At 62.8% G+C, this 57,671-nt stretch carries 53 protein-coding genes (1 of these 53 running past the window's edge); 36 read left to right on the top strand and 17 right to left on the bottom strand.

Features of this window, described 5'->3' with window-relative positions:
• Positions 1-350: 350 nt before the first annotated feature.
• The 7 genes from tig to Q0602_RS16205 all read left to right on the top strand — a co-directional run bounded on the left by tig (position 351) and on the right by Q0602_RS16205 (position 9,940).
• Positions 351-1,706, top strand: a complete 1,356-nt coding sequence (tig, locus tag Q0602_RS16175) for a trigger factor (RefSeq protein WP_298845505.1) — start codon at positions 351-353, stop codon at positions 1,704-1,706.
• Between the two features lie 85 nt (positions 1,707-1,791).
• On the top strand, positions 1,792-2,412 hold the full coding sequence (clpP, locus tag Q0602_RS16180; RefSeq protein WP_295041038.1) for an ATP-dependent Clp endopeptidase proteolytic subunit ClpP: 621 nt from the start codon (positions 1,792-1,794) through the stop codon (positions 2,410-2,412).
• Positions 2,413-2,475: 63 nt separating this feature from the next.
• Entirely contained in the window at positions 2,476-3,756 is a 1,281-nt protein-coding gene (gene clpX, locus Q0602_RS16185) for an ATP-dependent Clp protease ATP-binding subunit ClpX (protein WP_298845508.1), read from the top strand.
• A 170-nt stretch (positions 3,757-3,926) separates the two neighbouring features.
• The gene (gene lon, locus Q0602_RS16190) at positions 3,927-6,329 is read left to right on the top strand and encodes an endopeptidase La (RefSeq protein ID WP_298845510.1); all 2,403 of its coding nucleotides are present in this window, start codon (positions 3,927-3,929) and stop codon (positions 6,327-6,329) included.
• A gap of 177 nt (positions 6,330-6,506) precedes the next feature.
• Complete coding sequence (gene hupB / locus Q0602_RS16195) at positions 6,507-6,779, top strand: nucleoid-associated protein HU-beta (RefSeq protein ID WP_110599351.1); 273 nt, start codon at positions 6,507-6,509, stop codon at positions 6,777-6,779.
• 236 nt (positions 6,780-7,015) lie between these two features.
• Positions 7,016-8,839 carry a SurA N-terminal domain-containing protein gene (locus Q0602_RS16200; RefSeq protein WP_298845513.1) on the top strand — a complete coding sequence of 608 codons (1,824 nt, stop codon included), beginning with the start codon at positions 7,016-7,018 and terminating at the stop codon, positions 8,837-8,839.
• 96 nt (positions 8,840-8,935) lie between these two features.
• On the top strand, positions 8,936-9,940 hold the full coding sequence (locus Q0602_RS16205; protein WP_298845515.1) for an NADP-dependent oxidoreductase: 1,005 nt from the start codon (positions 8,936-8,938) through the stop codon (positions 9,938-9,940).
• A 23-nt stretch (positions 9,941-9,963) separates the two neighbouring features.
• Here the strand turns inward: Q0602_RS16205 and Q0602_RS16210 are convergent, their stop codons facing one another.
• The 7 genes from Q0602_RS16210 to Q0602_RS16240 form a co-directional block, all read right to left on the bottom strand.
• Positions 9,964-10,215, bottom strand: coding sequence for a YkgJ family cysteine cluster protein (locus Q0602_RS16210; RefSeq protein WP_295040021.1), 252 nt, complete (start codon positions 10,213-10,215; stop codon positions 9,964-9,966).
• A gap of 8 nt (positions 10,216-10,223) precedes the next feature.
• Complete coding sequence (locus Q0602_RS16215; RefSeq protein WP_298845518.1) at positions 10,224-11,078, bottom strand: 6-carboxytetrahydropterin synthase; 855 nt, start codon at positions 11,076-11,078, stop codon at positions 10,224-10,226.
• Positions 11,078-11,731, bottom strand: a complete 654-nt coding sequence (gene queE / locus Q0602_RS16220; protein WP_298845520.1) for a 7-carboxy-7-deazaguanine synthase — start codon at positions 11,729-11,731, stop codon at positions 11,078-11,080. The genes Q0602_RS16215 and queE overlap by 1 nt, the downstream gene beginning before the upstream one ends.
• A 143-nt stretch (positions 11,732-11,874) precedes the next feature.
• Entirely contained in the window at positions 11,875-12,573 is a 699-nt protein-coding gene (gene queC, locus Q0602_RS16225; protein WP_298845523.1) for a 7-cyano-7-deazaguanine synthase QueC, read from the bottom strand.
• 55 nt (positions 12,574-12,628) lie between these two features.
• Positions 12,629-13,684, bottom strand: a complete 1,056-nt coding sequence (locus Q0602_RS16230) for an asparaginase (RefSeq protein ID WP_298845525.1) — start codon at positions 13,682-13,684, stop codon at positions 12,629-12,631.
• A 6-nt stretch (positions 13,685-13,690) separates the two neighbouring features.
• Entirely contained in the window at positions 13,691-14,314 is a 624-nt protein-coding gene (locus tag Q0602_RS16235; protein WP_295040035.1) for a CBS domain-containing protein, read from the bottom strand.
• Between the two features lie 77 nt (positions 14,315-14,391).
• Positions 14,392-14,892 carry a hypothetical protein gene (locus tag Q0602_RS16240; protein ID WP_295040037.1) on the bottom strand — a complete coding sequence of 167 codons (501 nt, stop codon included), beginning with the start codon at positions 14,890-14,892 and terminating at the stop codon, positions 14,392-14,394.
• Between the two features lie 229 nt (positions 14,893-15,121).
• Here Q0602_RS16240 and fliD point away from each other — a divergent pair, with 229 nt between their 5' ends.
• From fliD to Q0602_RS16345, 21 genes are all read left to right on the top strand, one after another.
• Complete coding sequence (gene fliD / locus Q0602_RS16245; protein WP_298845527.1) at positions 15,122-16,456, top strand: flagellar filament capping protein FliD; 1,335 nt, start codon at positions 15,122-15,124, stop codon at positions 16,454-16,456.
• A 15-nt stretch (positions 16,457-16,471) separates the two neighbouring features.
• A complete protein-coding gene (gene fliS, locus Q0602_RS16250) occupies positions 16,472-16,885 on the top strand; it encodes a flagellar export chaperone FliS (RefSeq protein ID WP_298845636.1) in 414 nt (137 codons plus the stop codon).
• 4 nt (positions 16,886-16,889) lie between these two features.
• Complete coding sequence (gene fliT / locus Q0602_RS16255) at positions 16,890-17,270, top strand: flagellar protein FliT (protein ID WP_298845529.1); 381 nt, start codon at positions 16,890-16,892, stop codon at positions 17,268-17,270.
• Positions 17,267-18,457 (top strand): flagellar hook-length control protein FliK, encoded by a 1,191-nt coding sequence (locus tag Q0602_RS16260; RefSeq protein ID WP_298845532.1) that lies wholly within the window; start codon positions 17,267-17,269, stop codon positions 18,455-18,457. Before fliT ends, Q0602_RS16260 begins: the two co-directional genes overlap by 4 nt.
• Positions 18,454-18,741 (top strand): EscU/YscU/HrcU family type III secretion system export apparatus switch protein, encoded by a 288-nt coding sequence (locus tag Q0602_RS16265; protein WP_298845534.1) that lies wholly within the window; start codon positions 18,454-18,456, stop codon positions 18,739-18,741. The genes Q0602_RS16260 and Q0602_RS16265 overlap by 4 nt, the downstream gene beginning before the upstream one ends.
• A gap of 329 nt (positions 18,742-19,070) precedes the next feature.
• Complete coding sequence (gene flhD, locus Q0602_RS16270) at positions 19,071-19,403, top strand: flagellar transcriptional regulator FlhD (protein ID WP_295040548.1); 333 nt, start codon at positions 19,071-19,073, stop codon at positions 19,401-19,403.
• Positions 19,404-19,406: 3 nt separating this feature from the next.
• Complete coding sequence (gene flhC / locus Q0602_RS16275; RefSeq protein WP_295040546.1) at positions 19,407-19,997, top strand: flagellar transcriptional regulator FlhC; 591 nt, start codon at positions 19,407-19,409, stop codon at positions 19,995-19,997.
• 188 nt (positions 19,998-20,185) lie between these two features.
• On the top strand, positions 20,186-21,073 hold the full coding sequence (gene motA, locus Q0602_RS16280) for a flagellar motor stator protein MotA (protein ID WP_295040544.1): 888 nt from the start codon (positions 20,186-20,188) through the stop codon (positions 21,071-21,073).
• Entirely contained in the window at positions 21,070-21,984 is a 915-nt protein-coding gene (gene motB / locus Q0602_RS16285; RefSeq protein WP_298845538.1) for a flagellar motor protein MotB, read from the top strand. Before motA ends, motB begins: the two co-directional genes overlap by 4 nt.
• A gap of 48 nt (positions 21,985-22,032) precedes the next feature.
• Complete coding sequence (gene cheA / locus Q0602_RS16290; RefSeq protein ID WP_298845540.1) at positions 22,033-24,162, top strand: chemotaxis protein CheA; 2,130 nt, start codon at positions 22,033-22,035, stop codon at positions 24,160-24,162.
• Positions 24,159-24,659: a chemotaxis protein CheW gene (locus Q0602_RS16295; protein ID WP_295038296.1), complete on the top strand. Its 501-nt coding sequence runs from the start codon at positions 24,159-24,161 to the stop codon at positions 24,657-24,659. Before cheA ends, Q0602_RS16295 begins: the two co-directional genes overlap by 4 nt.
• A gap of 218 nt (positions 24,660-24,877) precedes the next feature.
• Positions 24,878-26,512 carry a methyl-accepting chemotaxis protein gene (locus tag Q0602_RS16300; RefSeq protein WP_298845543.1) on the top strand — a complete coding sequence of 545 codons (1,635 nt, stop codon included), beginning with the start codon at positions 24,878-24,880 and terminating at the stop codon, positions 26,510-26,512.
• A 128-nt stretch (positions 26,513-26,640) separates the two neighbouring features.
• A complete protein-coding gene (locus tag Q0602_RS16305) occupies positions 26,641-28,812 on the top strand; it encodes a methyl-accepting chemotaxis protein (protein ID WP_298845545.1) in 2,172 nt (723 codons plus the stop codon).
• A gap of 14 nt (positions 28,813-28,826) precedes the next feature.
• Positions 28,827-29,732 carry a CheR family methyltransferase gene (locus Q0602_RS16310; protein ID WP_295038317.1) on the top strand — a complete coding sequence of 302 codons (906 nt, stop codon included), beginning with the start codon at positions 28,827-28,829 and terminating at the stop codon, positions 29,730-29,732.
• A gap of 2 nt (positions 29,733-29,734) precedes the next feature.
• Entirely contained in the window at positions 29,735-30,799 is a 1,065-nt protein-coding gene (locus Q0602_RS16315; protein WP_298845547.1) for a chemotaxis response regulator protein-glutamate methylesterase, read from the top strand.
• Between the two features lie 77 nt (positions 30,800-30,876).
• On the top strand, positions 30,877-31,266 hold the full coding sequence (cheY, locus tag Q0602_RS16320) for a chemotaxis response regulator CheY (RefSeq protein ID WP_110599394.1): 390 nt from the start codon (positions 30,877-30,879) through the stop codon (positions 31,264-31,266).
• Positions 31,267-31,285: 19 nt separating this feature from the next.
• Positions 31,286-31,954 carry a protein phosphatase CheZ gene (cheZ, locus tag Q0602_RS16325; RefSeq protein WP_298845550.1) on the top strand — a complete coding sequence of 223 codons (669 nt, stop codon included), beginning with the start codon at positions 31,286-31,288 and terminating at the stop codon, positions 31,952-31,954.
• A gap of 156 nt (positions 31,955-32,110) precedes the next feature.
• Entirely contained in the window at positions 32,111-33,274 is a 1,164-nt protein-coding gene (flhB, locus tag Q0602_RS16330) for a flagellar biosynthesis protein FlhB (protein ID WP_295038307.1), read from the top strand.
• Positions 33,271-35,355 (top strand): flagellar biosynthesis protein FlhA, encoded by a 2,085-nt coding sequence (gene flhA / locus Q0602_RS16335; RefSeq protein ID WP_298845552.1) that lies wholly within the window; start codon positions 33,271-33,273, stop codon positions 35,353-35,355. The genes flhB and flhA overlap by 4 nt, the downstream gene beginning before the upstream one ends.
• A complete protein-coding gene (locus Q0602_RS16340; RefSeq protein ID WP_298845554.1) occupies positions 35,352-35,777 on the top strand; it encodes a flagellar protein FlhE in 426 nt (141 codons plus the stop codon). The genes flhA and Q0602_RS16340 overlap by 4 nt, the downstream gene beginning before the upstream one ends.
• Positions 35,778-35,907: 130 nt before the next feature.
• Positions 35,908-36,606, top strand: coding sequence for an RNA polymerase sigma factor FliA (locus Q0602_RS16345; protein WP_298845556.1), 699 nt, complete (start codon positions 35,908-35,910; stop codon positions 36,604-36,606).
• Positions 36,607-36,750: 144 nt separating this feature from the next.
• Here the strand turns inward: Q0602_RS16345 and Q0602_RS16350 are convergent, their stop codons facing one another.
• From Q0602_RS16350 to Q0602_RS16360, 3 genes are read right to left on the bottom strand one after another with little or no spacing between them, the layout of a single operon-like run.
• Positions 36,751-37,377: a membrane integrity-associated transporter subunit PqiC gene (locus Q0602_RS16350; protein WP_298845558.1), complete on the bottom strand. Its 627-nt coding sequence runs from the start codon at positions 37,375-37,377 to the stop codon at positions 36,751-36,753.
• Entirely contained in the window at positions 37,374-39,026 is a 1,653-nt protein-coding gene (pqiB, locus tag Q0602_RS16355; protein WP_298845560.1) for an intermembrane transport protein PqiB, read from the bottom strand. The genes Q0602_RS16350 and pqiB overlap by 4 nt, the downstream gene beginning before the upstream one ends.
• A complete protein-coding gene (locus Q0602_RS16360; protein WP_298845638.1) occupies positions 39,019-40,359 on the bottom strand; it encodes a paraquat-inducible protein A in 1,341 nt (446 codons plus the stop codon). The genes pqiB and Q0602_RS16360 overlap by 8 nt, the downstream gene beginning before the upstream one ends.
• Before the next feature lie 331 nt (positions 40,360-40,690).
• Here Q0602_RS16360 and Q0602_RS16365 point away from each other — a divergent pair, with 331 nt between their 5' ends.
• Positions 40,691-41,683, top strand: a complete 993-nt coding sequence (locus tag Q0602_RS16365; RefSeq protein ID WP_298845562.1) for a calcium/sodium antiporter — start codon at positions 40,691-40,693, stop codon at positions 41,681-41,683.
• On the opposite strand, the gene Q0602_RS16370 is transcribed toward Q0602_RS16365, so the two are convergent.
• From Q0602_RS16370 to Q0602_RS16385, 4 genes are all read right to left on the bottom strand, one after another.
• Positions 41,680-42,621: an ArsA family ATPase gene (locus tag Q0602_RS16370; protein ID WP_298845564.1), complete on the bottom strand. Its 942-nt coding sequence runs from the start codon at positions 42,619-42,621 to the stop codon at positions 41,680-41,682. The genes Q0602_RS16365 and Q0602_RS16370 overlap by 4 nt on opposite strands.
• A 27-nt stretch (positions 42,622-42,648) precedes the next feature.
• Entirely contained in the window at positions 42,649-42,945 is a 297-nt protein-coding gene (locus Q0602_RS16375; protein ID WP_298845566.1) for a cory-CC-star protein, read from the bottom strand.
• Positions 42,932-44,689 carry a carbon starvation protein A gene (locus Q0602_RS16380; RefSeq protein ID WP_298845568.1) on the bottom strand — a complete coding sequence of 586 codons (1,758 nt, stop codon included), beginning with the start codon at positions 44,687-44,689 and terminating at the stop codon, positions 42,932-42,934. The genes Q0602_RS16375 and Q0602_RS16380 overlap by 14 nt, the downstream gene beginning before the upstream one ends.
• A gap of 168 nt (positions 44,690-44,857) precedes the next feature.
• A complete protein-coding gene (locus tag Q0602_RS16385) occupies positions 44,858-46,087 on the bottom strand; it encodes a multidrug effflux MFS transporter (RefSeq protein WP_298845570.1) in 1,230 nt (409 codons plus the stop codon).
• Between the two features lie 573 nt (positions 46,088-46,660).
• Between Q0602_RS16385 and Q0602_RS16390 the strand changes: the two genes are divergently transcribed.
• The 4 genes from Q0602_RS16390 to cydC all read left to right on the top strand — a co-directional run bounded on the left by Q0602_RS16390 (position 46,661) and on the right by cydC (position 52,544).
• Positions 46,661-48,082, top strand: coding sequence for a cytochrome ubiquinol oxidase subunit I (locus Q0602_RS16390; RefSeq protein WP_298845639.1), 1,422 nt, complete (start codon positions 46,661-46,663; stop codon positions 48,080-48,082).
• Between the two features lie 3 nt (positions 48,083-48,085).
• A complete protein-coding gene (gene cydB, locus Q0602_RS16395) occupies positions 48,086-49,087 on the top strand; it encodes a cytochrome d ubiquinol oxidase subunit II (protein WP_298845573.1) in 1,002 nt (333 codons plus the stop codon).
• 98 nt (positions 49,088-49,185) lie between these two features.
• The gene (gene cydD / locus Q0602_RS16400) at positions 49,186-50,868 is read left to right on the top strand and encodes a thiol reductant ABC exporter subunit CydD (RefSeq protein ID WP_298845575.1); all 1,683 of its coding nucleotides are present in this window, start codon (positions 49,186-49,188) and stop codon (positions 50,866-50,868) included.
• A complete protein-coding gene (cydC, locus tag Q0602_RS16405) occupies positions 50,865-52,544 on the top strand; it encodes a thiol reductant ABC exporter subunit CydC (protein WP_298845577.1) in 1,680 nt (559 codons plus the stop codon). Before cydD ends, cydC begins: the two co-directional genes overlap by 4 nt.
• A gap of 18 nt (positions 52,545-52,562) precedes the next feature.
• Here the strand turns inward: cydC and Q0602_RS16410 are convergent, their stop codons facing one another.
• Both Q0602_RS16410 and Q0602_RS16415 read right to left on the bottom strand, forming a co-directional pair.
• On the bottom strand, positions 52,563-53,489 hold the full coding sequence (locus tag Q0602_RS16410; RefSeq protein ID WP_298845579.1) for a nucleotidyl transferase AbiEii/AbiGii toxin family protein: 927 nt from the start codon (positions 53,487-53,489) through the stop codon (positions 52,563-52,565).
• Positions 53,476-54,015, bottom strand: a complete 540-nt coding sequence (locus Q0602_RS16415; protein WP_298845581.1) for a hypothetical protein — start codon at positions 54,013-54,015, stop codon at positions 53,476-53,478. The genes Q0602_RS16410 and Q0602_RS16415 overlap by 14 nt, the downstream gene beginning before the upstream one ends.
• Positions 54,016-54,200: 185 nt before the next feature.
• Here Q0602_RS16415 and Q0602_RS16420 point away from each other — a divergent pair, with 185 nt between their 5' ends.
• Both Q0602_RS16420 and Q0602_RS16425 read left to right on the top strand, forming a co-directional pair.
• The gene (locus tag Q0602_RS16420) at positions 54,201-55,379 is read left to right on the top strand and encodes an acyl-CoA dehydrogenase (protein WP_298845583.1); all 1,179 of its coding nucleotides are present in this window, start codon (positions 54,201-54,203) and stop codon (positions 55,377-55,379) included.
• Between the two features lie 5 nt (positions 55,380-55,384).
• Positions 55,385-56,716: a CaiB/BaiF CoA-transferase family protein gene (locus tag Q0602_RS16425; RefSeq protein WP_298845586.1), complete on the top strand. Its 1,332-nt coding sequence runs from the start codon at positions 55,385-55,387 to the stop codon at positions 56,714-56,716.
• Positions 56,717-56,740: 24 nt separating this feature from the next.
• Here Q0602_RS16425 and csiR read toward each other — a convergent pair whose 3' ends face one another.
• Positions 56,741-57,436, bottom strand: coding sequence for a DNA-binding transcriptional regulator CsiR (gene csiR, locus Q0602_RS16430; protein WP_298845641.1), 696 nt, complete (start codon positions 57,434-57,436; stop codon positions 56,741-56,743).
• A 231-nt stretch (positions 57,437-57,667) separates the two neighbouring features.
• On the opposite strand from csiR, the gene Q0602_RS16435 reads away from it, so the two are divergent.
• Positions 57,668-57,671, top strand: partial view of an AGE family epimerase/isomerase gene (locus Q0602_RS16435; protein ID WP_298845588.1) — the beginning only. The gene runs 1,205 nt beyond the window's last position; only the first 4 of its 1,209 coding nucleotides appear in the window; it begins with the start codon at positions 57,668-57,670; its stop codon lies off the right edge, out of view.

The following is a 57,671-nucleotide window of genomic DNA, read 5'->3' on the forward strand; positions in this document are numbered from 1 at the left end:
GCCCCGGATTGTGGCTCCGGTGGTCGTGGGTTCGATCCCCATCATCCACCCCATTTCTTCCCTTCTTTATCTGCCTCCTTTGTTCATGGCTTTTCCCTCCAGCTGTCGGATCTGGTATGCGGCCAGGCGTCGTCGATCGATGGATCGGATGCGTGGAAGAACCCTCCTAAAGTCGATTTTTGCCGCATCGGGCTTGTATTTTGCCCCGATTGGCACCATTTACCGCGCTAGTCTGCTTGCCAGTAGGCATGGGGGTTCTTAAAATCGCCCCCTTGCTTTGAAATGACAGTTTTGAAGTCACAGTCTTTGAGTTGCATTCACAGAACGCCCCCGTCGGTAGAGGATCATCTATGCAAGTTTCCGTTGAGACGACATCCCAGATCGAACGTCGCATCACAGTTCAGGTTCCCGCAGCCGAGGTCGATGAAGCCGTTGCGACTCGCCTGCAAGACACCGCCAAGCGCGTTCGTCTGAATGGCTTTCGTCAAGGGAAGATCCCGATGGCGGTCGTGCGCCAGCGTTACGGTAAAGACGTCCGCAATGAAGTCGTCAGTGAACTGATGCGTCAGCACTACGTGCGGGCAATCACCGAACAGAGCCTGAATCCGGCCGGCTACCCCTCGATCGAGCCGAAGGTCGATCAGACGGGCAAGGATCTGGAATTCGTCGCCACGCTCGAAGTCTATCCGGAAATCGAACTCAGCGGCATCGGTGGCACCACCATCGAGCGCCCGCAGGCGGAAATCACCGAAGCCGATATCGACACGATGATAGAAACCCTGCGCGGACAGCGCGCCGAGTTCCAGCCGGTCGAGCGCGCAGCGGAAGAGGGTGACAAGGTCAAGATCGATTTCCAGGGCTTTCTCGGCGATGAGCCGTTCGAAGGGGGCTCCGCCGAAGGGCACGAGCTCGAACTGGGGTCCAATCGTTTCATTCCGGGCTTCGAAGAGCAGCTGGTCGGCGCCAAGGCCGGTGACGAGAAGAGCATCAGCGTGACTTTCCCGGAAGACTACCAGGCCGAGCACCTGGCGGGGCAGGAGGCGACCTTCAAGGTCACGGTTCATGAAGTCTCCGCCAAGGCGCTGCCGGAAGTCGATGCCGAGTTCATCAAGGAGTTCGGTGTGGAAGACGGCGATGCCGACAAGTTCCGCGCCGAGGTCAAGAGCAACATGGAACGCGAAGTCCGGCAAGCGGCCCAGAACCGCGTCAAGCAGCAGGCTCTCGATGCGCTGCAGAAAGCCAACGACGTGGCCGTTCCACAGTCGCTGATCCAGCAGGAGACCGACGGACTCAAGCGGCAGGCGGCGCAGCAGTTCGGCCTTGGCGAAGACTTCGATGTCAGCCAGCTGCCGAACGAGTTGTTTGCCGAGCAGGCCCAGACGCGCGTCAAGGTCGGGCTGCTGTTGGCCGAAGTCATCAAGCAACACGAGCTCGATGCGAGCGATGATGAGATCCGGGCGCGTGCCGAAGAGCTTGCGGCTCAATATCAGCAGCCCGAGCAGGTCATCGATCAGTACATGCAGAATGATGAGCTCAAGGGGCAGATCAAGTCTGCCGTGCTGGAAGACAAGGCCGTTGACAAGCTTCTCGAGCAGGCCCAGGTTAACGACATCAGCATGAGCTACGAGCAAGTGCTGCAGGCCGCCCAGCAATCCGAGGAAGCGGCTGAAGAAGATGAAGCCGAGGAAAGCGATTCCAAAGCATGATGGGTGCTTGGTAAGCAAGACGACCCGGTTCAGGCCGGGTCGCTAGTCGATGGGCCTGACAATCACCAGATGTAAGGAAATCGCGATGCGTAACGAGTTCGACATCAGTAATGCCGGTGGCCTGGTCCCGATGGTGGTGGAGCAGAGCGCGCGCGGTGAGCGGTCGTACGATATCTACTCCCGTCTGCTCAAAGAGCGTGTCATCTTCCTGGTCGGCCCGGTCGAAGACTACATGGCCAACCTGGTCGTGGCCCAGCTGCTGTTCCTGGAGTCCGAAAACCCGGACAAGGATATCCACCTTTACATCAACTCGCCGGGTGGCTCGGTGACCGCTGGCATGTCCATCTACGACACCATGCAGTTCATCAAGCCCGATGTCTCCACGGTCTGTATTGGCCAGGCGGCCAGCATGGGGGCCTTGCTGCTCGCCGGCGGCGCGAAGGACAAGCGCTTCTGCCTGCCGCACTCGCGGATGATGATTCACCAGCCACTGGGCGGCTATCAGGGGCAGGCTGCGGATATCGAGATCCACACCCGCGAAATCCTGACCATCCGCCACAAGCTGAACCGCATTCTGGCCGATCACACCGGGCAGGATATCGACAAGATTGCTCAGGACACCGACCGGGACAACTTCATGGATGGCGAGCAGGCCGTCGAATATGGCCTGATCGATGCCATGCTGGATAAGCGTCCGGTATCCTGATAGCGTTTGAGTCAAGGTTTCACACGGCGGCGCAGCGCGCCGCCGTCCTGACGAGGTACACGAATGGCCGACGGTAAAGGCAAAGACGACAACGGCAAGCTGCTCTACTGTTCGTTCTGTGGCAAGAACCAGAACGAAGTTCGCAAGCTCATTGCCGGTCCGTCCGTCTATATCTGTGACGAGTGTGTCGATCTCTGCAACGACATCATTCGCGAAGAGGTTCTGGAAGCCGACGCCGAGAGCGATGAAGATCGTCTTCCCGTACCTCGAGAAATCCGCGATACGCTCGATGACTACGTGATTGGCCAGGACCGCGCCAAAATGGTGTTGTCGGTGGCTGTCTACAACCACTACAAGCGTCTGCGTAGTGGCGGGAAAAGCGACGGTATCGAGCTGGGCAAGTCCAATATCCTGCTGATCGGCCCGACCGGCAGCGGCAAGACCTTGCTGGCGGAGACGCTGGCGCGTCTGCTCAACGTGCCGTTCACGATCGCGGATGCGACCACGCTGACGGAGGCCGGCTATGTCGGCGAGGATGTCGAGAACATCATCCAGAAGCTGTTGCAGAAGTGCGACTACGATGTCGAGAAGGCCCAGCGCGGCATTGTCTACATCGACGAGATCGACAAGATTTCGCGCAAGTCGGACAACCCGTCGATCACCCGGGACGTGTCCGGCGAGGGCGTCCAGCAGGCGCTGCTCAAGCTGATCGAAGGAACCACGGCGTCCGTGCCGCCGCAGGGTGGTCGCAAGCATCCGCAGCAGGAGTTCCTGCAGGTCGATACGGGCAACATTCTGTTCATCGTCGGCGGTGCCTTCGCCGGGCTGGACAAGGTGATCCGCGATCGCGCCGAAAAGGGCGGCATCGGCTTCAATGCGTCGGTCAAGAGCAAGGAGAGCAACAAGGGCGTTGGCGACATTCTCGCCGATGTCGAACCGGAAGACCTGGTCAAGTTTGGTCTGATCCCCGAATTCGTGGGGCGCTTGCCGGTCATTGCGACGCTGACAGAGCTCACCGAAGAGGCGTTGGTCCAGATTCTGGTCGAGCCCAAGAATTCGTTGGTCAAGCAGTATGCCCATCTGTTCGAAATGGAAGGCGTCGAGCTGGATTTCCGGGAAGATGCGCTGCGAGCAGTGGCCCACAAGGCCATGGAGCGCAAAACGGGTGCGCGCGGGTTGCGATCGATTCTGGAATCCGTGCTGCTCGAGACCATGTACGATGTGCCATCGCTCGACGGCGTGACGAAGGTCGTGATCGACGGTTCCGTCATCTCCGGCGACAGCGAACCGTTGTTGATCTACTCGAAGCAGGAAGAGAGCCGCGTCGCCAACAAGGACGGGTAATCGCCCGTCCCGTTACCTGCCTAGATGAGGGGGCCTGATGGCCCCTTCGCTTTTATGGATACCGCGCCGCGTCGGGCACTCTTGCATCTGAACGGTGGCGCCCCCACGTATCTCCCATATTGCCGCTCTGGTGGCTCACCCATCCGAAAGTTTGCCGAGGAAATGCTGTAATGGCGAAGAGCTCTGACCAGACACTCAAGCTTCCGCTCTTGCCGCTGCGTGACGTGGTGGTCTATCCGCAGATGGTCATCCCGTTGTTCGTGGGGCGCGAGAAATCCATTCGCGCGCTGGAGACGGCGATGGAGCATGACAAGCGCGTCCTGCTCGTCGCGCAGCGCGAGGCGGCTCATGATGATCCCGGGGTCGAGGATCTCTTCAGTATCGGCACGGTCGCCGACATCATGCAGTTGCTCAAATTGCCCGACGGCACCGTCAAGGTCCTCATCGAGGGTAGTTTCCGGGCAGACATCCAGGAGGTCCTGGAGGACGAGGACGGCTTCATCAGCGCGCAGGCGGTCGCTCGCGACAGCGAACCGCTCAGCGAGCGCGAGCAGGAGTCCCTGGTCCGCGTCTTGCTCAATCAGTTCGAGCAGTACGTCAAGCTCTCCAAGAAAGTGCCGGGCGAGGTCTTGTCTTCCTTGCAGGAGATCGAGGATCCCAGCCGGCTGGTGGATACCATTTGCGCACATCTGTCATTGAAGATCGATGACAAGCAGGAACTGCTCGAGATGGATCGCGTGCGCGACCGGGTCGAGCACCTGATGGCGCTGATCGAGTCCGAGATCGATCTGCTGCAGGTCGAGAAGCGCATCCGCTCGCGGGTCAAGGACCAGATGGAGAAGTCCCAGCGCGAGTACTATCTCAACGAGCAGATGAAAGCCATCCAGAAAGAGATGGGCGAGCTCGAGAACGTCCCCAACGAGGCGGAGAAGTACGAGCAGCGCATCCAGGACGCCGGCATGCCCCAGGAGGCCGTCGACAAGGCGACCCAGGAGCTCGGCAAGCTCAAGATGATGTCGCCCACCTCGGCCGAGGCGACGGTCGTGAGGTCCTATCTGGACTGGGTGCTCTCCGTCCCTTGGAAGAAGCGGACTCGGGTCAAGCACGATCTTCCTCACGCCGCCAAGGTGCTGGATGAAGACCACCACGGTCTGGAAGAGGTCAAGGAGCGCATTCTCGAGTATCTTGCCGTACAAAAGCGGGTCAAGAAGCTCAAGGGCCCGGTGCTCTGCCTGGTCGGGCCGCCGGGCGTGGGCAAGACCTCGCTGGGCCAGTCGATCGCGCGCGCCACCAATCGGCGCTATGTTCGCCTGGCGCTCGGCGGCGTGCGCGATGAATCCGAGATTCGAGGCCACCGGCGAACCTATATCGGTTCGCTGCCCGGCAAGCTGATTCAGCGCATGAGCAAGGCGGGCGTACGCAATCCGCTCTTTCTGCTCGATGAAGTCGACAAGATCGGCATGGATCACCGCGGAGATCCCTCCTCGGCGCTGCTGGAAGTGCTGGATCCCGAGCAGAACGACAAGTTCAACGATCACTATCTCGAGCTCGACTACGACCTTTCGGACGTGATGTTCATCTGTACCGCCAATTCGATGAACATCCCCGGACCGCTGCTCGATCGCATGGAAGTGATTCGACTGCCGGGTTATACCGAGGATGAAAAGCTCGCGATCGCCAAGCGTTACCTGATTCCGAAGCAGCTCAAGGCCAATGGCCTCAAGGAGGAAGAGCTGACCTTCAGCGATGAATCCGTCCTCGAGTTGGTGCGCTACTACTCCCGCGAGGCAGGGGTGCGCGAACTCGAGCGCCAGATTGCCAAGGTCAGCCGCAAGGTGCTTCGCGAGCGCCTCGAGGCTGAAAAAGGCCAGGGCGCCCAGGCGGGACTGTCGCTCTCGGCCGATGATATAGAGCGTTATGCGGGCGTGCGGCGGTACAGCTACGGTCTGGCCGATCAGGAGCATCAGGTCGGCCGGGTCACCGGATTGGCGTGGACCTCGGTCGGAGGCGAACTTCTGTACATCGAATCCGTCGTGACGCCAGGCAAAGGTCGCGTCAACAAGACCGGGTCGCTGGGTGACGTCATGAAGGAGTCGGTCAGCGCGGCGCATACCGTGGTTCGGGCCAGGGCCCGTCAGTTCGGTATCGACCCGGAGCGATTCGAGAAAGAAGACCTCCATATCCACGTTCCTGAAGGTGCCACCCCGAAGGATGGTCCCAGTGCCGGTATCGGCATGGTGACCGCCATGGTATCCGCCTATACCGGTCGCCCGGTGCGATGTGACGTCGCCATGACGGGCGAGGTCAACCTGCGTGGCGAGGTCATGCCGATCGGCGGCTTGAAGGAGAAATTGCTGGCTGCCCGGCGCGGTGGTATAAAGATCGTACTAATACCGGAAGATAATCGTCGGGACCTGAAAGAGGTGCCGGAGAATATCAAGAATGCATTGGACATTCGTTCGGTGAAGTGGATTGATGACGTGTTGTCAACGGCATTGACGAATCATGTCGACGGTGATGACAAACTGGCCGAAGATGTAACCTCTTCGCAAACCAATGTCAGCACACATTAATCTTGTCGGTGCGCAAGTTTCGTGCGCCAGGCCCGATGTGACGCGGTTTTTCTAATGATCTCGATTGACAGGGTAATCTAGGCATTGCTATAAAATGCCAACTTGTTGTGATCGTGACCGCGTCTCTGATTGCGCATCGATGTCCTGTTAATTTCGTATACAGTCAAGGGGTGAAGTGTGAATAAATCCGAGCTGATTGAAGCCATTGCTGCGTCTGCTGATATTCCCAAGGCGGCTGCTACTCGTGCACTCGACGCGATGATCGAGTCCGTATCAGACAGCCTGAAGAAAGGCGATTCCGTAGCATTGGTTGGGTTCGGGACTTTTGCGGTCAAGGAGCGTGCAGCGCGCACCGGCCGTAACCCGCAGACTGGCAAGCCGATCAACATCAGTGCTGCCAAGGTGCCGAGCTTCAAGGCCGGCAAGGCACTCAAAGACGCGGTGAACTGAGTTTCGCTTTGTCACGGGCTGGTGTGTCGCCAAACGCCGGGAGGCCGAGGCAGTCCGGTCGGTGAAGGCCCGTAGCACATAAGCGCATCGCCACAGCGGTGCGCTTTTTTTATTGCCCGCTGCAATGAAAGGGCTGCTGCAGTTGCAGTGGCCAATGTTTCGTCCCGGATGCGCCGTGGTGGCATGGCGGTGTACGATACGCGCGCAACTTTGGGTCAACGACATGCGAGGACAGCATGCTGCAACGAATTCGTGAGGGTTCTCAGGGGTGGGTGGCGAAAGTCATCGTGGGAGCCATCATCGTCACGTTCGCGCTATTCGGCGCGGAATCCCTGGTCAGCTATTTCTCTGCCGGCAGCAATGATGCGGCGACCGTCAACGGTGAGTCCATCAGCCGTCAGGCCGTCGAGACGCAGGTTCAAAGAGGCATCCGGTCAGGCCAGGTTCCGCCCAGCCAGGAGCGGCAGTTCCGGGGGCAGGTGCTCGATCAGCTGATTCGCCAGCGCACACTGGATCAGTACGCCAGCGAGGGTGGCCTGCACATTTCCGACAGTCAGCTGGATCAGTTGATCGTCTCGCTGCCCGAATTCCAGGATCAGGAGGGTCGTTTCTCCGACGAGCTATTCACCAATCGTCTGGCGCAGGCCGGCTACACGCCATCGTCTTTCCGTCGCGAGCTCCGTGCCGATACCCTACGGCGTCAGGTCCAGCAAGGGCTTGCGGCCTCCACTTTCCTGCTGCCGTCCGAGAAGGCGCGGTTGACCTCATTGCAGCAGCAGCAGAGAACGTTCCGCTATGCACAACTGACAGCCGCGGACCTGGGGCAGCCCGATGCGCCCAGCGACGCCGATCTTCAGCAGTACTATGAGCAGCACCAGGAAAATTATCGTCGTCCCGAGCAGGTCAAGGTCAACTATATCGTCCTGAATCAGGAGGACGTGGCCAAGGACGTCGAGGTCAGCGACGACCAGTTGCGTCAGGCCTACGAGAAAGCGCGTGCTGAAGCCCCGCGCGAGGTATCCCATATCCTGGTGACTTTCGGCGACGACCGCACCGAACAGCAGGCGAGAGAGCGTCTGGCCGAGGTGCAGTCGAAGCTTTCACAGGGCGACGATTTCGCCGATCTCGCTCGCGAATATTCCGATGACTCGTCGTCAGCCGGCAAAGGCGGCGATCTCGGGGCGATTCAGAAGGGATTCTTTGGCGACAGTTTCGATGATGCCGCATTTTCGCTGGACCCCGGCCAAGTGTCCCAAATCGTCCAGACCCAGTACGGCCTCCATCTCATCAAGGTGACCGGGGTCGATATCCCGTCGTTCGAGGATGATCGCGAAGCTCTTGCTCAACAGGTCAAGCTGGAACAGTCCCAGTCGCTTTTCAATGAGCGGGTGCAGAAGATGACCGACGATGTCTATCAGGCGGAAGATCTGTCCAGCGTCGCGGATGAGCTGGGGTTGAAGGTGCAGACCAGCGGCTGGTTCTCCCAGGACGATGGCGGCGAGGGGGTGCTCTCCAATCCCGATGTCGCCGCGGCGGCGTTCTCTCCGGATGTGCTCGAGGATGGTTACAACAGCGACGTGATCGAGACGGACGATCAGCAACGGGTCGCGCTGCGTGTCGTCGATCATCGCGAAGCGAGCACGTTGCCGCTCGACGAAGTCCGAAGTCAGGTCGAAAGCGCGGTCAAGGCGGAGCAGACCCGGCAGCGGCTGCAGGAACTCGCGGCCGAGACCGTGGCTTCGCTGCGCAATGGTCAGGCGGTAACGGATATCGACTGGAAACAGGCCGAGAATGCGACCCGGGATGCTGACGGCGTGCCGGACGCCATTCTTCAGGAAGCGTTTCGTCTTCCCCATCCCCAGGATGGCGAGACGGTCTGGGGCCATGTCGACAGCCAGAATGGCGTTGCCATCGTCGGCGTCGAATCGGTGCAGTCAGGCGATGCCGACTCGGATGATGCGGACTTCGCGACGCGACTGGCGCAACGTCTCCAGGCCCAGATCGTCATTCAGGGACTGACCCAGACGCTGCAGGACGAGGCGGAAATCGAACGTAACTGATCCCTTCGTGGGGCCAGGTTACGACCTCGCTTGATCCTCGCTCAAACCCTCCTAGGCTGAACGGCATGCCAACCGTCAGTCGAGGAGGGTTTTTTCATGGCTGCTACTCGTTTTTTCGTACTTCGGGAATTTCCAAAGGGATTGCCGCAGCTGGATCTGTTCGTGCTCCGGGAGGCGACGCTACCGGATCTGGCTCCCAACGAGGTTCGAATCCGGAATCGCTGGCTGTCGGTCGATCCCTACATGCGGGGCCGTATGAGTGGCGTCACGACCTATGTCGAGCCTTATGCACTGGACGAGCCGATGTCCGGCGGCGCAGTGGGGGAGGTGATCGCTTCTCGCCATCCCCACTTTCAGCACGGCGATCGGGTCAGGCACATGGCGGGTTGGCGTGACGTCGCGCAGTTACCCGGCGACGAGGTAGAGCCGTTGCCGCAGTTCGGCGTTCCGGAGCAGGCCTATCTCGGCGTTCTGGGCATGCCGGGCATGACGGCCTGGACAGGGCTCAATCTCGTCGCCGGCCTGCAGCCTGGCCAGCGGGTACTTGTCAGCGCAGCTGCCGGTGCTGTCGGATCGCTGGCGGTGCAACTGGCCAAGGCGGCGAATTGTCATGTCGTTGGCGTCGCCGGTAGCCAGGCCAAATGCGATTGGCTGGAGTCGATGGGCGTCAAAGCGCTCAACTATCGAGGCAAGGATGTCGATGCGCTGACGCGGTCGCTGCGGGAAGCCTCTCCGGAAGGATATGACATCTACTATGAAAACGTCGGTGGCCCGTTGCTGGAGGCGGCATTGTCCAACCTTCGCGATCACGCCCGGATCGCGATCTGCGGGATGATCGATCGCTACAACGACACAGGGCCCGCTGGCGGGCCGGGCAATCTCAATCAGTTGCTGTTTCGCAAGGCACGCATGGAAGGGTTCATCGTTGCCGAGCACTGGGATCACTACCAGACGTTTCTGCAGCAGATCGCTCCAGAGGTCGAACGCGAAGCCATCCACTACCGCGAAACCATCGTCGAGGGGCTGGAGCGGATGCCCGAGGCTTTTCTGAAGCTTTTCTCCGGAGACAACGACGGCAAGATGCTGGTCCGGCTCCCTTGAATCCGGCAGCGACGGGACGCGATCTAGCGGGTGGCGCGCTCCCACTCGGTCAGGATGCGCAGCGCCTGCTCGCGGTTGTCGCTGCACAGCTCCCGGTCGTAGTCGAAGCGCCGGCACACGGCCGGGCGGCTCGAGTCGCCGAATAGCTGACACAGGTTGTCTTCGTCCAGCTGTAGACAGCGAACCCCGGCGGGCTTGCCCTCCGGCATGCCGGGGATGGGGGAGGTGATCGACGGCGCGATACAGCATGCGCCGCAGCCGGCTCTGCAACTCATGTTGCCTCCTATCCCGCCGTCGTCTTGCCGCGGCTCTCGGCTAGCGCGCCTTTATCGATTCCCTCGAACGCCTGGACCCGGATATGGGCGCCGGTCGACGATGCGATCTGGTGTGCGAGCCAGGCCGCGATATTCTCGACGGTAGTCGGCGCCGGCAGCGTATGGCAGCGGTCTTTTGGCAGCTGCAGCTGGAACTGTCCTTGCCCTGACCGGTAGCGGACTCGCATGACGTCGTCGTTGCGGCGTGGGTCGAAGATATCCGCAGCGTCGACGAGATAGCCATTGTCCAGGCGCTGTGCCCAGTGCAGCTCGAGCTCGGGGTCGCGCTGGCCATCGCGCCAGATACGCAGGTGCGAGCGATGGCCGTGTGCGATACGTTGGCAGTTCCCTTCATGGTGCTTGAGGCCGTGGCTGTAGCCATAGATCGCGCCGTCTGCCAACTCTTCACGAAGTCGAATTCGGATCGCCTCGACGCGTGGCGGGGGCCTCTTGCTGAGTTCGTTGCTGAGATGTGCTCCCAGGCGCTCCGCGGTGACCTCTCCCCACGGGAATAGGGTGAAAGCCTGGCGGGGCGCCCGTAGTTCGAAGGGGAAGGGCAGTTCGGCGGCCATGTGCAGACCTTCGCTGCACTCCTCGACCTTGACGCCGGCGGCTTGGGTCGGCACGAGCAAGGTATGGTCCAGGCCCGCGTCGAGACGTGACTTGATCCAGGGCTTGACCTCGCCGAAGTCGAACAGCATGCCGTCTTCGCCCAGCTCGCCGTCGAGCTCCACGTCGACGTGCCAGCTGATGCCGCTCAGTCCGCGCTGAGGTGACCAGGTCGAAGCGTCGATATTGGTCAGGTTGTTTACGAACAGGGTCATCAATCGATTCCTGCGATCTTGTGGGTCTGCAGCGAAAGTCGCCATTGCGGGTGACGCAGGCAGTATTCGACGGTTGCCGCCATCGGGTCGCCATCGCTGACGATGGCAACCGGCGAGAGGTCCATGGGCTGCAGGAAGAAATGGGTGAAATCGAGCCCGGCGAAATTCGCCGGATCGACGCCCGCCTGAGGATAGACGAGCTTGAGCTCATTGCCTCGGGTCAGGCGTAGCGTGGTGTCGCTCTTCGGGCTGACGCAGATCCAGTCGATCCCCTCGGGTGGCGAGAGCGTACCGTTGGTTTCGACGGCAACCTCGAAGCCATGCGCGTGCATGGCATCGATCAGTGCCGCGTCCAGTTGCAACAACGGCTCTCCGCCGGTGAAGACCACGTAGCGCGAGGAGTTCGCCTCTTCAGGCGCTTGCCACAGTGTCGCCAGGTGCGTAGCCAGGGCGTCGGCATCGGGGAATTGGCCGCCATTCTGGCCATCGGTGCCGACGAAGTCGGTGTCGCAGAACGTGCACTGGCTTCTCGCGCGATCGCGCTCCCGGCCGGACCAGAGATTGCAGCCGGTGAAACGGCAGAAAACGCTGGCACGGCCGGCTTGGGCGCCTTCTCCCTGAAGGGTGTAGAAGGCTTCTTTGACGCTGTACATGCAGACTCCCGTGCTGGTTCCCTGCGGACTGGCCCTCGGGCCGGTCACGCCGGGGCTTGGCTGATCGGGACGTGTTTCGATGATAGATGGCGCTCAGGCTTCGTACGAAAACTGCCCGCGCGCTCCGGCTTTTGGTATCAACCCTAGTGCCGGTCGGGCAGCGCGTAGGGGATCGGATCCTTCACCCCGACGCGGGCGAAGGCATCGAGTCGCTCCCGGCAACTTCCGCATTCGCCACAGGCGGTCTCTCCGCCCAGGTAGCAGGTCCATGTCAGCGCATAATCGAGCCCCATCTCGATCCCGTCGCTGAGGATTTTCGCCTTGTCACTGTACAGATAGGGGGCTTCGATGCTGACCGATTCGAAATTGGCAATGGCGGCGACGTCGTTCATGCGGTCGACGAAAGCCGGGCGGCAGTCGGGGTAGAGCACGTGATCGCCACCATGCGCGCCGTAGAAGCACACGGAGGCTTCGATGTTGACGGCATAACCGATCGCCAGCGACAGCAGGATCATGTTGCGGTTGGGCACCACGGTAGCCGCCAGATTGTCCTCGGCATAGTCCGCCTTCGGCAGGCTCCGGTCGCTGTCCGTCAGCGCCGAATTGCCGATCAACTGGTGAATGGCGCGGATGTCGACGATCCGGTGAGAAACCCCCAGGTCCTCGCACACCCGGCGCGCGACATCGAGTTCACGGGCGTGGCGCTGACCGTAATGGAACGACAGTGCGTGGACCTCGTACCCTTCGCGGATGGCGCGGTGCAGGACGGTGTAGGAGTCCATCCCGCCGGAGTAGATGACGACGGCCGGCTGGGATGGGGTGTGAGAAGTCGAGGGTGTCATGCTGTCAACCTGTGGCAAAGCAAACGGTCTGGGAGTAGTTCGGTGTCATTCGCGACTATGTCGGGAAGGCGCCTCGTTCGCCGACGAGAGGCGTCAGGAAGCGCTGCCTGAGTTCGTCCGGTGACAGGTCCTGGGCCAGCAGATGCGCGAGTTTGCTGTGAGCGGCTTCCGGCGTCATGTCATCGCCGGACATGATGCCGATCTCCGTCAACGTCTGGCCCGTTGCGTACGTACCGGGATGGATTCCGCCGACCGGGCACTGGCTGATGGCGACCATCGTCTTTCCCGCCGCGCAGGCCCGAGCCAGAACGCCGTGCAGGGCGGCGTCTTCCGGCAGGTTGCCACTACCCCAGCACTCGATGACAACGCCTTTGATCTGGTCGTCGTCCAGCCACCGGGTCACGTCCTGGGCGCGGATGCCAGGCCAGAGGGGGAGTCGCACGACCTCGGGAAGTGGATGGGTGCCGAGCTCGAATCGCGGTGCTCCCTGAGCTTGCCAGCAACGTCCCGGGTAGAGGATGGGAGCGTGATCCACCATCTCGCCAAGCAGGGGCCAGTTCGGCGTCTCGAAACCCAGAGTGGACTCAGTGTACCATTTTCGTGCACGACACCCTCTCATCAGGCGGCCGCCGAAGCTGACACAGACTTCTCTCAAGCCGGCCTGCGCCGCGAATCGCAACGACGCCTCGAGATTGTCGAGCGCGTCGCTATCGGTGGCGCCCAGCGGCTTCTGTGCCCCCGTCACGACGACGGGCTTGGAGAGGCCCTGAAGCTGGAACGCCAGGCTGGAAGCGCACCAGGCCAGCGTGTCGGTTCCATGAAGCAACACGAAACCTGCGAACTCCCGATAGCGCTCGGCGATCATGCGCGTCAGGGCCCGCCAGTCGGCGGGCGTGGCGCTGCTGGAGTCTATCGGGCGGGTCGTTTCCCACAGGACGTGCCGCGGCAACTTGCGCTGCCGGTCGGGTGGCAATGTCGATAGCGCTGCTGCCATGCGCGACTCGAAATCACCCGCGGCCACCAGGCCCCGGTCACTCTCCCGCATGCCGATGGTCCCGCCGGTGTAGATGATAAGGACGGGGAGGGCGCCGTCGTAGTTCGTGGAGCTCATGGTCGGCTAGAGGTCGTGGCCAAGGATGACGTGGCAGATCGACGAGAACGTGCGCGCTTCCGGCGGATGGTTGAAATCGACGCCCAACGCGCGGCTGATGTTGGATGCCGAGATGATGCCGCGAATTCTCGAGGCGCCGCTGCCATCCGGCTCCGTGATCAGCACGTGCTGGTCGCCCGAGCTCTTCAGCGTCTCCACGAGGTCGCCCACGCTGGCATGGGAGATCCTGGCGTAGGAGAGCGAGTGCAGCTCGCTGCGCGGTGTCTGAATCATCTCCACTGTCACTTCGTCCCGGCCGATCTGATGCTTTTGCATCGCCAGCGTGATACGGCGGCCGCCGATCAGCTCACGGGCGTTGACCACGCCGGTGAAGTTGCCGCTGGCATTGACCAGCATCAGTAGCCGGATGCCGGCTTGCTTCATCGTCTCCAGCGCCTGGGCGATGGAACTTCCGGTTGGCAGGGTATAGGGATGACTGACGCTGAAATCGGTGACCAGCATGGCGGCGGAGCTTTCCAGTGTCACCGACTGGGTCCGGGGCGTCGGCTGGACGATACCGCTGACGCCATCCAGGTTCTCCAGCGGCAGTGCGGAGAAATGGATTCTTGAGGGATGAGGAGGGTTGGTCATCGAGAAATCTCCCTAGTTCGATTGAGGCTCGTTGGTGATCAAGGTTCGAGGAGCAAGCGGGAATCCCGTGCTGACCTTTACAGATACTGATGCAGGTCGCCGCGCACGCTATCCAGAAAAGTGATGAAGCGGGTATCCCGTTCATCGTCGTGACGATCGGTACGGCAACCCAGCGTCATGCTCTTTTGGACCAGGAGTTCGTCGTAGATATCCAGCGTGATCTTGGTCGGGCTCTCCGTGGAGGGAGTGATCTCGCCCTCTTCCAGGGTAAAGGTCTCGAACAGCGTGGCCCGGATGCGGGTGGTTCCGCCTTCCGCCAGCACGCGACGCACGAACAGCCACCCCTCGCAGGCCAGATTGTCGCCGTTATCGCGCCGTCGCTGGAACAGGGTGCGATAGCTGGCACCCTCCTTGGCGCCGCGATCCGCCATGCTGCGGTAGGCTTCGGTGACACGTGATGCCATCGCACCGGTTTCCGCGAGCTTGCGCAGGGCCGCCTGATGCTCCCGCCCCAGCTGTTCCTGGCGTTGAAAACGTTGCCACAGTCGATAATTGGCATGCAGGGAGGTTGCGTCCATGTCTTCTCCAGGGAGTGGCAAATTGTCGGTGGCCTATGATCGCCTATCCGGCGGTCGTCTGGCCACCCAAGGGTTCATCTTCCCGCTGGCGAGGAAAAAGAAGATCAGTCGACGCTAAAGTTCCCCTGCCGGCAGCCGATGAGACAATTGACGCATGAAAGTGCGCCTAATCGGCGTCTGCTGTCGTGATCGGCGTGATAGAAATAGCGCCAGGCATTAGAGAGGTAACATGGCTACCATATCTTCACTGGGGATCGGTTCCGGGCTCGACTTGAGCGGGTTGCTCGACGACCTGAAGGACGCGGAGAACGAGAAGCTCACGCCGATCGTCACCCAGCAGAAAAGCTACCAAACCAAACTGTCGGCTTTCGGAACGCTCGAGAGTTCGCTCACGGCGTTGCGCGAAGCCGTCGGCAAGTTGAGCGATCCGACCACCTTCACCGCGGTCACCAGCTCGATGACCGGCGATGGCGTGACCGCCAATATTACCGGTGATGCCGTCTCGGGTCGTTACCAGGTCAAGGTCTCGCAACTGGCGCAGGCCCAATCCCTGGCATCGGGCGGCTTGAGCACCGACAAGATCGAAGCTCTGGGCAAGTCCGGTACGCTGGGGATCCGTGTCGGTGGGGAAGAGGCGGTGGATATCGCCATCGACAGCGACGATTCGCTGGAAGACATCCGGGACGCCATCAACAAGGCGGATACCGGGGCGACGGCGTCGATCGTCTTCAACGGCTCCCAGTACCAGTTGACGCTCACGTCCAAGGAGACGGGGACCCAGTCAGCGATCCAGGTGACCGACGACGACAATCTCTTCGGATTCAGCGAGACGGTTCCGGCGCAGGACGCGCAACTGGAAGTCAACGGTATCTCGATCACCAGCCAATCCAACAGCGTCGAAGGGGCGCTCGAGGGTGTCACGTTCGAGCTGACGTCGACCACGGAGAGCGCCCAGACGCTCAGCGTGTCCAAGGACACGGAGTCGATGACCAAGGCGGTCCAGGCCTTCGTCGACGCCTACAACAGCTTCCAGGGCACCGCCGACGCTCTCACCTCCTACGACTCGGAATCCGACACGGCTGGCGTGCTGCTTGGCAATTCGACCATGCGCGGCATCGAGTCCCGGTTGCGTGGCGTTCTCAGCTACAACGGTGGTGAGGGCGAGTTCTCCATGCTGTCGGATCTCGGTATCGAGCGGCAGTTGGACGGCACGCTGAAAGTCGACGACGACAAGCTCGCCGATGCCATGTCGAACAACAGCGAGGCGGTCAGCCAGTTCTTCGCCGGTGTCGATGGCGAGGGCGGCCTTGGTGCCAGTATCGAAGACACCATGGGGACGATTCTGGATGACGATGGCCTGCTGAAGATCGCCACCGATGGGATCGATACCTCGCTCGAGCGCTTGAGCGACCGGTACACGCGGATGCAGGAGTCCATCGACGCCACGGTCGCTCGCTATCGAACCCAGTTCGCCAGCCTCGATTCGCTGGTGTCGCAGATGAATTCCACCAGCGACTACCTGACCCAGCAGTTTGATGCCCTGAACTCGCAGCTCAACCAGTAATAGGTCACAACGATGATGAATTCCCGACAGGGTGCCGGCGCTTACGCCAGGGTCGGCGTCGAATCGGCGGTGATGTCCGCAGACCCCCATCAACTGATCGTCATGCTCTTCGACGGGGCGCAGGCAGCCATCGGTAGCGCTCGCCTGCACATGCAGGATGGCAACCGTTCGGCCAAGGGGCTGGCCATCTCCAAGGCGATCGATATCGTCAACAACGGTCTGGCGGCCGCCCTGGATCACGAGCGCGGGGGCGGAACCGCCGGGGACCTCGCCCAGTTGTACGACTATGTCGCACGGCTGCTGGTGCAGGCCAACTTGCGTGATGACGTGACCCAGCTGGACCTGGCGGCGTCGCTGCTCGACAATATCGGCTCCGGTTGGCGCGAGCTCCGGCATTCGCCCGCCGCATCGTCCTTGGCAGGAGTGTGATCGAATGACGCCAGCCGTGTCGGTCGTCGATCAGTATCGCCAGTTGCTCGAAACGTCCAGCCGGATGCTCGGTCTGGCGCGGGAGCAGAACTGGGAGGCGCTGGTACAGTGTGAAGCCGGCTACCTGGTGTCGCTCGAGCGCCTGCGCGCTGCAGACAGTGAAGGGCCTTCGAGCGAGGCGGAGCGCGAGGAAAAGCGGGCCTTGCTCGCGCGAATCCTGGAGCAGGATGCCGAAACCCGGCGCGCCCTGGAAGCCAGGCGCGATGAGCTTAGCCATCTCATCGGCAGTTCCCGACGGCAGAAGGCTTTGGGTGAGGTCTATCAGGCCGGACGGGGAAGCATCGCATCCCGGCTGCGCTCGGTACCGCCAGACGAGCGGCCGTGAGCGGTATCACGCCGATACTCGACACCCTGCTGCATCAAGTCCTGGGCAGGCGCGTCGACACGCCGGTCATCAAGGACCAGCCTTTGCCGGTTTCGGCGGCCACTTCGTCGGATGCCATTCAACCGGCGCGCAGCGATTCGAGGTTGCACCAGCAGACGGGTGCAAGGGAGAACGTGCCGCTCCAGGGCAATGCCACCGGAAACGCTCCCGTCTCGCCCGCAGCGAGCGGCAGAATCGATGCATCATCGACACAACTGCACTTGAGCCATGCCGCCACCGAGATCGGGGATATCCTGGCGCGGTTTCCCGCGACCCAGACCCCATCGATCAGGCCGCTCCTCTCGCTACTGCTCCAGCCAGGCGATAGTCCGCATGCGTTGGCGGCGGCTCTTTCGCAGAGCGTCAGGGAGAGCGGGGTCTTCTATGAGTCACACCTGTTGCGCTGGATGTCCGGCCAGTATCCTCGTGCCGCGCTGATGCGGGAGCCCCAGGCCTGGCTGAGCCTGACGTTTCGTCCTGTTCTCAACGCCTCGTCGTTCTCCATGGGAAGCTTCCACGACCGGAGCCTGGTTCCTCAGGGGCCAGGTCGGAGTGTCCCATCCCGTGCGTCGATGGCACCGAACGCCGGTGTCGCGGCAGCTGCCGATACGGTGGCCGGTCGGACGAGTACCGAGCGGCTTCCCACTTCCATGCATGAGGTGGCGAGGCTGACGGGAACCCGTGCTGAAGAGCCTGGCCCATCGTCGATGACCCGGGCCCATCAGTTATCTCAGGCGCCTTCCGACACGCTGCAATCGCTGGTTCGACAGCAATTGGAGGTGATCGCGGCGCCCAACCTCCGTTGGGATGGTCAGCTCTGGCCGGGTGTCCCCATGACGATGGTCCTGAGCGAAATGCCGCACAATGACGCTCGAGACGATAGCCCCGAGGAGTCGCCGAACCGCCGGGAGCGGGAGGAGGGGGATGGCGGCGCCAGTGACTGGCGTGCCGAAGTTCAGGTCCACCTACCCACTCTGGGGATCATCGACATCGTTTTCCGCACGCGCCGCGATGCCGCTCTGCACGTCGAGATCAAGCCTATCGAGGCGTCGGCTCGGGACTCCATCCAGGTCGGGCTTTCGTCATTTCGCGAGCGATTGTCATCGTTGGGAATAGAGGTGGATCTGGCATTGGGAAGCAGGGGATGAGCGATAACGAGGTAGGCGACGTCCGGCGCCGTGCGGTGGCCCTGGCGTACAGCGGCGAGCATGCGGATGCACCCCGTGTCGTTGCCAAGGGCTACGGGAATGTTGCGGAGCGTGTCATCGAACTTGCCAACCAGGAAGGGATATTCGTCCACGATTCGCCGGAGTTGGTCGCGCTGTTGATGCAGGTCGATCTGGATGCACGCATCCCGGAGTCCCTCTATCAGGTCATCGCGGAGTTGTTGGTGTGGATCGGACAGATCGATCGTTCACTCGAAAAGGGGTAGGAAACTAACGTTTATTCGTTGTCCTTATGTTCAACGATATGCCCTTTTGCGGTTACACCGGACTGCGTTCCAGATAAATTTCACGCCACGCCATCGAGTCCGGGCCATCAGATATTGATAACTAGATCAATTATTTAAAAGCGTCGCCCCGCCGCGACACGTAGACGGAGGGTTACTCATCTATATATTTGGTAACAAAACTTGCCTTTTTTCATCAAAAAGTCGCAAACTAGGTCCATCATAAAGAGCTGATGTAGAACACCAGCAGCAGAGCAGTTGGAGCATCTGATCAACAGATGCCGATAAAACCATACGCAGGGAACCTAGCGATGCACTCCAATAGTCTTCTCGACGACATTCAGGACCTTAACCTCTCCTACCTCCTCCTGGTTCAGCGTCTGCTGAACGAAGATCGGGAGTCGGCGATGTTTCGGCTCGATCTCAATGCCGACATGGCCGACACCATTGCGCGCTTGTCGATCAAGCAGTTGACGCAGCTGTCTCGCACCAACCAATTGCTGTGCAATTTGCGTTTCACCGACGCCAGCAAGTTGAATCTGCTGATACACAACCCGAGGGCTCAGGGGCTCGAGCAGACCCACGCCTCGCTGCTGATGGCCGGCGCGGGTCGCGCTCGGCCTGCCGTGCAGCAGGGGAGCTGAGTCATGGCGGATAAAAGTCTCGTCGCGGAAATGCTTCAGGTGCAGCTGGCAATCGAGCTGATCGAGCTGGGTGCGCGTCTGCAGGTGCTGGAAACGGAAACGGACCTGAGCCGAGGCCGTCTGATCAAGCTCTACAAGGAGGTCAAGGGAATGTCGCCGCCGAAAGGCATGCTGCCGTTTTCGGCCGACTGGTTCATCACCTGGCTTCCGAACATTCATTCCTCGCTCTTCTACAATATCTATCGTCGTCTCAATGACGAATTGGGGTGCGGGCGGATGACCGCCTTCGTCAAGGCTTACCGTCTCTACCTCGAGCAAGTGGCTCTGGACGGGGTAGAAGCGACGCTGGGGCTGACGCGTGCCTGGACGCTGGTCCGGTTTTTCGAAAGCGATCTCCTGCAGCTTTCCCGGTGTAAAGGTTGCCAGGGCGATTTCGTGGCACACGCCCACAGCCCCGCCCACGATTACGTCTGCGGCATCTGCCAGCCGCCGTCTCGCGCGGGGAAGACGCGCAAGGCCAAGCGGGTGACCAAGCCGTTGGAGCACACCTTCGCTCCCGTCGATATGCCGTTGGCGAAACACCTGGCCGTCTAGCTGCAACGCCTTCACGAAGCGGGCCCCATGGGGCCCGCTTTTTCATGCCTGGTGTAAAGTGACCGCGAACCATTCGCTGTGCGCTGTCTACGAATTACGCTTTTCTGATATTTCTACCCTCAAGCCCATCGGGTCCGCTGCCGATACAGTCATCAGGTTCGCCATGTACTGTATACGGGAGTATTTCCGTGCTGATCTTATTCGGCTACATCATCGTTTTGGGTAGCGTGTTCGGTGGCTACGTCGCGATCGGCGGACACCTCGGCGCTCTCGTCCAGCCCGCCGAGTTCGTCATGATCATTGGGGCCGCACTCGGCGCCTTCGTGTGCGCCAACAACGGCAAGGCGATCAAGGCGACTCTGCGCTCGTTCTCGAAGCTCAAGCGCACCAAGCGTTACAACAAGATGATGTACATGGAGCTGATGGCGCTCCAGTACCGACTCCTGACCAAGGCGCGCCGGGACGGCATGCTGGCGATCGAGCGCGATATCGACTCGCCGCAGGATAGCGCCATCTTCGCGGACTACCCGAAAATCCTCTCGGATCCGATGATCATGGCATTCCTGACCGATTACCTGCGTTTGATGGTGAGCGGCAACATGGACCCGTTCGAGATCGATGCGTTGATGGAGCACGAGATCGAGACGTTCCAGCATGAAGCGGAAATGCCCGCGCATTCGCTATCGGCCGTCGGCGACGGGCTGCCGGCCTTCGGGATCGTGGCGGCCGTCATGGGGGTGGTACACGCCCTGGGGTCGGCGGACCAGGGGGCCGGGGTGATGGGGCAGATGATCGCGCAGGCGCTGGTCGGAACCTTCGCCGGTATCCTGCTGGCGTACGGCTTCGTCACGCCCGTGGCGCACCACATCAACCTCCAGGTCGGCGAAGCGACCAAGATGTTGCAGTGTATCCGCGTCACGCTGATGGCAAGCCTCAATGGCCTGGCACCGCAGCTGGCCGTGGAATTCGGCCGGAAGGCGCTGTTCACCGCGGTCAGACCTTCCTTCAGTGAGCTCGAGGAGCACGTTCGCTCCAGCGGTCAGACACTGCGCAGTACGGGGACGGATGGCTCATGAGCGGTAGCGGTGAGCGGCGCCCGCTGGTCATCAAGCGCAAGCGGGTCCAGGCGGCAGCGCACCACGGTGGATCCTGGAAGATTGCCTATGCCGATTTCATGACGGCGTTGATGGCCCTGTTCCTGGTGCTCTGGATTCTCTCCACGGCCAGCCCGAGCCAGCTTGAGCACATTGCCGAGTACTTCCGCACGCCTCTCGCCGTGGCACTGACCGGTGGCGACAAGACCACGGCCAGTACCAGCGCCATCCCCGGCGGCGGTGACAACCCGACCAAGACTGACGGTGAAGTGCGGCGGATGAACGTGCGTGAACAGACGCGCTCGAGCGACGAGCAGCGCAATCTCCGCTATCTGCGCGATCGTCTCCAGAGCGTGATCCAGAGCGATCCGCAGCTCAAGGAGCTGCGGTCACAATTGCGCATGGACTTCTCGCCAGAGGGGCTGCGGGTCCAGATCGTGGATAGCGACAAACGACCGATGTTCGAGCTTGGCAGCGACCGGCTGGAACCCTACATGCAGAAGATTCTGAGCCGTATCGCGCCAGTGCTCAACGAGATGCCCAACCCTATCAGCATCAGTGGTCACACCGACGATCTTCCCTATGCCGGTGGCGAAAAGGGGTACAGCAACTGGGAACTCTCCGCCGATCGCGCCAATGCCTCCAGAAGAGAGCTGATCGCGGCAGGTCTCTCTCCCGACAAGCTGCTGAGGGTCGCAGGCATGGGATCTCGCATCACGTTGCCCAACACGCTCCCCAGCGACGACGTCAATCGCCGTATCAGCATAGTGGTACTGGACAATCGCGCGGCCCAGGCCATCGAGCAGCAGGAGCGAGCGCCTTTTCCTGAGGAGGCTCCGGCGCCGGTCGCCGGCGGCCCCGTCGCGGTGGGCGGGCAGGGTTCATCGACTTGATGCAGACGCGTTCACGCCCTCTATGTAGGGCTTCTATGGCAGGTGCTCATGGACATTTCTGATTTTTACGACACGTTCTTTGAAGAAGCCGAAGAGCTGCTGGCGGATATGGAACGCCTGCTGCTGGATCTCGATGTCGACGATCCGGACGGCGAAGATCTCAACGCGATCTTCCGCGCCGCCCACTCCATCAAGGGAGGGGCGGGTACCTTCGGCTTTACCGTCCTGCAGGAGACGACCCACCTGCTGGAGAATCTGCTGGATCATACCCGGCGTGGCGAACTCAAACTGCGGCGCGATATCGTCGACACGTTTCTGGAAACCAAAGATATGTTGCATGACCAACTGGACGCCTATCGCAATGGTGGCGAGCCCGATGCGGAGGCGTTCGAGCGCATCTCCCGCGTATTGCAGCAGATGGCGCTCGATGAGTTGGGGCAGGGCGAGGCGGTAAAGACGACGACCAAACCGGAGCCGGCACCTGCGCCGGAGACCGGCGATTCGGCCCAGGCCGGGGCCGGGGCCGGGGCCGAGCGTGACGAGGAGGGGGCGTCCGCCCCGCGGCGGTTGGCGATCACGCTGACCGGCGTCAGCGACAAGGATCGGGAACTGCTGGTCGAGGAACTACAGCACTTCGGGACGATCAATTCGCAGTCCGGTGATGTCGCCCGGTATCGGGTTCTGCTCGATAGCAGCGAATCCCAGGACGATATCGAGGCCGTTCTCTGTTTCATCATCGAGCCGGAGCAGTTGTCGATCGAGGTGGAAGCCACGGCGGCGGGCGACGGCCCCGCTGCGCCTCCCGCGGTGCCGACGATTCCCGCGGTGACTGCGGTGGAAGAAAAGGCTTCCCTGGCGGTCGAGGCCTCCCCCGAGGCGAACAAGGATGGACCGAAGAGTGGCGCCGCGTCGCCGCGCTCATCCGGCAAGTCCAGCGGAAAAAATGCCAAGGGTAGCGAATCCAGCACCATTCGAGTGCCGGTCGACAAGGTGGACCAGATCATCAATCTGGTCGGCGAGCTGATCATCACCCAGTCGATGCTGGAGCAGACGGCCAGCGACCTGGATATCGTGTCCCACGGGCCGCTGGTCAATGGCATGAATCTCCTGCAGCGCAACGCCCGCGATCTGCAGGAGTCGGTGATGTCGATTCGCATGATGCCCATGGATTACGTCTTCAGCCGGTTTCCTCGCCTCGTGCGAGACCTCGCGGCCAAGCTGGGCAAGGATGTCGAACTGGTGACCGAGGGCAAGTCCACCGAACTCGACAAGAGCCTGATCGAACGCATCATCGACCCCTTGACCCACCTGGTGAGGAACAGCCTGGACCACGGCCTGGAGTCTCCGGACAAGCGTGAAGCGACCGGCAAGTCGCCGACCGGGCGCCTGACCCTGTCGGCCCAGCATCAGGGTGGCAACATCCTGATCGAGGTGATCGACGATGGTGCAGGTCTCAACCGCGAGAGAATCCTGGCCAAGGCGAGGTCCAACGGGCTTGCCGTTACCGATTCCATGAGCGACGACGATGTCTGGCAACTGATCTTCGCGCCGGGTTTCTCCACCGCCGAGCAGGTCAGCGACGTCTCCGGTCGGGGTGTCGGCATGGATGTCGTCAAGCGCAATATCCAGGAGATGGGCGGACACGTCGAGATCCTGAGCAAGCCCGGCCAGGGAACGACGACCCGGATCGTATTGCCGCTGACGCTCGCGATTCTGGACGGCATGTCCATTCGATGCGGTAGCGAGACGTTCCTGTTGCCGTTGAACGCCGTGCTTGAATCCCTGCAGCCGCAATCCGATGACATCTATTCGATGGCGGGCGACGACCAACTGCTCAAGGTACGCGACGAGTATCTTCCCATCATCGCCTTGCATCACGCCTTGGACGTGACCGACGCCAAGACCGAGTTGACCGAGGCCATCGCGGTCATCGTACAGGGCGAGGGGCGTCGCTATGCCCTGCTGGTGGACGACCTGGTCGGCCAGCAACAGGTCGTGGTCAAGAATCTGGAAACCAACTATCGCAAAGTGCCGGGCATCTCCGCCGCCACCATCCTAGGTGATGGCAGCGTGGCTCTGATTCTCGATATTGCCGATCTACATCGTCTCGATCGACGCAAGTCGCAGCAGCGTCACGAGGCGAAACACCAACACCTGCAAGAGGTATCGCTAGCATGAGCGCACAAGCGAACACGAACGCTCCCGCCACTGACGCGGCGAGCAGTGAATATCTGGTCTTCTCCCTGGGCGACGAGGAGTACGCCGTCGATATCCTCAAGGTGCAGGAAATCCGCGGTTACGAAAACGTCACCCGCATTGCCAACGTGCCCGATTTCATCAAGGGCGTCACCAACCTTCGCGGGGTCATCGTCCCGATCATCGATCTGCGGCTGAAGTTCCACCTCGACAAGATCGAGTATGGCGGACAGACGGTTGTGATCGTGGTCAACGTCGATGATCGCATCGTCGGTATCGTCGTCGATGGCGTCTCCGACGTGATGAGCCTGGCCCCGGACCAGATCAAGCCGGCGCCGGAGTTCGGTGTCACGCTCTCCTCGGATTACCTGAGTGGTATCGGCAGCCTCGAGGATCGAATGCTGGTACTGGTCGATATCGAGAAGCTGCTGACCCATGAGGAGATGCAACTGGTGGAGCGGACGGCCGAAAGCGCCTGATCGTCGGGCACGGGAAGTCCCCGAAGACCGCAGCCTCGGCTGCGGTTTCTTTATGGTCGGCAGGAATCGGTCCAATTTCGAGACTTTGGTCTAATAAAGATAAAGGTGATCCAGTGTCAGGCCGATAAGGAAGCTGTCGCGCTTCGAAAGACCGGTTTCGTGGGGAGCGAGCGTGGCGACCATCAAGCAACCTTTCGAGCAACCCGGGTAAAGATGTCATGCTGAATTTTCGTGAGTGGACGATGCGTCGCAAATTGTGGGCGACGTTGGGATTGATGTGGATCGGCTTGGTCATGGTGGCGGGATGGTCGCTTTACTCCATGCGGGAGAACCTGCTGGAACAGCGTATCCAGAGCCTGCAGTACTTCATCGGCAGCGCCAAGCAGCTGGTCGACAGCTACGTCAGCCAGGCGGAAAGCGGCGAGTTGAGCGAGGCGGATGCCAAGCAGCAGGCGCGTAACGCGCTCTCCCATCTTGGGTTCGGCGCCGACGGCTACATATTCGTCTTCGATTCCAACCTCGAGATCGTCGAGCACCCGCGACGTGCGGTGGGTGACAGCATGCGGGACTACCAGGATCCCAACGGCGTCTATCTCTATCGTGAGATGTTCGCGGCCGCACAACAGCCCGACGGCGGTCTGGTGCCTTACGTCTCGCGTCGCAGCGATGGCGATGACATGTACGACAAGCTCAGCTACGTGATGCGCGTACCACAGTGGGACTGGCAGATCGCCACCGGGGTCTACGTCGATGACATCGACGCCACGCTGATCGATGGCGCCTCGGTCTATCTGGCGCTGATCGCAGCCATTGGCGGCTTGCTGTCGCTGATCGTGGCCTGGGTCATACGCAACGTGCTGGGGCGCCTGGGTGGAGATCCGGGGCACGCGCGCAACAGCATCCAGAAAATCGCCGAGGGTGATTTCTCCCAGGCGCTGGTGCTCAAGGCCAGAGATACCGACAGCCTGCTTTTTGCGATAGAGAGCATGCGCCAGCGGTTGTCGAAGACCTTCTCCGATATCCGAACCAGCGCCGAGTGGGTCAATGTCGGTGCCGGCCAGATCGCCAGTGGCAACCAGGATCTCGCTGTACGAACCGACCAGCAGTCCGCCGCCATCGTGGAGACGGCCTCCAGCATGGAGCAGCTGACCCAGACCGTTCGTCACAATGCGGACAACGCCGACACGGCCACCCGCGCCGCGACGCAGACCCGTGAGCGAGCCCAGCAGGGCGGCGAGATGATGCGCGACATCGAGACCACGATGTCGAAGATCCAGGAGGGTTCGCGGCAGATGGCGGAGATCGTCGACATGATCGACAACATCGCCTTCCAGACCAACATTCTCGCCTTGAACGCCTCCGTCGAGGCCGCACGCGCCGGCTCTGCCGGACGAGGGTTCGCCGTCGTCGCCGAGGAAGTCCGCAATCTGGCCAGCCGCAGCGCCGAGGCGTCCAGAGAGATTCGCACACTGATCACCGGCTCGGGGGAGCAAGTCAACAGCGGTGCCACCCTGATCGAGCAGGCGGGCCGAGCCATGGAGGAGATTGTCTCTTCCGTGGCCAGCGTCAGTGGCCTGATGGAGGAGATCGCCAACGCTTCCCGCGAGCAGCGCAGCGGCATCGAGCAGGTCAACCAGGCGATCACCGAACTCGACCAGGTCACCAGCCAGAACGCCGCCCTGGTGCAACAGACCGCCAACGCCTCCCAGTCGCTGGTGGGACAGGCTCGCAAGCTCGAGGCGACGCTGGAGCACTATCGCGTCGCGCCAACCGATGCCCAGGACCCTTCAGGCTTGACTCAATGGCGGCCGAACGCCGAGCGGGAGCGCCATGCCGTGGAGCAACTCGCATAGGCGGGATTGCCGCGGAAGGCTCAAGAGTGTGATCGATCGGCCGATAACAATCCGCAACGATCACGTTTGGTCTGCCCCATGCCCGCCGGCAGATCGCAAGTGGGCATAACAACACCAGGGATGCTGCGATGCGAAACAATCAGCCTGTGACCGACCATGAGTTCGTGGTCAGCGACTCGGATTACCTGATCTCGCGAACCGATCTGAAAGGCAGGATCACCTACGCCAATCCGGCGTTTGTCAGGGTCAGCGGTTTCAGCCGGGAAGAACTGATCGGCGCGCCCCATAACATCGTTCGTCATCCCGATATGCCTTCTGCGGCGTTCGCTGACCTATGGAAGACCCTCGAGCGGGGTGAAAACTGGTCCGGGGTGATCAAGAACCGCCGCAAGGATGGATCTCATTACTGGGTTCAGTCCACGGTCACGCCCATCATCGAAGATGGCAAGGTCGCCGGTTACACCTCCGTGCGCACCCGGGTTGCGGACAAGCCGCGTCAACTGGCGGAAAAGCACTACCCGCAACTGCTGGCCGGGCGCAAGCGAGGCGTTCGGCTCGACCGTGGCGAACTGAAGCCGCGGGGATTCGTTCCCGCGCTTCGTCGGCTCAGCCTGCGCTCGCTGAAAGGGCGGCTGATCTCGATGATGGTGCTGGCTCTGGTCGTGCTGGCCGTCAGTGGCGGTGTCTCGATCTATGCGCTGCATGAAGACGGGCAACGTCTGCAACGACTGACCACCGATGGCCTCGAGGACCTGGCCCGGCTGCAGAAGATCGATCAGTTGATGTCGAAAGGCCGCGACCTCGTCTCCAAGCCGGTCAGTAACCCGATGGCGGCCGATCTGGCGCCGATCAACGATCAAGTCGATGCGCTCATCAGCGAATTGAACGCCACCTGGGACGCCTATTATCAGAACCGGCCGGTCAATCAGGCCGAAGCGGCGGAAACCTTTGCCGCCGATCTCGAGAGTTATCGGGACAACGGGCTGAAGGGAGTCATGGAGGCGCTCAACGGTGGTGACTTCTACCAGTCCTACGTGGCCTACAACGATGTGCTGCAGGCCAACAGCGACAAGATCAGCAGCGACCTCAACGTCCTGGTCGAGGCGAAGCGTCAGAGTGGCGCGGCCATGGCCGTCAGCGCCGCCAAATCCCAGCGCACCACGATGATCATCCTGCTCTCGCTGCTGGCGGCAGGGGCCACCCTGTTGCTCATCGTGGGCATGACGACGATTCGAGCGACGCTAAAGCCGGTTCGCGAAGCGCTGGATTTCGCACTGCAGATCGCCTCGGGCAATCTGGGCGCGACGCTGCGGCAACGCAGCAACGATGAAATCGGGCGTCTGATCGGCGCGCTCAACAGCATGCGCCAGAGCCTTGGGACGATCGTCGGCGACGTCAATTCGAACGTCGCCGTGGTGGCGCCGGCGACCCGCGACATCGCCAGTGGCAACGAAGATCTCTCCTCGCGCACCGAGCAGCAGGCGGCGTCGCTGGCGGAGACCGCCTCGAGCATGGAACAGATGACGGCGACCGTGAAACAGAACGCCGACAATGCTCGTCAGGCCAGCCAACTCGCCAATGGCGCGACCGATACCGTACGCCGGAGCGGCCAGGTCATGGGCGAGGTCGTCGGGACCATGGGGCGGATCACAGACAGCTCGCGCAAGGTCGCCGATATCGTTGGCGTGATCGACTCGATCGCCTTCCAGACCAATATTCTGGCCTTGAACGCGTCGGTCGAGGCGGCCAGGGCGGGCGAGCAGGGCAGAGGGTTTGCGGTCGTGGCCGGCGAAGTACGAAACCTGGCCAGCCGTAGTGCCGATGCCGCGAAAGAGATCCGGAACCTCATCGACAGCTCCACCCAGGAGGTGGGGCACGGCGCGGATCTGGTGCGTCAGGCCGAGGGATCGATCGATGAAGTCGTCAACGCCGTGACCCGCGTCAACGACATCATCAGCGAGATTTCCGCGGCTTCGGAAGAGCAGACCAGCGGCATCGAGCAGATCAGTCAGGCCGTCGCCCAGATGGACGAAGTGACCCAGCAGAACGCCGAGCGGGTGCAAACGACCGCATCCTCCGCAGCAGAGCTGCGTGCGAGTGTCGAGCACCTGACCCACTCGATCGCGGTCTTTCGTCTGGCGGGCAGTGGCGAGGAGCGTCTGACGCCGTCCGGCAACCCCGAATCCGGCAAGCACCACGAGACACAGCGGCTGGCGCGGCCCACCGAGGCAACCGCCAGGCTGCCGGCCGGCGGTCGCCGTGTCGTGACGGATGACAACGAGGAGTGGGAGGCATTTTGAAAACCGAGTCGGTCATGTTCTCGGCCCACGGTATGGGCGACAGTAATGGTGACGGTGCCGTGCGTTTCACCCGGGATCTCGATTTTTCCCCGCGTGACTTCGAGCGGGTCCGGGATCTGATCTACCGCCGTGCCGGTATCGTCATGGCCGATAACAAGCGTGAAATGGTCTACAGCCGATTGGCAAAGCGTCTGCGGCTGCATGGCATGACCCGCTTTGGTGACTATCTCGACAGGCTCGAGGCTCGTTCGGATTCCGAGGAGTGGGAGGCGTTCACCAATGCCCTGACCACGAACCTGACCGCCTTCTTCCGGGAGGCGCACCATTTCCCGGCGCTGGCCGAAGAAGTGCGTCGTCGCGGCCCCGGGATCAAGATCTGGTGTGCCGGCGCGTCGACCGGAGAGGAACCCTACTCGCTGGCGATGACGGTAAAAGAGACGCTGGGCGCCGCTGCCTCCCAGGTGAAGATCCTGGCGACCGATATCGACACCGAAGCGTTGAACACGGCGCGGGCCGGGGTGTATCCGCTGGAAACGGTGGAGAAGCTCGGTGAGGCCCGCTGTCGTCAGTTCTTCCAGCGCGGCAGTGGAGCGCGTGCCGGCAAGGCCAGGGTGCGTCCCGAACTGGCGGCGATGATCGACTTCAGATCGCTCAATCTGGTTACCGGTGCCTGGTCGATCAGTGGCCCGTTCGACATCATCTTCTGCCGCAATGTCATGATCTATTTCGACAAGGAGACCCAGACCGAGATCCTGCGTCGCTTCGCGGGCCAGTTGAAACCGGATGGGCTGCTGTTTGCGGGTCATTCGGAGAACTTCTCCTTTCTGAGCCAGGCTTTCCGTTTGAGGGGTCAGACCGTTTACACGTTGGCATCGCCATCATCGCGAGCAATGCCGGGGATGCCTCGCGCTAAGGAGTGACGGTGAAACCGATAATCAAGGTGCTATGCGTCGACGATTCGGCGCTCATACGGGATCTGATGACCAAGATCATCGATTCCCAGCCTGACATGACCGTGGTCGCCACGGCGCCCGATCCGCTCGTCGCACGCGATCTGATCAAGCAGCACAACCCCGACGTATTGACGCTGGACGTCGAGATGCCGCGCATGGACGGACTGGACTTCCTCGAGCGGCTGATGCGGCTGCGGCCGATGCCGGTACTGATGGTCTCCTCCCTTACCAAGCGCGGTTCCGAGATCACCCTCAAGGCGCTGGAACTCGGGGCGGTCGATTTCGTCGCCAAACCGGAAGTCGGCATCCGCGAGGGCATGCTGGAATACGCAGGGATGATCGCCGACAAGATTCGGGCGGCCGCCCAGGCGCGTCCGCGGCAACAGGGGCGAATGGTGGAGTCTGGTGCGCCCCGGGAAGTCTTGAAGGCACCGATGCTCTCCAGCGAGAAGATCATCATCATCGGCGCGTCGACCGGTGGGACCGAGGCGATTCGCCAGGTCATCGAGCCGTTGCCGGCCAACAGCCCGGCAGTGCTGATCACCCAGCACATGCCGGGCGGTTTCACCCGCTCTTTCGCTGAAAGGCTCGATCGCCTCTGCCGTGTGACCGTCAAGGAAGCCGAAGCCGGCGAGCGGGTGCTGCCGGGGCATGTCTACATCGCCCCGGGCGACTGGCACATGCGCCTGAGCCGTTCAGGAGCCAACTACGTGATCGCGCTCGACGATGGTCCTCCCGTCAACCGGCACCGCCCGTCGGTCGATGTGCTGTTCCAGTCCGCGGCCGACTGCGCCGGTCGGAACGCGCTGGGCGTCATTCTCACGGGGATGGGGCGCGACGGGGCGGCGGGCCTGCTGAAAATGCGCGAGGCCGGTGCTCACACGGTGGCGCAGGACGAGGCGAGCTGCGTGGTGTTCGGTATGCCCAAGGAGGCCATTGCGCTGGGCGGCGCGACCGAGACCATCGGGCTGCCGGACATCGCGGGCCACCTGGTCCAGCAGATGCACGTGGCGGGGCGCGCGCAGCGCGTCTGACGGGCGCCTATAAAGCGAGCGGGCCTGCTGCCGATAAATCCCGGCAGGCCCGCCAAACGATTCGATGAGGACAGACGATGGCTGACAAGAACATGAGCATTCTGGTAGTGGACGATTTCCCGACCATGCGTCGGATCGTCCGCAGTCTGCTCAAGGAACTCGGGTTCGAGAACGTGGATGAGGCCGAGGATGGTCAGGAAGCGCTGACCAAGCTGCGGGCCGGCGGTTTCGAGTTCGTCGTTTCCGACTGGAACATGCCCAATCTCGACGGCCTGGAGATGCTCAAGGAGATTCGCCAGGATCCGAAGCTATCATCGTTGCCGGTGTTGATGGTGACGGCCGAGGCCAAGAAAGAGAACATCATCGCGGCAGCCCAGGCGGGCGCCAACGGTTATGTCGTGAAACCGTTCACCGCCGCGACGCTCGAAGAAAAGCTCAACAAAATTTTCGAAAAGCTGGGCAAATGACGCCTCGGGAGGGGAGACCATGAGTAGTGCCAATCCTCAAGCCAGAGTTGCCGAGAGCGTAGCGCCCGACGACCTGATCCACCGAATTGGTCACCTGACCCGCATGCTGCGTGAAAACATGCGAGAGCTGGGCCTCGACAAGGAAGTGGAGAAAGCGGCCCAGGCCATTCCCGACGCTCGCGACCGGCTCAGCTATGTCGCCTCGATGACCGAGCAGGCCGCGGAGCGCGCACTCAACGCCATCGATCATGCACAGCCTCTCCAGAATGCGCTCGAGAGCGAGGCGGTCGCCCTCGACAAGCGCTGGGACGCCTGGTTTGCCGAGCCCAAGGCCTTGGACGAAGCCAAGGCGCTGGTGAAGGACACGCGCTCTTATCTGCAGGGCGTGCCGGAGCGTACCAGTGCCACCAATGCGCAGTTGCTCGAGATCATGATGGCGCAGGATTTCCAGGATCTCACCGGGCAGGTCATCAAGAGAATGATGGAGGTGATCCACGAGATCGAGCAGCAGTTGCTCCAGGTGCTGATCGACAACGCGCCCGAGGGATCCGAACGCCGTGAACAGGCTGCGCTGTCAGCTTCACAGCCCAGTTCGCTGCTGAACGGGCCGCAGGTCAATCCGCAGGCCGTCGATGTGGTCAGCAGCCAGGACCAGGTGGACGACCTGCTGGACAGCCTCGGATTCTGAGGCCGGCGACGGGCATCACCGCGAGTTTCATCCTTCCCGAATGTTCTCCCCCCAGAATAGCAGGGCGTTCGCCCTGCTATTTCGCCCTTTGAACTGACTTCTCTCCGAGCAGAATAGCGTCCATTCCTTCATCCCCGATCCGGGCGGAGTGCACGCTTGGCCGAACAGAACGACAGCGATCAGGAAAAGACCGAACCGGCGACTCCCAGGCGAATCGAGAAAGCGCGCGAGGAGGGGCAGGTGGCGCGCTCGCGCGAGCTGGCGACGTTCCTGTTGCTGGTTTGCGGCGTGCTCGGGCTCTGGGTCATGGGCAACAACCTCTATGACGAACTGGGCATCGTCATGGAGCAGGCCTTTCTCTTCGACCACGGGCTGGCGTTCGACACCGCCCGCATGCTGAGTCATGTCTGGTCGTTGGGGGAACATACCCTGATCGCTCTGCTGCCGCTTTTCCTGCTGTTCACGGTGGCCGCGATCCTGGGCCCGACGATGCTGGGCGGCTGGTTGCTGTCGGCGAAATCGCTCAAGCCCCAGTTGAGCAAGCTGAACCCGCTCAAGGGCCTGAAGAGAATGTTTTCGACCCAGGCGCTGGCGGAGCTGGCCAAGGCCATTGCCAAGTCGGCCCTGGTCGGCGGTGTCGGCGTGGCCTATCTGTGGGGGCAGCGCGATACGCTGCTCGGCCTCATGGAACTGCCGATTCAGCAGGCGCTGGCGACGGCCATGAGAATGGCGGCGGTGGGGTGCGCGCTGATCGTGACCTCCCTGTTGCTGGTCATCCTGATTGACGTCCCCTATCAGATATGGAGCCATAACAAGAAATTGCGAATGAGCCGCGAGGACATTCGACAGGAGCACAAGGAGACGGAGGGGGACCCGCACGTCAAGGGGCGCATCCGCTCGCAGCAGCAGGCCATGGCGAGAAGGCGGATGATGAGCAAGGTGCCGACGGCTGACGTGATCGTGACCAACCCGACCCATTACGCGGTCGCACTGAGCTACCAGCAGGACGCGATGTCCGCTCCCGTCGTCATCGCCAAGGGCGCCGATCAGGTGGCTGCCAGAATTCGGGAACTCGGCGACGAGAATCGCGTGCCGCGGCTGGAGGCCCCACCCCTGGCCCGCGCGCTGTATCACCACGTCGACCTCGACCAGGAAATCCCGGGCGATCTCTATACTGCGGTGGCCGAGGTCCTGGCCTGGGCATTTCGCCTCAAGCAGGTCGAAAGCGATGGCGGCGAGGTCCCGGCGACCCCCCGCGACTTACCCGTGCCACCCGCCCTCGACGATGCGGCACCGGATTCATCCAAGGAGAGTGAATGAACGCGCTCAGCCAGTGGTTCGGTCAGCGCAAGTGGCCGGCGGAAACGCAGTACAGGGTGCTCGCGGGCCCGGTACTGATCATCATGATATTGAGCATGATGATCTTGCCGTTGCCGCCATTCGCGCTCGACCTGTTCTTCACTTTCAATATCGCGCTGTCGATCATGGTGTTGCTGGTCAGCATGTTCACCGAGAAACCGCTGGATTTTGCGGCTTTCCCGGCAGTGCTGCTGTTCTCGACGCTGCTGCGGCTGTCATTGAACGTGGCCTCGACCCGCGTGGTCCTGATGGAAGGGCACCAGGGCGGTGACGCCGCGGGCAAAGTGATCGAGGCCTTCGGCGAGTTTCTCATCGGAGGCAACTTTGCCGTCGGCCTGGTGGTGTTCCTGATTCTCGTCGTCATCAATTTCATGGTCATCACCAAGGGCGCCGGGCGTATCGCCGAAGTCGGGGCTCGCTTCACGCTGGACTCCATGCCTGGCAAGCAGATGGCGATCGATGCCGACCTCAACGCCGGTCTCATCGGCGAGGAAGAGGCGCGCAGGCGCCGCACCGAGATCAATCAGGAATCGGAGTTCTACGGTTCCATGGATGGTGCGAGCAAGTTCGTCCGCGGCGATGCCATGGCGGGGCTGTTGATCATGGTCATCAACCTGATCGGCGGCTTGATGATCGGCGTCGCTCAGCACGGCCTGCCCTTTGGCGAGGCGGTAAAGACCTACACCCTGCTGACGGTGGGCGACGGACTGGTTGCCCAGATTCCGGCGCTGGTGATCTCGACCGCGGCGGGTGTCACGGTGTCCCGCGTCAACACCGACCAGGACGTCGGCCAGCAGCTGTTGAGCCAGCTGTTCAACAACCCGCGAGTGATGTTTCTGGCGGCCGGCGTGATGGGGCTGCTCGGCATGATCCCCGGCATGCCGAACGTCGTGTTCCTGCTGTTTGCCGTGGTGCTGGCGGCATTGGGGTGGTGGACCCTGCGGCGGGAGCAGGTCCAGGCGGTACGCGAGGTGGAGGAGAGCGCGCCGCCGGCGGTGCAGGAGACCCCCGAGGCGAGCTGGGACGACGTGCAACTGGTCGACACCCTGGGGCTGGAGGTGGGGCATCGCCTGATTCCGCTGGTGGACCAGCGCCAGAAGGGGGAACTGCTGGGGCGAATCAAGAGCGTGCGCAAGAAGTTCGCGCAGGACGTCGGATTCCTGCCGTCGGTGGTGCACATCCGCGACAACCTGGAGCTCAACCCCAATGCCTACGTGATCACCCTCAAGGGGGTGGAAGTCGGACGGGCGGAGGCATTTCCCGGCAAGTGGCTGGCCATCGATCCCGGCCAGGTGTCCGGTGCCATCGAGGGCAGTCGTACCCAGGATCCGGCGTTCGGGCTGACGGCCTACTGGATCGAGACGGCGCAGCGGGAACGAGCCCAGATCTACGGCTATACCGTCGTGGACGCCAGCACGGTGATCGCGACTCATCTCAATCATCTGTTGCACGAGAACGCCGGCGACATGCTGGGCCGGGCCGAGGTACAGCAACTGCTGGACAAGGTCGCCGAACACCAGAAATCGCTGGTCGAAGACGTGGTACCCAAGCTGCTGCCGCTGACGTCGCTCCAGCGCATTCTGCAGAACCTGCTGGCCGAGGACGTGCCGATTCGGGACATGCACACGATTCTCGACGTGCTGGCGGAATACGCCCCCCAGCAGTCGGATGCCAACGAACTGACCGCCCTGGTGCGCGTCGCGCTGGGACGGGCGATCACCCAGCAGTGGTTCCCGGGGCGCGACTCGATGCATGTCATGAGTCTCGAGCCCAGGCTGGAACAGGTGCTGACCCAGGCGCTCAACAATGGCGGTGCTCTGGAGCCGGGGCTGGCCGATACCCTGATGCAGCAGACGGCCGCCGCGGTGGAGCGGCAGCAGAGCCGCGACGAACCAACCGTGCTGGTCGTGCAGCATGGATTGCGCGCTCTGTTGTCACGCTTCCTGCGCCGCCAGATCAAGTCGCTGGTGGTGCTCTCGCAAGCGGAAATCCCGGATGACCGTAACCTGCGGGTCACCACGACCATTGGCGCACCGCCATGAGCCCGGGGCGCTCGCTCTCATCATGGCGAATCGTGCTGACCACGATCGTCGCATGGCCAGTGGCGTTGGCCTGGGCGGCCCAGGGAACCTGGGTCGCCCCGCTGCCGGGCCAGGCCGTGGTGAGGTCGGAGCGTCCTCTCGCCGGCATCGCGATCCAGCCGCCGGCATCCATCGCGGGGGCGGAGATCGTTCGCGTCCGCTGGACCTTTCGCACCGACGTGCCCGCGCCGGCACTGAAGGCCTGGCTGTGCCAGGACGATTTCTGTCTGTCGCTCGCCCGGCGCCGGGGGGAGACGCTGCACTTTTCGGGACGGTCCGCCGCCGAGCCGTTGCGGCTGCGCTTCCAGTGGCCGGCCACGGGCCATGGCGCCGACAGGGTGACGATCTCCGGCGGTCAACTGATCATTGACTATCGTCAGTAGTGCCGACAAACAACCGAAATAGCCTCCGGATGACGGGCAGTTTGCCGTCTTGGCTCGCCGAGGGCGCGGCATAATGATGTGATTGGGTCATGCGTTCCGGTGACCGTGGGTTTTTGCACGAGGCCATTCGATGTATACCGCACAAGGCAAAATCGATCAGCACGCATTGATTGAGCAGTACTTGCCGATGGTGAGACGCCACGCGCTCTCCCTTCAAGTGCGCCTGCCCGCCAGCGTGGAGCTCGACGACCTCATCCAGGCGGGGATGCTGGGCCTGCTGGACGCCATGGGCCGTTACGACGATTCCCACGGCGCCAGCTTTTCGACCTATGCCAATCAGCGAATCCGCGGCGCGATGATCGATGAACTGCGCAGTCGTGACTGGATGCCACGGAGCGTGCGTCGCAGCGCCCGGGCCCTGGATCAGGCGGTGCGGAGGCTGGAGCAGCAACTCGGCCGTGCCCCCGAGGAGCGCGAGATCGCCCAAGAGATGGGGATCTCCCGCGACGAGTACCATCAACTGCTGACGGACGCCAACAACGGCTTTCTGCTGGCGTACGACGAGAGCGATAGCGAAAACGGCGTGACGGCGGTTTCCGAGGGTGGGCCGCCATCGCCGCTCGAGGCGCTGCTGGACGCGGATAACCGGGCCAACGTCATGGCGGCGATCGATGCACTGCCGGAGCGAGAGAAGTTGCTGCTGGGGCTCTACTATCAGGAGGAGCTCAACCTGAAGGAGATCGGCGCCGTGCTCGGCGTCAGCGAGTCCCGGGTCTGCCAACTGCACAGTCAGGCGGTATCGCGCCTGAGAAGCCGGCTCAATCCCTGACCGCGTTCGGTGGCGTCACCGGAAGGCGGCGCGTTGGTCACCCCATCGTGCTGCCAGCTCTGTCGTCGGCCCGGGGACAGCCATGGTGACTGTCCCCGGGCCGGCGCAACCAGTGTCCGGACGGGTCCCTCTAGCTGGCCCCCTTCAGTTGGCGGCCGGCGTCTGGGCGGGCGTCGCACGAACCTCGGCTGCCACCTGCCGCGCCACATCCTTCCATACCGCACCCAGCGCACGCACCAGCGCCGGGTAGCCGTCGTCGTCCAAGGGACGCGTCACCTCGAAATGTCGTTGCACCACCAGTCGGTTATCGTCATGGAGCTGCCACTCCCCGGAGGCCAGGGCGCGACCGTCGTAGCGCCCCTGAAACTGGTCGACGCTCAGCGATAGCCGCTGCGCGCCAGCCCCTCCCTGCGCCGCGCTGACCACCGTCGTGCCCGGCAGCTCGGCGGAGAGCGACTGGCGCAACTGGCGTGTCAGCTGGTGCCCCAGCTCTTCCGCCCACAGGTTCTGATTGGCGGCGTTGAGCTCGATATCGCTGGTCTGCATCACGATACCCTCCTGATCGAGATAACTGGCCACCTCGACCGGGCTGACGGCCAGTTGCCGCGAAGAGACCGACACCGCCGATGACGGCGGACTCTCGACCTCCGGCAGGGTGAAGCGGTTGGCCGGGGTGGATTGCGCGGCGCAACCCGCCATCGTCGCGGTCGCGATCGTCAACAGGGTCGTGGCGCCGAACTGGCGCCAGCGGAGCATGAATGAAGCCATCATTGGGGAGCCCTCGGCACGGGGTCGGTTTGGACTTCACGATCGAAGATCAGCGCATTGGGCTGCTCGCGAAGGGTCTTGGCGACCGGCTGCAGATCGCGCATCAGGATTTCCAGCTGCTTGAGCGTGTCATTGAGCTGGCGATATCCGGAAGAGCCGGAAGAGAAGCCGTTCAGCGTGTTCTGCAACTCCTGGAGCGTATCGTTGAGGCTCCCCGGTAGCTGCTGTGTCGCCGGGTCGGAGACGATGGCGTTGACCGACTCGGCGATCTGGCGCACCTCTTCCAGGGTCTGCTGGGAGGTCTGCATCGTCTGGTCCAGGCTGTCGAGAATCGGCTCGACCTGCAGACCGTTGAGCTTGTCGAGCAGGTTCGAGATCTTCTGTTCGATCTGCGCGAACCCACCCGATACGGTCGGGAACACCGGCTTGCCGTCGAATTCCATCGGTTTGTAGGGCTCGGCGTCCTGGCTGAAGTTGAGGTCGACGAACAGGGCGCCGGTCAGCAGGTTGCCTGCCTTGAGCGTTGCCCGCAGGCCATACTCCTTGAACATGGTCACGAAACGATCCCGCACTTCCTGATCGTCGATATCCTCGTTGATGTTCTCGCTGCTCTCCAGCCGCTGCGGTTCGATACGAATCAGTACCGGTATCGCGAACTGGGTCAGGGTGTCGGGCTGCGGGGCGGTGAAGTGCCAGGGAACGCTGACCACCGTGCCCACGCGTACGCCGCGATACTCCACCGGCGCGCCCCGGCTGAGTCCACGAACGGTGTCGTCGACCAGCAGGACATACTCGATGTACTGGTCGTAGGTTCCTTCGCGGGCGCTCTCCTCATTGTTGTAGAGGGTGTAGGTCGCGTCCTGCTTGGCGGCATTGCCGCGGGCGATATCCTCGGGCACGCCGAAGGTCACGCCCCCGCTGATCAGCGTCTCGAAAGAGTCGAGGTTGACGTTGACCCCCTCCGAATCCAGCTGCACGTCGATGCCGGAAGAGCTCCAGAAACGCGTGGTATCGGTCACCAGGCTGTCATAGGGGGCCTGGATGAAGATCCGGTGGCGCATCTCCCGTTTCTCTGGATCGAAATCGGTACTTTCCACGCGACCGACGGTATAGCCCTGGTAAGTGATCGGGTCGCCGGCGCTGAGCGAATTGCCGACCTGACTCACCAGGTTGATCCTCAGTCCAGGGGCATCGGGCGGCGCGACAGGTGGCTGTTCGAGCACGTCGAAGCTGTCCTGGGGTTCATCGCTCTTGCCTGGCGCGAGCTGGATGTAGGCGCCGGAGAGCACGGTATTCAGACCGCTGATGCCTTCGCGCCCGATGCGGGGCTTGACCACCCAGAAGCGGGTCTCGGTATTGAGCATTCGCGCCGCGTCGTTGGACATGCGGGCCGTCACCACGGTGTGGGACAGGTCGTCGGAGAGGCGTACCGCCTCGACGTGTCCGACCTCGACGTTGCGCGTCTTGATCAAGGTCTTGCCGGCCTCGATGCCCTCGGCGTTCTCCATGTTCAGCGTGATCAACGGGCCTCGGCTGGAAATGTTGTCCCACACCATCCAGGCGCCGATCAGCGCCGCCAGCAGGGGCACTATCCAGATCGGCGAGAGCCGCGATTGCGACACTCGTTTGGCGCGTTGCATCGAATCAGGCATCGTCGGCTTCCTTGACAGGCGAATAGGGGGATTGGCGCTTGAGCGCAGCCGGCATGTGGGGCTGCATGTTGCGCGCGTCCCAGATCAGGCGTGGGTCGAAGCTGATGGCCGCCAGCATGGTGATGATGACCACGGCGGAAAAGGCGAGTGCCGCCGGCCCCGGGGTGATCGACAGCAGCGACCCGGCGTGGACCAGCGACACCAGAATGGCGACCACGAACACGTCAATCATCGACCAGCGGCCGATCAGTTCGGTGATCCGGTAGAGCGTCTGGCGCTTGTGCTTGAACTCGGATTCACCGCTGCGCCGGACCGTGATGCAGAGCCAGGCGAGCGCGAACACCTTGCCGATCGGTACCACGACACTGGCGGTGAAGATGATCAACGCGATGGGCCAGTCGCCATGGCCGAGAAAGATCATCACGCCGCCGATGATGGTCGAAGGGGTCTCGTTGCCCAGCGACGTCGTGGTCATGATCGGGTAGAGATTGGCGGGGATATAGCACAGCGTCGCCGCGATCAGCAGCGCCCAGGTCTTCTGCAGGCTGTGGGGGCTTCGGAAACGTAGCGGCTCGCCACAGCGCTGGCAGCGCCCGCGCCCGAAATGGCCGAGGCGATTGACCAGCCCGCAGGTCGGGCAGCCGGTGAGCTTCTGTTCCGCGGCCGGCTGGCCCGGCCGACAACCCTCCGGTGCCAGCGGCTCGCCCACGAGCGAGAACCACATCCAGTCCGTATCGATGGAGCGTGTGGTCAGCAGCAGCAGCAGGGCATAGACGCAGAACGCCCAGAACGACAGGCCCAGGTCGACGGACGCCATGCCGGCGATCTTGATCAGGCTGACGAGCGCGCCGATCACGAAGACGTCCGCCATCATCCATGGCCCCAGGTGGGAAAGCGCGCGGGCGATGCGGTAACTCCGTGGCAGTGGGCGCCGCTGCAGCAGGCCGAAATGCAGCCAGATGACTGCGAGCAGGTAGACAGCGGGCAGCACCACCACGGTCAGCAGTACCAGCATGCCGACGAAAGGCTCGTGGAATCTGACGAGGCTGGCCGAGGTATCGGTGAGTTGAATGGCGTTGCTGACGCCGCGCGCCTCGAAACTGATGAACGGAAAATAGAGCGCTGCCGCCAGTGCGATCAGGGCGCTGATGGCGAATGCCAGACTGCGCTCGGCGGGGCGGAAGTGGCGGTGGCTGAGCGTATGGCCACAGCGCGGGCAGCTGGCTCGCTGGCCCGCATGCAGCGGCGGCAGCGCGACCAGCAGATCGCATTCATGGCAGGCGCGCAGACGACGATGCGTCCGCCGAGGCGTCAGAAAGGTCGCCTTGTCGATGCCGGTGTCATCCTTGCCTGATGCCAAAGCCGTACCCGATGCGAAGACTGAGTGGAAAAAGCGTCACGCTGCGTAAAGAGAGCATATTACTGGAATACATACGTCGGTGCATGTTTGCAGGATGCCCATTGAAGACGGCGGCGTCGCTGCTGAAAAGTCACGATAGTTCAGCCGCTTGGATACTATAGTAGGCTAAGGCCGCTTTGCCGAAGAACGACAGTGGCCGACATGACCGAATGAAGCCTGTCGTGGCTTTCGTGGCCTTTCGGGCACCAAGCGCACTCGTGTCGCTGCCCGGATACCTGTCCGGCAGGATGTACTCGATGAATCCATGAAAGGAGATCCTAACGTGTGGATGGCGCTGGCGGCCATTGTGGCCGGACTCGTGGTACTGGTCTGGAGTGCCGATCGGTTCGTGGATGGCGCGGCGGCGACGGCCCGTCACCTGGGGCTTCCGCCGCTACTGATCGGCATGGTGGTGATCGGTTTCGGCACTTCCGCGCCCGAGCTGATGGTCTCGGCGCTGGCGGCCGTTCAGGGTAATCCTGGCCTGGCATTGGGCAACGCCTACGGCTCGAACATCACCAATATCGCCTTGATCGTGGGACTGGTGGCGCTGATCAGCCCGTTGACGGTGCACTCCCAGGTGGTTCGACAGGAGTTGCCGGTTCTCGGCGGCGTGACGCTGATATCGCTGTGGTGCCTGCATGATGGCGTGATCTCGCGCTTCGATGCGGTGCTCCTGCTGGCGCTGCTCTTCGGCTTCCTGGGCTACAGCATCTGGCGTTCACGGCGCTCGGAGGGCGACGCGTTGCAGGCCGATGTCGAGGCGGATGCGGCAGGCGAGTCCATGTCGCTGAAAAGCGGCGTGGTCTGGACGCTGGTCGGCCTGTTGATGCTGATCGTCAGTTCGCGCTTTCTGGTATGGGGCGCGGTCACGATCGCCGAAGCGTTCGGGGTGAGCGATCTGGTCATCGGGCTGACGGTGGTCGCCATCGGCACTTCGCTGCCGGAGCTGGCTTCCTCCATCAGCGCGGTGCGCAAGAACGAGCACGACCTGGTGATCGGCAACGTGGTGGGCTCCAACCTGTTCAACACGCTGGCGGTGGTCGGCCTGGCCGGCATGATACATCCCATCGACGTCGATCCCGACGTGCTGGTCCGGGATTGGCCGGTGATGGCGGCGTTGACGCTGGTACTGCTGGTGTTCGGCATCGGCATCAAGGGGCAGGGACGTATCAATCGCCTGGAGGGCGCCGTGCTGCTGGCCAGTTTCGTGGCCTACACCGCGTGGCTGGTCTACAGCGTGATCGGCATGCGCTAGGCGTGGGCGTGCCAGGGGGCCAGCCCACTCAGTGCTGCCTGGAGAGGCGCCAGATCGTCACAGCAAGCCGGCGCGTGGGACTGGTGGTCGATGCGTATGCGCTCGCGGTCGGGGAAGGAGGCTTCGAGATGCTCGATCCAGGGGCGTTGCTCCTCCCGCCAGTTGGCGAGCCACTGGCTGTCGACCTCGGCGGGCAGGCACTTGTTGATCACCACGGCGCCGACGTGCAGGCCATGGCTCTCGAGCAGCTCGCGGGTGCGCGCGGTTTCCAGCGCCGGCAAGCGTTCCGGATTGGCGACCAGGATCACCGCCGAATGCGCGGGGCAGGTCAAGTGCTCGCGGGCAGCGGCGAGGCGCCCGCGGCGACGCATCAGCGTTTCCTGGATGGGGTCGTCGACGACCTCGCCGTCGCCGAGCCACGCCTTGTAATCGCTGCGCACCTTGCGCCGGCGTTGCATCAACCCCTCCACCCAGGCGCCCATGATCTCGGGGAGCGCCAGCAAGCGCACCGTGTGCCCGCCGGGCGCGGTGTCGAAGATCAGTCGATCGTAATTCTCGCCGGTATCCAGCAACAGGCCGACCAAGGCATCGAACAGGGCGGCTTCCTCGGTACCGGGGGCGTGCCGCGCCAAGTCGAGCTGGCGAAATACCGTCGCGCTACGCTCGCCGCTGACCAGAGGGCGCAGCGTGGCCTTGACCTGTTCCAGGTAGCGTTGCGTTTCATGGTCGGGGTCGAGTTCGACGACGTCGAGACCGGCCTGCATTCGCGTTGGCGTCGGCCCCGGTGCGCGTCCGAACAGATCGGCCAGGTTGTGCGCCGGGTCGGTGGAGACCAGCAGGGTACGCCAGCCGGCCGCCGCGCAGCTCATGGCGTAGGCGGTGGCGCAGCTGGTCTTGCCGACACCGCCCTTGCCGCCGAAGAAAAGGCTCTTGGCCATGGGGAATTCCTTGTGGGACATGCATGCTCAGCAGCAGCGAAAGCCCTCCAGGGGGGAACGCGGCATGCCCTGGCGTTTGTGCCACTCGTGGAAGCGGTCAAGCATGTGCGGGTAGAGCTCCAGGGTCATGTCGCTGGCGGGATTGGGAATCCCCATCATGTCGCAGAAGCACAGCAGCATGAAGAGGTCCTCCTCATCCTGCAGCTCCCGGGCGATTTCGCGGCGGTGCGGCAAGCTCAGAACCGCGTCGTAACCCTGGATCGCGCGGCGTAACCGTGACCGCCACAAGGCGATCACGGAACCGTCGGCGTCAGTGCGGCTCATCGGAGCTCAGCGATTGGTGTCGTACATCGGTGTCGCTCTGGCGGAAGCTGCGCGACGCCTCGAGCAGAATCCACAGCGTGAATACCATGATCAGGCTGCCGAAGGTGAATAACAGCCAGTTGCGGTCGGCATCGCCGAAACCCGACCAGGTGAAAATGACCTGTTGTCCCATGGCCCACAGCGTCATGACCAGCAGGAACAGCATGGGTGCCAGGGTGAAGATCACCGGGCGGCCCTGGCGCTTGAGCCATACCGAGACCAGCATCAGCGTAATGCCGGCCAGCAACTGGTTGCTGGTGCCGAACAACGGCCACAGCAGGTAGCCGCCCGAGCCGAAGCCGTTGGGGCCTTCCGGCAGGATGACCAGCGCGGCGCTGGTGATGACGGCGATGCTGGTCGCGACGTGCTTGCGAGCGATCACCGGCATGCCGTACTCATTGCCCAGCTCGGCGATGATGTAACGCATCAGGCGCACGGCGGTATCCAGCGTGGTGGCGGCGAAGCTCACCACGATCACCGCGATCAGGGTCGACCCCATGTGCTCGGGGATACCGAGATTGCCGGCGAGCTGCCCGGCGCCCCGCACGAACGAGCCCAGGCCGTTGGAGCCGGCCGCGGAAAAGCTCGAGTAGGTCGCGGTGAAATCGGCGCCGGAGGTGAACAGGGTGCCCACCGCAATGATCGCGATCATCGCCAGCATACCTTCGCCCAAGGCGCCGCCATAGCCGATGAAGCGCGCATCGGTTTCCTTGTCGAGCTGCTTGGAGGTGGTGCCCGAGGCGACCAGGCCATGGAAGCCGGAGATCGCCCCGCAGGCGATGGTGATGAACAGCAGCGGATACCAACTGATGTCCGCTTCGCTGTTGACGCTGGGGGCGGTCATTTCCGGCGCGCCGAAGAGCAGCCCCAGATACAGCAGCGCCAGGCCGACCACCAGCTGATGCGAATTGATGTAATCGCGCGGTTGCAGCAGCTTCCAGACGGGGAGCGTCGAGGCGATGTAGACGTACACCATCAACACCACGATCCAGACCAGAAAGGCCATCGAGGTGCCGTTGAAGCCGCCGAAGACCGGCGCGTCGGGACCACCGAACCAGCTCACGAGGTCGAACTGCAGCATGGGCACTTCGCTGGCTACCAGCACTGCCCCGTACATCACAGCCAGCGCGATCACCGATGGCAGCAGCATCGAGCCCGAATGACGATAGACGCGATAGCCGATCCACACGGCGAGCGGAATCTGGATGAAGACCGACAGCACACTGGCAGGAAAGGTGATGAACAGCTTGGCGATGACCCAGGCGAACACCGCGTTGACCATCAGCACCAGGATCAAGATGATGAACAAGAACAACAGCTTGGCACGCTGCCCGATCAGCCGGTTGGCCAGTGTGCCGATCGAGTGGCCCTTGTGGCGGTTGGAAAGCACCAACGCCCCGAAATCATGCACCCCGGCGGCGAAAACGGTGCCCAGCACGACCCACAGGATGGCCGGCAACCAGCCCCAATAGATCGCGATGGCCGGCCCCACGATGGGTGCTGCACCTGCTACCGAGGTGAAATGGTGGCCCCAGAGAATCCACTTATTGGTGGGGACGTAGTCGACGCCGTCACGATAGGTGTGCGCCGGGGTTTGGAAATCGGCATCGAGTCGGTAGATGCGTTCGGCGATGAACTTCGAATAGAAGCGATAGCCCATCACGAAACACACGGCGCCAAACAGGGCGATCCAGATAGCGTTCATGCGCGTTCCTTGATTGTTATGGCGAGCGTGGAACGGACCACGCCCACGTGCGTTGTTGTGGTACGTCTACCCTACCGAAGAAGAGTGGCGCGCTCCGTTAGACGAACGCATCAGGCGCGAAGGGTGTGGTGGTATTCGAGGCGTCCCGCCGGCGCGGTAGGCAAGCGATCAATGATGCGGCTGGCGATCGAACCGCAAGGCGCTCCTCAGCGCGATCTGGCCGATGATGGCAGCGGTAGCGAGCACCACGGCTGCCGCCTGCGCCGGGTTGTCTCCCAGCCCGGCAAGCCCGGTGCAGAGCGCGCCGATACCCATCTGCGCGAATCCGTAGAGACCGGCCGCCGAGCCCACGACCCGAGGATTGACGCCGACGGCCAGCGTCAACGCCGTCGGCCCGGTCATGCCTACGCCGAAGGTGAACAGCAGCATCGAGGCTTCGAGGGTGACGACCGAAGTCCAGCCGGCGAGCACGATGGTCAGCATCGATAGTCCGCCGGCCAGGCTCAGAAAGCTGGCCGACAGCATCAGTCGAACCAGCCCGACACGCTGGATCGTGCGGTTGGTGATGAAATTGCCCAGCGAAATGCTCAGGATCAGCAACGAAAGATAGTACGCCACGTGGCTTGCCGGCTTGCCCAGTTGTTCGACGAAGATGAACGGCGCCGAGGCGACGAAGGCGAACATGGCCGTGGTGACGCAGCCGCCGCCGATGGCATAACCTATGAAGGCCGGCGAGCGGATCAGCGTTCGATATTCATGCGCCAGATTGGGCAGATCGACCCGGCCGCTGGGCTTCGCGGTCTCCGGCATCAGCCGCCAGACGAACAGCAGGTTGCCCACGCCCATCAGGCACAGTGCCAGCAGCACGGTACGCCAACCCAGCGTGGTGGTCAGCAGGCTGCCGATGAGCGGTGCCATGGCCGGCCCGATGGCCACGACCAGATTGAGCACGGCCAGCCGTTGCACGGCGCGGTCCGGCGCAGCGGTGTCGCGGATCATGGCGCGCCCCAGCGCCAGCCCGGCACAGCCGCCGAAGGCCTGAAAGAACCTCGCCGTGATCAGCGTTTCGACGCTTTGCGCCTGCCAGGCAACGATCCCCGCCACGCTGTAGATCAGCATGCCCAGCATCAATGCCGGTCGCCGGCCCACCGCGTCGGATAGCGGTCCGTAGAAGAGTTGACCGATCGCCAGTCCCAGAATGTAGAGGCTGATGGTCAACTGCATCTGGGCGTTGTCGGCGCTCAGCGCCTGGCCGGCAATGGGCAGTGCCGGTACGAAAATATGCATGGCCAACGTGCCGGCCAGCGTGATGAGAACCAGCATCCATAGCGCCGGCACTGCGCGCGCGGGCGTGGCTTGCGTCGTGGAGGAGGACGTCGATGTGGCGGGGTCGGTCACGAAGCGCCTCGTGAAGTGGCGGTGGTTGACGAGCTATCGAATAGCGCAGTAGCCATTAGGACCTTACTCGATTCGACTTTGTATGACTATTTGACCAAAGCCTTGCGTCTGACTGGAGCGCCCACGTCGTCGAAGCGCTTTGCTTATCGTCGGAAGAGCCTGGTTCACGAACAGCACCCGACGCATGAAGGGACTCCGCGCGGAGCAGCAAGGGCGGGCGAGGAGAGAGGCGGGTAGGCCGATTCGATCCAGTCAGGCTGACAGATTGTCGCAGAGATGAATTCCACCGAGGCCATGACGTCGCACTCGGTAAGCCTCGAGGCTGGTCGCAAGCCCTCGCCACTGGCGACTTCCGGCACTATTGCCTAGGTTGTCTAGGGAGAAAAAGGGAAAGGTCGGCGCTGGCATGCGACATCAGGACACGGCGGCCGACGGGAACACTTTCCTTATGATGTAAAGCGATGTTAAGCATCGACGGCTGCAATGGTCGTTCGACGGGCAAACAGAACGAAGAAACATCTGTCGTCGGGGCATGAGGGAACCGCTGCCCTGAACGCTTGCGAGGAGTCAGCCATGGCGTTAGATCCTATCCTGCTTTCACGATTGCAGTTCGCTTTCGTGGTTTCTTTTCATGCGATCTTCCCGGTCTTCACGATCGGACTCGCCTCCTATGTGGCGGTGTTGCAAGGTCTCTTCGTCGCGACGGGCAACACGGTCTGGGATCGTCTGGGCCTTTTCTGGACCAAGATCTTTGCCGTGGTCTTTGGCATGGGCGTGGTGTCCGGCATCGTGATGGCGTTCCAGTTCGGGACCAACTGGAGCAACTTCGCGCAGATGGCCGCGAACTTCATTGGTCCGATGCTGAGTTACGAGGTGGTCACGGCGTTCTTCCTCGAAGCTGGCTTCCTGGGGGTGTTGCTGTTCGGGCGGCATCGTGTCTCGCCGGCGGTACACTTCTTCGCCGCGTTGATGGTTGCCGTGGGCACCTTCATCTCGGCGTTCTGGATTCTGGCGACCAACAGCTGGATGCAGACCCCGCAAGGCTACGAGATTCGCGAGGGCATGGTGCATGTCACCTCCTGGATCGAGGCCATTTTCAACCCTTCCTTCCCGTATCGCTTCGCGCATATGGCGATGGCGGCGTTTCTGACCGGCGGTTTCGTGGTTTGCGGCGTCAGTGCCTGGTTCCTGCTGCGGCGGCGTGATGTGGAAGCGCACAAGCGAGCGCTTTCCATGACCATGTGGTTGCTGCTGATTCTGACCCCGCTACAGGCCTGGATTGGTGACGAGCACGGGCTCAACACGCTCGAGCATCAGCCGATGAAGATCGCGGCCATGGAAGGTAACTGGGAAACCGAGTCGAACGTGCCGCTGTTGCTGTTTGCGTTGCCGGATCGGGATCTGCAGGCCAACCGCGTCGAGATCGGCATTCCCAATGGCGCCAGTCTTATCCTGCGCCACGACCCAGACGGCGTCGTCCCCGGGCTCGATCAAATCGACCGCGCACAACAGCCGCCGGTGTGGATCACCTTCTATAGCTTCCGCGTGATGGTGGCATTAGGGCTCTTGATGATCGCCTTCGCCGTTGCCGGGTTGGTGCTACGCAAGGGCGGGCGCGTGTATCACAGTCGCTGGTTCTTGCGTGGACTGCAGGGCATGAGTCTGGCGCCGTTCGTAGCGGTAGTCGCGGGCTGGGTCGTGACCGAAACCGGGCGCTCGCCGTGGCTGATCTACGGCGTACTCGATTACGCCGACGCTATCACGCCCTCGCTGAGTGGCGGAATGGTGCTGTTCACGCTGCTGGGCTATATCGCCGTCTACGCCGTTATCTTCATCGCCGGTGTCTATTACCTGTGCAAGGTAATCAACCAGGGCCTTGATGAGCACGACGACACAGAGGAATTGGATAGCCACGACCGTCCGGCGAGGCCCATGTCCGCCGCCCACGTGCCCTTCGATGATGCGCGCGACGACCGCGCCCCGAACAGGAGCTAAGCCATGGAAATGTTCGATCTCTCGTTGATCTGGGCCGTCATCATCGCCTTCAGTGTGATCATGTACGTGCTCATGGATGGTTTCGACCTGGGGCTGGGGATCTTGTTTCCCTTCGCCCCGGACGAAGATGCGCGTGACGTGATGATGAATTCCGTTGCGCCGGTATGGGACGGCAACGAGACCTGGCTGGTACTCGGGGGCACCGGACTCATCGCGGCCTTCCCGCTGGTCTACACCATCTTGTTGCCGGCGCTTTATCTGGGCGTCTTCCTGATGCTGGCTGGCCTGATCTTCCGCGGGGTGGCGTTCGAATTCCGCTTCAAGTCCAAGCGCACGCGCGGCTGGTGGAATGCCGCCTTCGCCGGTGGCTCCTTCGTTGCAGCGTTCGCGCAGGGCTGCGTGGTAGGTGCCTATATTCAAGGTTTCGAAACTGCCGATCGCGTCTACACCGGCGGGGCGTTCGACTGGCTGACACCGTTCTCCATTCTGACCGGTCTCGGGCTGGTGGTCGGCTATACCCTGCTGGGCGCGACCTGGCTGGTGCTGAAGTCGGAAGGACACGTTCGCGAATGGGCGCGTGGGCTGATTCCCAAACTGCTGATCGGCGTGCTGGCCGTATTCGTCATCGTCAGCCTGTGGACCCCGTGGATCGATCCCGGCGTGTTCGATCGCTGGTTCGATCACATGCAGGTGATCTGGCTGCTGCCGTTCGCGGCGCTACTGTGTGCCGTGGGCATCTACGTGGCGACCCGCCGCCGGCGTGAAGGATTGGCCTTCCTGCTGACACTGGGCCTGTTCATCTTCACCTACCTGGGGCTGCTGGTGAGTCGCTGGCCGTATGTCATTCCACCGGATTACACGTTGTGGGATGCCGCTTCGGCACCTGAGTCGCAGTTCTTCTTGCTGATCGGCGTGCTGTTCGTGGTGCCCATCATTCTGACTTACACCGCCTGGTCGTACTGGGTATTCCGCGGCAAGGTGCGTGTGGGTGAGGGCTACCATTGAGTGCCGCGAGGCGAACCATGGGGCCGTCACGCACTAACGCTTCACGTACGGGCGCTTCACGTACGGGGGCTTCACGTACGAGCGCTTCGAGAGAGTGGTTGAAGCAGCAAGCGGCCGGTGTCCGGCCCTGGTATCGAGGCGCCGTCGGCTGCGGCCTGCTGGCGGGCCTCGCCACCTTGATCCAGATGGGCGCACTGGCCTGGGTCGTCGACGATGTCGTGTCGAACCAGGCCACGCTGGGCGATGTCACCCTCGGCGTCGCGCTGATCGTGATCGCCATCGCCGCTCGTGCCCTGGCGCAATGGGGGCAGGAGGTCTGCGGTCAGGCTTGCGGCCTGCGGGTCAAGCAGCAGGTGCGAGCGCGCCTGCTGGTGCGCCTGCAGCAGCTGGGCCCGGTGCGCCTGGCTTCCCGCCATAGCGCGGGGCTGGCCAGTCAGCTGGTGGATCAGGTCGAGTCGCTGGAAGGCTACTACTCCCGCTTCCTGCCCCAGATGGTGTTGGCGGCGCTGATTCCGCTGGTCTATCTCGTCGTGGTGTTCTGGCTCAACTGGCTGGCGGCGATCTGGCTGTTGATCGCCGCCCCCTTGATTCCGCTGTTCATGGCGCTGATCGGCATGGGCGCCCAGCGTCTCAACGAGGCGCAGTTCCAGGCGGTCACCCGGCTTTCCGGTCATTTCCTCGATCGGGTGCGGGGGATCGCCACCCTTCAGCTCTTCGGGCTCGCCGAGCGCAGCGTCGAAGAGATCAGCGAGGTTGCCCACGACTATCGTCGGCGCAGCCTCAAGACGCTGCGGGTGGCGTTTCTGTCATCGGCGGTACTCGAATTCTTCGCTGCCGTGTCGGTGGCCGTCGTGGCCATCTATATCGGTCTCGGCCTGCTCGGCTACATCCAGTACGGGCCGGCCGAGCAGCTCGATCTGTTCAGCGGGCTGTTCATCCTGCTGCTGGCGCCGGAGTTCTTCCAGCCGCTGCGCACGCTCTCCCAGCACTATCACGATCGGGCCTCCGCCCTGGGGGCCGCCGAAGGGCTGGTGGCACTGCTCGAACCGGATGCCGACGAAGAAGCCACACCTGCGGGAAGCACCCGACCCGACGAGACGGCCAGCCGTGAGCTCACCCCCGGTGCCGTCGAGCTCGTGAACGTCGAACTGCGCCATGCCGGACGCGAGCGAATTCTCGGGCCGCTGTCGCTACGTGTCGATGCCGGTGAAGTGGTGGCGCTGATCGGCCCATCCGGCAGCGGCAAATCCAGTCTGTTGCAACTGATCGCCGGCTTCATCGCGCCCAGCGCGGGTCGGGTCGAGGTGCGGCGCGATCCGGCCATCGCCTGGCTGGATCAGCGCCCGCTGATCATCCAGGGCACGCTGGCCGACAACCTGCGGCTGGTCGCGCCAGATGCCAGTGACGAGGCGTTGCGCAGCGCATTGACGCAGGCCGGGCTGGGCCAGTGGTTGGCATCGGCACCGGGCGGGCTCGAGACGCCGCTGGGCGAGCGCGGCGTCGGGCTATCCGGTGGCGAAGGGCAGCGGCTGGCGCTGGCCCGGGTGTTTCTCTCCCCGGCCAGGCTGGTATTGCTGGACGAGCCGACGGCGGCGCTGGACCCGGAGACCGAACAGCACGTGATCGCGGGGCTGACGCAACTGGCGGCGAGCGGGCGGACCCTGATCGTCGCTACCCACCATCCGGCGATCATGGCGATGGCCGGCCGGGTCTTCGCGATCGAACAGGGCCGGTTGTCACGGATCGAGCGCTCGGCCGATGCGCGGGAGACGAACTCATGAAAGCACTGCTATCTCTGCGGCCTTGGCTCGGCGTCCTGGCCGAGCTTCGCGGGCGCCTGCTGCTGGGGGCGGTGCTGATGCTGGCCACGCTGCTCAGCGCATTGGGGCTGCTGTCGCTCTCCGGCTGGTTCATTACCGCCACGGCAATCGCTGCAGTCAGCGCCTCGGGCTATCTGGACGTGTTCACGCCGGGAAGCGGGATCCGATTCTTCGCCGTCTCGCGTACCGTCAGCCGCTACCTGGAACGGCTCTATAACCACGACACCATACTGCGGCTGCTGGCCGATCTTCGCGGACGCGTGTTCGCGAGGCTGGTCACGCTGGATGCGCGCACGCTGGCACGGGCGCGCGCCTCCCAGTGGCTCAACCGGCTGACGGCGGACATCGATACCCTCGACAACCTCTACCTGCGCCTGCTGGCGCCGCCGCTGGTCGCGCTAATCAGCATCTTGGCGTTCGCGGCCTTCGCGGCGGCGTTTCTGCCTATCGCGGGAATCGTCCTGCTGGCCATTCTGTTGCCGCTGGGGCTGGTTGCCACCGCCGGCTGCGCCTGGTGGGGCTGGCGAGCCAGTCATCGCCGGGTCGATCGTCAGGAACAATTGCGTGTCCGCGCCATCGAGCAGGTCGAAGGTCTGGCGGAACTGACCAGCTACCGGGCGCTGGATGCCCACCGTGAGCTCTGGCATCGCGAAGAGCGAGCGCTGCTCGACGATCAGCGCCGACTCGGCCAGCGCACGGCCACGGGCAATCTCGCCGTCACCGTGGGAATCCAACTGGCCACGCTGGCCGTGCTGCTGCTGGGGCTCGAGGCCTTTCGTAGCGGCCAGGTGAGCGGCCCGGTCATGGTGATGCTGGCGCTGGGTACATTGGCGGTGAGCGAAGGCCTGGGCAACCTGCCGATGGCCTTCACGCAACTGGGCGCGACGGTGAGAGCGGCGGAGCGCCTCAACGCTCAGGCCGAACTGAAGACGCCATTGACCGGCGAGCGCTTGACCTCGGGCGGCGCGGCGCCGTCGCTGGACTATCGAAACGTCGAGGTCGCTCACGGGGCGCGAGTCGTGTTCAGCGGCCTGAGTCTTTCCCTCGCCCCCGGCCAGCGTATCGGCATCATCGGCGCCTCGGGGATCGGCAAGTCGACGCTGGCGCAGCTGGCCGTGCGCGCCTTCGACCCGCAGGGTGGGCATGTCGAATTCGATCACCGGGATATTGCCGGGCTCGCGCCCGACTCGCTGAGAGCCAGAATCGGCTACCTCACCCAGCGCAGCGAGCTGTTCCACGACACCCTGGCCGCCAACCTGCGCATGGGGGACCCGGACGCCAGCGACGCCGAACTGTGGGCCGTGCTGGAAAGCGTCGAACTCGAGCCCTGGGCGCGGTCGCTGCCGGACGGCCTGGAAACCTGGGTCGGCGAGCAGGGACGGCAGCTCTCCGGCGGGCAGGCGCGCCGGGTGGCATTGGCGCGGGTGATGCTGCGCAACTCGCCGCTGGTGATCCTGGATGAACCCCTGAGCGGACTGGATGCCGAGACGGCGGCCTCGATCAAGTCGGCACTGGATGCGTGGCTGGCGGGACGCTCTGCGCTGCTGCTGGGCCACGATCCCCAGGCGTTGCCAACCTGCGACGACTGCTGGCGGTTGATGGTTGGTACCACGGGTAGCGCTCTGGTTCAGCGCTAGCGCCTCGCCTGCAAGCGACTAAAGCCGAAACTCGGGGGCCGGGCCATTCTGGCCTCCCATGGCATTGATCACCTCGGTAAAGGTGATACCGATTTCTCGCGCGAGATAATCGGCGAACCGAGAGTCATGGAGCGTCCTCTCGAGCGTGTCGGCGGGGAGGAAACGCTCCATTTCCTGCTGGAATTCGGCGCCGTGAACGAGACCGGGAAGTCTTTCGACCAGCGTACGGGCTCTGGCAATATAGGCTTCGACTCGATAATCCGACAGCTTTCGCTGTACCAGCCCGATGTCCAGGCGTGCGCCCTGCTGTTTTAACCACTGGATATCCCAGATGTCCCTATTGCGGACGTAGCGTTGTGTATTGACGAGAGAAATGAGCTTGTCGGCCATGATTTCGTCGAGGCTCTCGGCAAGAATCAGAAGGTCGTTGTAACCGTCCGGCAAAAACGGGTAATGAAGCTGCAATCCTTGCGCCTGGCGCGTGTAAGCGGGAACGTTGGCAATCTCCAGTTTGATCTTCTGGGTGGCGATATCCGGGCGGGCAGGGGCGGTGGTAACGGACACCTGCCACTTGTCGACTCTCACTTCCGCGTATCTCGGATCGTCGCGAAGCGCCTTGGGTGGTTTCACCGAGACCGCCAGTTGGTAACGCCTGCCGATATAATCTTCCAAGCAGGTTTTTATCTCGCTGGCCTCCTTGCCGCTGAAATCCGGACCGCCAGCGAAATCGAGATCCTCGCTGAACCGTGGCGCCCCGTAGCAGAGTCGCAACGAGGTGCCGCCTTGGAACGTCAGCCCATCGAGGAGTCGCTCCCGGTCGAGCGCGAAGAGGATGTCGAAGTGCAGTAACTCTTTCTCGATCACCGGCCTCATGGCTCGACGGTTGGTGTCCTCCATCGCGAGGTCGACGAGGGCGGCGAAGTCCGCCGGTTCAATTCGCTTCATGAAGGGCCTCGATATCTACCAGATGAGTATTGCGGCCCACGCGCTTGAGATCGGCCCAGGCAGCTTCGGGGGTGGCGATCTTCAAAGGGCGACCGATATCGCGCATCCTGAGTAGCAGTTCGTGCACGGCGCGTTTGGTGTGGGTGAATTCGATCGTCCCATACGGTGTCCGGTAGGTGCCTTTACGGCCCGTCGTCATGATCGTGAGACGCTCGACCGGGATCTGGGAAATCACCCCATAAGCGGACAGCGCCGACTCCAGGCTGACATAGCTATACTCGCCACGTCGCATCGCCTTGGCGATCTCTTCGAGCCGATCAGCTTTCGTACGTCGTGAAGACGCGTAAATGTAGATCCCTTTTTGAACGCCCTCGAGCACGTTGAGTCGACGCAGCCGCCGGATGCCTTCCTGTAATGTCTTGGGGCTGTCTTCGGGAAAGATTTTTGCCAGATCGGTCAGGGTATAGACGCTCCTGCCTTTCCTGTCCCACTGATCCAATCGATCGCGTGCGGTGCCTGATTTCATAAGTGTACACATAAGTGTGTTTTATATAGTCTAAGCGTCTACTTACTGAGCTTCAAGCTTGCCGAATCTTATAAAATGTAGACATTTTGCCAATAGTGTCGACATTGTTGGTGGCGTTACTCTCACTATCTGATCGTCCGCGCCGTCGAAGCCGGGCGATTCCATCGATATCAGGAGCGCCAGCCATGTCCGGTTTCCAGTGGGACGACCCTTTTCTGTTCGACCAGCAGCTCGGCGACGAGGAGCGCCAGATTCAGCAACTGGCACGCGACTACTGCCAGGAGCGCCTGCAGCCGCGCGTGCTGGAGGCCTTCGAACGCGACCATTTCGACCGCGAGATCCTGCGCGAGATGGGCGGGCTCGGACTGCTGGGAGCCACGGTGGCCGAAGCCTATGGCGGGGCGGGCGCCAACCACGTGGCCTACGGTCTGGTCGCGCGGGAGGTCGAGCGGGTCGACTCCGGCTACCGCTCCGCCATGAGCGTGCAGTCGTCGCTGGTGATGCACCCGATCGAGGCCTATGGCACCGAGGCGCAGAAGCAGCGCTACCTGCCCGAACTGGCGAGCGGCGAGATGGTGGGCTGTTTCGGGCTGACCGAGCCCAACGCGGGTTCCGACCCCGGCGGCATGCAGACGCGGGCCAGGAAGGTCGATGGCGGTTATCGTCTCAGCGGCCAGAAGATGTGGATCACCAACAGCCCCATCGCCGATGTCGCCGTGGTGTGGGCGAAATCCGATGCCCATGAAGGCAAGATCAAGGGGTTTCTGGTCGACCGCGGCGCCGAGGGCTTCTCCACGCCCACCATCCAGGCCAAGGCCTCGCTGCGCGCCTCGGTCACCGGCGAGGTCGTGCTGGACGACGTGTTCGTGTCGGAGGAGGCGCTGCTGCCCGGCGCCTCCGGCCTGGGCGGGCCGTTCGGATGTCTCAACAAGGCCCGCTACGGGATCGGCTGGGGCACCATGGGTGCAGCGGAGTTCTGCTGGCACGCCGCGCGCCAGTACACCCTGGATCGGGAGCAGTTCGGCCGGCCGCTCGCCGCCACCCAACTGGTTCAGGTCAAGCTGGCCGACATGCAGACGGAGATCGCGCTGGGCCTCCAGGCGTGTCTGCGCGTCGGGCGCCTGCTGGACGCGGGCCAGGCGACCCCGGAAATGATCTCGCTGATCAAGCGCAATCATTGCGGCAAGGCGCTCGACATTGCCCGGATGTCGCGAGACATGCACGGCGGCAACGGCATCTCATTGGAGTTCGGCGTGATCCGACACATGATCAATCTGGAGACGGTCAACACCTACGAGGGGACCCACGACGTCCATGCCCTGATCCTGGGGCGTGCCCAGACCGGTATCCAGGCGTTCGGGTGACGGCGATGAGTGAGATCTCCCGGCCGCTGGCCGGCCTCAAGGTGCTGGACCTCTCGAGGGTGCTTGCCGGCCCCTGGTGTACGCAGCAACTGGCGGATCTCGGCGCCGAGGTGATCAAGGTCGAGAGGCCGGGGCGGGGCGACGATACCCGCGCCTGGGGCCCGCCTTGGCTCGACGGCGTCGGCACGGGGTTGGAAACACGAGACTCGACGGAGTCGGGTACCGGCACGGGTCCGGGTGCCGAGACAGGAAACTCGACGGAGTCGGGTACCGGCACGGGTTCGGGTGCCGGGATGAAACAGTCCGCCTACTTCCTGAGCGCCAACCGCGGCAAGCGCTCGGTCGCCATCGACCTGTCCACCGCGAAGGGGCAGGAGCTGGTTCGGCGCCTGGCAATGAAGGCCGATGTCGTGATCGAGAACTTCAAGGTCGGCGGGCTGGCTGCCTACGGGCTCGACTACGCCAGCCTCCAGCCACTCAAGCCGGACCTGATCTACTGTTCGATCACCGGCTTCGGCCAGGACGGGCCCTATGCCGGCCGCGCCGGCTACGACTTCCTGATCCAGGGCGTGGGCGGGCTGATGAGCCTGACCGGAGCGCCCGACGCGCAAGGCGGCGAGCCGACGAAGGTAGGCGTCGCGATCACCGATATCTTCACCGGGCTCTACGCCGCCAACGCGATCCTGGCGGCGCTGCGTCGCCGGGATGCGACCGGCGAGGGCGGCTACATCGACATGGCGCTGCTGGATGTCCAGGTCGGCGTACTCGCCAATCAGGCACTCAACTACCTTACCAGCGGCCAGACGCCGCAGCGCATGGGCAATGCGCATCCCAACATCGTGCCGTATCAGGCGTTCGCCGCCGCCGATGGTCATCTCATCGTGACCGTGGGCAACGACAGCCAGTTTCGCCATCTGTGCGAGGCGCTGGGCGAACCGGCGTGGGCGTGGGACCCGCGTTTCGCCACCAATGCCCAGCGGGTCGCCCATCGCGAGGCGTTGGTCGCGCTGTTGGAGAAGCGGTTGATCGCCCGGCCCCGCGACCAGTGGCTGGCGCTGCTGGAGGCCCACGGCGTGCCCTGCGGGCCCATCAATACGCTCGATCAGGTCTTCGGCGACCCCCAGGTGCGGCATCGCGGCATGTGCCAGGAGAGCGTCATGGAGGATGGGCGCCGTGCCAGGCTGGTGGGTAACCCGATCACGCTGGATGGCTGTCGGATGACATCGTCGCAGTCGCCGCCGCGGCTGGGCGAGCATACGGCATGCGTCCTGAGCGAGTGGTTGGCGCTGGATGCCGAGGCGCTGGCGGATCTGCGTCGCGCTGGGGCGATTGTCTGATCGATGCCCCGGTTGTCGTTCCCTCTAAGGCTTGTTCACACCACACGCCTCGAGCCGCTCGCGGATGATCGGCACCGGCGTCATCAGGTGTTCACGCATCATGCGGCTGGCGGCGGTGGCATCGCGTGACAGGATCGTGTCCACCAGGGCCTGATGCTCGCAATGCTTGTCGGCCAGAGCCTGCGCCGAGAAGACGGTCCGACGCAGCCAGAGATGGCGGTAGCGCTGCGCCTGATCGAACAGGGCCGCCCGCGACTGCAGCAGCGGCAGGCAGTCGCAGCCGGCGACCATGGCGTTGTGAAGCGCCTGGTGTCGCTTGTCCCAGCGTTCGAGCATCTCCTCGCCGTCGTTGACCCGGTCGACCTTGGCCAGGGTATGCGCCCGGGCCAGGATCGAGGCCTCCCAGTCATCGTCGCCGCGCTCGATGGCCAAGCGTATCAGCAGGCCCTCGAGCTCGGCGCGAGCGTCGTAGATCGCGGCCAGTTCGGCCATCGACATCGGCGCCACGCGATAGCCACGCTGGCTGATCCCGGTGACCAGGCGTTCGCCGATCAGCCGGGTCAAGGCCTCCCGCAAGGGGCCGACGCCGGTGGCGTAGCTCGCCTTCAGCCGGCTCATCAGCAGCTTTTCCTGCGGTGCATAGACGCCGCGGATGATATCCGCCTTCAGGCGTCGGTAGACGTCGAGCGCGGTGGGGGATCGTTCGGAAGTTGCGGTCATCGCTAGGCCCTGTCGGCGTCGATACATGTCGGTTTCCCAATTCTGTCGATGTCGAAGGAAAATATCGACACCTATCCCGAGCCGATCGACATCCGACGAGAGGCGCATTGTGACTGTTGGCCATGCCGACCAGAATGAGCGTGTAACCTTCGACGCTGCCGTGCGTTCTTCCGGTGTCGTCATGCACCGGGTCCTTCGTGCATCGGCATCCGTCATGAAGCGAGGTTCGCCATGC

It is taken from the genome of uncultured Salinicola sp. (assembly GCF_937921195.1).
In the GTDB taxonomy this organism is placed as follows: Bacteria; Pseudomonadota; Gammaproteobacteria; order Pseudomonadales; family Halomonadaceae; genus Salinicola.

Bases quoted from the DNA above. Each gene is read 5' to 3' on its own strand.
- Q0602_RS16350 (WP_298845558.1), bottom strand. From the start codon at position 37,377: ATGATGGCTTCATTCATGCTCCGCTGGCGCCAGTTCGGCGCCACGACC.
- Q0602_RS16340 (WP_298845554.1), top strand. From the start codon at position 35,352: ATGAGCCCGGGGCGCTCGCTCTCATCATGGCGAATCGTGCTGACCACG.
- Q0602_RS16310 (WP_295038317.1), top strand. From the start codon at position 28,827: ATGTTCTCGGCCCACGGTATGGGCGACAGTAATGGTGACGGTGCCGTG.
- Q0602_RS16410 (WP_298845579.1), bottom strand. From the start codon at position 53,489: ATGAAGCGAATTGAACCGGCGGACTTCGCCGCCCTCGTCGACCTCGCG.
- Q0602_RS16265 (WP_298845534.1), top strand. From the start codon at position 18,454: ATGAGCGATAACGAGGTAGGCGACGTCCGGCGCCGTGCGGTGGCCCTG.
- clpP (WP_295041038.1), top strand. From the start codon at position 1,792: ATGCGTAACGAGTTCGACATCAGTAATGCCGGTGGCCTGGTCCCGATG.
- cydC (WP_298845577.1), top strand. From the start codon at position 50,865: ATGAAAGCACTGCTATCTCTGCGGCCTTGGCTCGGCGTCCTGGCCGAG.
- flhD (WP_295040548.1), top strand. From the start codon at position 19,071: ATGCACTCCAATAGTCTTCTCGACGACATTCAGGACCTTAACCTCTCC.
- flhC (WP_295040546.1), top strand. From the start codon at position 19,407: ATGGCGGATAAAAGTCTCGTCGCGGAAATGCTTCAGGTGCAGCTGGCA.
- Q0602_RS16345 (WP_298845556.1), top strand. From the start codon at position 35,908: ATGTATACCGCACAAGGCAAAATCGATCAGCACGCATTGATTGAGCAG.
- Q0602_RS16370 (WP_298845564.1), bottom strand. From the start codon at position 42,621: ATGGCCAAGAGCCTTTTCTTCGGCGGCAAGGGCGGTGTCGGCAAGACC.
- Q0602_RS16305 (WP_298845545.1), top strand. From the start codon at position 26,641: ATGCGAAACAATCAGCCTGTGACCGACCATGAGTTCGTGGTCAGCGAC.
- flhA (WP_298845552.1), top strand. From the start codon at position 33,271: ATGAACGCGCTCAGCCAGTGGTTCGGTCAGCGCAAGTGGCCGGCGGAA.
- Q0602_RS16425 (WP_298845586.1), top strand. From the start codon at position 55,385: ATGAGTGAGATCTCCCGGCCGCTGGCCGGCCTCAAGGTGCTGGACCTC.
- fliS (WP_298845636.1), top strand. From the start codon at position 16,472: ATGAATTCCCGACAGGGTGCCGGCGCTTACGCCAGGGTCGGCGTCGAA.
- csiR (WP_298845641.1), bottom strand. From the start codon at position 57,436: ATGACCGCAACTTCCGAACGATCCCCCACCGCGCTCGACGTCTACCGA.
- cheY (WP_110599394.1), top strand. From the start codon at position 30,877: ATGGCTGACAAGAACATGAGCATTCTGGTAGTGGACGATTTCCCGACC.
- Q0602_RS16420 (WP_298845583.1), top strand. From the start codon at position 54,201: ATGTCCGGTTTCCAGTGGGACGACCCTTTTCTGTTCGACCAGCAGCTC.
- Q0602_RS16235 (WP_295040035.1), bottom strand. From the start codon at position 14,314: ATGACCAACCCTCCTCATCCCTCAAGAATCCATTTCTCCGCACTGCCG.
- Q0602_RS16205 (WP_298845515.1), top strand. From the start codon at position 8,936: ATGGCTGCTACTCGTTTTTTCGTACTTCGGGAATTTCCAAAGGGATTG.
- queE (WP_298845520.1), bottom strand. From the start codon at position 11,731: ATGTACAGCGTCAAAGAAGCCTTCTACACCCTTCAGGGAGAAGGCGCC.
- Q0602_RS16390 (WP_298845639.1), top strand. From the start codon at position 46,661: ATGGCGTTAGATCCTATCCTGCTTTCACGATTGCAGTTCGCTTTCGTG.
- queC (WP_298845523.1), bottom strand. From the start codon at position 12,573: ATGACACCCTCGACTTCTCACACCCCATCCCAGCCGGCCGTCGTCATC.
- fliD (WP_298845527.1), top strand. From the start codon at position 15,122: ATGGCTACCATATCTTCACTGGGGATCGGTTCCGGGCTCGACTTGAGC.
- Q0602_RS16215 (WP_298845518.1), bottom strand. From the start codon at position 11,078: ATGACCCTGTTCGTAAACAACCTGACCAATATCGACGCTTCGACCTGG.
- Q0602_RS16230 (WP_298845525.1), bottom strand. From the start codon at position 13,684: ATGAGCTCCACGAACTACGACGGCGCCCTCCCCGTCCTTATCATCTAC.
- motB (WP_298845538.1), top strand. From the start codon at position 21,070: ATGAGCGGTAGCGGTGAGCGGCGCCCGCTGGTCATCAAGCGCAAGCGG.
- cheZ (WP_298845550.1), top strand. From the start codon at position 31,286: ATGAGTAGTGCCAATCCTCAAGCCAGAGTTGCCGAGAGCGTAGCGCCC.
- cheA (WP_298845540.1), top strand. From the start codon at position 22,033: ATGGACATTTCTGATTTTTACGACACGTTCTTTGAAGAAGCCGAAGAG.
- cydB (WP_298845573.1), top strand. From the start codon at position 48,086: ATGGAAATGTTCGATCTCTCGTTGATCTGGGCCGTCATCATCGCCTTC.
- Q0602_RS16365 (WP_298845562.1), top strand. From the start codon at position 40,691: ATGAAAGGAGATCCTAACGTGTGGATGGCGCTGGCGGCCATTGTGGCC.
- Q0602_RS16295 (WP_295038296.1), top strand. From the start codon at position 24,159: ATGAGCGCACAAGCGAACACGAACGCTCCCGCCACTGACGCGGCGAGC.
- clpX (WP_298845508.1), top strand. From the start codon at position 2,476: ATGGCCGACGGTAAAGGCAAAGACGACAACGGCAAGCTGCTCTACTGT.
- Q0602_RS16415 (WP_298845581.1), bottom strand. From the start codon at position 54,015: ATGAAATCAGGCACCGCACGCGATCGATTGGATCAGTGGGACAGGAAA.
- Q0602_RS16200 (WP_298845513.1), top strand. From the start codon at position 7,016: ATGCTGCAACGAATTCGTGAGGGTTCTCAGGGGTGGGTGGCGAAAGTC.
- fliT (WP_298845529.1), top strand. From the start codon at position 16,890: ATGACGCCAGCCGTGTCGGTCGTCGATCAGTATCGCCAGTTGCTCGAA.
- Q0602_RS16300 (WP_298845543.1), top strand. From the start codon at position 24,878: ATGCTGAATTTTCGTGAGTGGACGATGCGTCGCAAATTGTGGGCGACG.
- lon (WP_298845510.1), top strand. From the start codon at position 3,927: ATGGCGAAGAGCTCTGACCAGACACTCAAGCTTCCGCTCTTGCCGCTG.
- Q0602_RS16210 (WP_295040021.1), bottom strand. From the start codon at position 10,215: ATGAGTTGCAGAGCCGGCTGCGGCGCATGCTGTATCGCGCCGTCGATC.
- pqiB (WP_298845560.1), bottom strand. From the start codon at position 39,026: ATGCCTGATTCGATGCAACGCGCCAAACGAGTGTCGCAATCGCGGCTC.
- Q0602_RS16375 (WP_298845566.1), bottom strand. From the start codon at position 42,945: ATGAGCCGCACTGACGCCGACGGTTCCGTGATCGCCTTGTGGCGGTCA.
- Q0602_RS16380 (WP_298845568.1), bottom strand. From the start codon at position 44,689: ATGAACGCTATCTGGATCGCCCTGTTTGGCGCCGTGTGTTTCGTGATG.
- Q0602_RS16240 (WP_295040037.1), bottom strand. From the start codon at position 14,892: ATGGACGCAACCTCCCTGCATGCCAATTATCGACTGTGGCAACGTTTT.
- tig (WP_298845505.1), top strand. From the start codon at position 351: ATGCAAGTTTCCGTTGAGACGACATCCCAGATCGAACGTCGCATCACA.